The following is a 57,671-nucleotide window of genomic DNA, read 5'->3' on the forward strand; positions in this document are numbered from 1 at the left end:
GCAATCGCTCTGCCGATGCCCGAGCTGCAGCCGGTGACGACGGCGTGCGGCGCGGCTGCCGCTGTTGGTTCGGCCGCGGCTGTAGGCCCGAGGGTGGTCGCTGGGTCGGCGCTCGCTGGTTGGGTCATCCCCGCTCCCCGCCTCCGGCCCGGCTGCTGGCCTGTTCTGCTGCCTCTTCGCCGGGCGTGCTGGTGCCCTCGTAGGCCCACTGAGGATCCACGCGGACGTACTTGATCGCCTGGCGGAAGTAGGTGTAGGCGATGTTGAGGGCGCCGTCTCGGCCTTGATGGATCGACGGGTAAGAGTATTCGCGGTTCAGGCCGTCGCGGGAGTTGTTGGACAGGCAGTAGCCGTCGCCGACGTCGAGGTTCCGCCGGATGGGCCAGCTGCGGCCCGAGTCCTCCGAGATGGCCAGCGTCATCGGGGACCGCGGCGTGCCCCAGAACGCGCTCCGGCCGCCTTCCGATCCGCCGGCGGACCCGCCTGACCCGCCGGCCGAGCCGCCGACGTCGGACCCGGCGCCGGAAGTGTCGTCCGATCCAGAGGTGACCACCGGCTCGGGAAGCTGGGCCTGTTCGTCGGCGAGGCCCTCGTCGTCGATTTCGTCGTAGAGCGAGAGCCGGCGTTCGGTCGACGCTTCGGCCTGGCTGTGGTTGTAGACCAGCGCCAGCCGGCCGTCGGCGAGCGCGGTGAACTGGATGGAGGAGTTGTTGTTCGGCAGCTCGGTGGGAACGGGTTCGCTCCAGGTGGTGCCGCCGTCGGTGGAGCGGGATTCATAAATCCAGTCCGCCCACCGGCTCCGGAACAAGGCCAGCAGGGAACCGTCGGCCACGGGCTGGATGTTCATGTGCACGCAGCCCAGGCTGCCCGGGAGGACATGCTCACTCCAGGTGGCGCCGGCGTCGTCGGAGATCATCACGGCGCTGTCGTCGCTGTTGCCCACCCACTTCTCGCCGGGCGTGGTGATGCAGCGGAAGATCGGGATGATCCAGCGGCCGGACGGCAGCACTACGGGCAGTTGCCGGACGAACACGCCGCCGGTTTCGTTGGCGGGGAACAGCGTCTCCACCGGCCCCCAGGTCCGGCCGCCGTCCGCGGAGATGCGGCGGCGGACCTCGGCGGTGTCCTGGTTCCCGGCCTTTTGCGCCGTGTACAGCAGCCAGAGCCGATTGTCCGGGGCGGCGAAGAGGATGGGGTTTTGTTCCGAGCGGCTGGAGTCGTCGGAGAGCTGCTCGGCCGGGGACCACTTGCGGCTTCCGGGCTCCAGGGTGGAGAACCAGATGGAGATATCCGGCACGCCTTCCTGGGTGCCGCCGAACCACACGCAGCCGAGCCGGCCGTCCGGCAGCGTCAGGAGGTTCGCCGCGTGGCTCTGCACAGTGGGCGCCGGCAGGTACGCGTACAGGCTGCCGCCGGCCTCCTTCACCTCGCCGTCGGGCGTGATGGTGCTGTAATCAGCCCTGACCGAGTCGGTTGCAGGCAAGCCGGTTGCGGCCGAGTCAGTCACGGGTACGTCAGTTGCAGGCACGTCAGTTGCAGGCACAGTTCAGTCCTTTGCGGTTGCGGCGGCCAGGTGGGCCTTGGCGGCCAGCTCCAGGTGGGTCAGGTCCGAGGAGATGGTGGTGAAGGTGTAGCCCTGGCGCAGCCGTTGCGCGGCGACCTCGCCGGCTGGCGTGTGGATGCCCGCGGCCACTCCCGCGGCGGCAGCCGCGTCCGCGATCGTCTCCAGTGCTGCGTTGAATTCCGTTTCCACCGCGGGGTCGCCCGGGAAGGCTGCGCCGACGGCGATGGCAAGGTCGGACGGTCCCACGTAGATGCCGTCCAGGCCGGGTGTCTGGCAGATTTCCTTGACGTTGGCCAGCCCTTCGGGCGTCTCGATCATGGCGAAGACCAGAGTGGCGGCGTTGGCCTCGGCTGGAACCGGGCCGATCCGCAGCGCCGAGCGCATGGGTCCGTAGGAGCGGCCGCCCAGCGGCGGGTACTTGGCCGCCGCGACGGCCGCGGCGGCGTCCGCCGCGCTGTTGACCAGCGGCACGATCACGCCGACGGCGCCGGCGTCGAGGGCCTTGCCGATCGCCGTGAAGTCGTTGCCCTCCACCCGCACCATGCCGACGGCGGTGTGGCCGGCCTCGATCGCGATGAGCCCGTTCAGCACGCCCGAGTAGCCGAGCAGCCCGTGCTGCGCGTCCAAGGCCACGTAGTCATAGCCGAGCCGGCTGATCCGTTCGGTGGCGACGGGTGCGTCCAGCACGGTCCAGTAGCCCACCGCCTGCTCACGGGCGCGGATCTTGCGGGCGAATTCGGTGGCGAGTTCAGATGTCATGTTCGTGTCTTCTGCCTTCAGTTTCGGGAAATCAGCGGGGAGTCTGTGGTGCGTCAGGGGAGCCAGCGCGTCAGCGGTTGTAGGCGGGCATCGGGCCGCGGAGCCCGGTGCCGACGGCGTCGCAGGCGGCGGTCACGTCGTCCGTCAGCGGGCCCCTGGCCACGGCGGCGATGTTGGCCTGCAGCTGCTCCACCTTCGAGCCGCCCAGCAGCATGGAGCCGACGCCGCCGCGGTAGGCGAGCCAGCGCAGGGACAGCTCGGCGAGGGTGATCCCGGCCCCCGACGCGATGCCGGCCAGGGCGTTGACCGCCTCGAACAGCTGCTTGTCCCAGTATCGCTGGGTGTACATCGCGGCGAGTTTGGAGTCACCGAAGCGGCCCTCGGTCGGCTTGGCTTCGAAGCTGTGCTTGCCGGTCAGCAGGCCGCCGCCGAGCGGGTTGTAGACCATGGTGTGGACCTGGTGGGTGGCGGCGAATTCGAGGTATTCCTCTTCCACCCGGCGCGCCACGAGGTTGTAGAGCTGCTGCGCGACCACCGGCCGGGGTGCGCCCACTTCGCGGGCCGTGTGGATGACGTCGGCGATCTGCCAGGCCGCGAAGTTGGACACGCCCAAGGCGCCGATTTTCCCTTCGGCGGCGAGCTCCGCCACTGTGCCCAGGGTTTCCTGCAGGGGAGTGGCCCGGTCCGGCTGGTGGAGGTAGAACAGGTCGATGCTGTCCACGCCGAGCCGGCGCAGGCTGCCCTCAACGCTGTTCCGCAGGCCCTCCTTGGACAGCGGTGCGTGCTGGCCGTGGTCCGGATGCGGCATGCCCGCCTTGGAGGCGAGGACGACGTCGGACCTGCGCTCCTTCAGGAGGCGGGACAGCATCTCCTCGGTGGCTCCGCCGACATAGGCGTTGGCGGTGTCGATGGTGGTGATGCCGGCGGCGAGTGCCTCGTCCACCATGCGCCCGGCGGTTGCCTCATCGGCGGTGTCGCCGAAGGTCATGGTGCCCAGGACGAGCCTGGAGATCGGTAGCTTCAGGCCGTCCACTGGTGTGCCTTCGGGCTGGATGCTCATGAGTTGATTCCTCAGGGTTTGGTTGAACGGTTGCGTTGACGGTTGCTTTTGACGGCTGTAGTGGCGGGCTCAGGCGCTGGTCTTCAGCGCCAGCGATGAGACCACGTGCCGCGGCTTCAGGCCGGTCATGGTGGACGGATCGAGGGCGGCACGGCGGAGCTTGCGGGTGTAGTCCTCCTTCGGCGCGGTCAGGACCTGCGCCGTTGTTCCGTGCTCCACGAGCTTGCCGCGCTGCATGACCATCACGGTATCGCTGATTTCCTGCACCACGCCGAGGTTGTGCGAAATGAAGACGTAGGTGATGCCGGTTTCGTCCTGGATGGATTTGAGCAGGCGCAGCACCTGGGCCTGCACCGAGACGTCGAGCGCGCTCGTGGCCTCGTCGCAGACCAGCAGTTCGGGCTTGGACGCCAGCGCGCGGGCAATCCCGATCCGCTGCCGCTGGCCGCCGGAGAACTCGGACGGGTGCTTGTCCAGGGAGTTGGCCGGCAGGCCCACCTGGTCGATCAGGCTGGCCGCCGCCTTGTGCCGCTCGTGCCGGGACCGGACACCCTGGAGCTTGAGCGGCTCGGCGACGATTTCCTGCGCGGTGAGGTGCGGGTCGAGGGAACCATAGGGGTCCTGGAAGACCATCTGGAATTTCGAGCGCAGAGGCCGCAGCTGGGCCTCGCTGAGCCGTGCCAGGTCCGTGCCGTCCAGCTCGATCCGCCCGCTGCTGGGCGTGACCAGGCGCATGAGCGCCTTGGCGATGGTGGACTTCCCGCAGCCGGATTCCCCGACGACGGCGATCGTCTTGCCCTTCTCGACCGAGAACGAGACGTCGTCCACTGCCCGGAAGGTTCCCTTCGAGACGTGGTAGTCCACCACGAGGTTTTCGACGGACAGGAACGGCTTAGTCATGGCTGGCTCCAGTTGTGGTCAGGGCGGTGCCGTCCGCCGGTGTTTCATCCCAGGCGCCCAGGACGGGGACGGCGGCGAGCAGCTTGCGGGTGTACTCCGTGGCGGGGTTATCCACGATCTGCTGGACCTCGCCGGACTCCACGAACGCGCCATCCTTCATGACGTGGATCCGGTCCGAGATCAGCCGTGCCACCCCGAGGTCGTGCGTGATCATCAGGATGCCGATGCCGCGCTGTTCCTGCAGTTCGAGCAGCAGGTCCAGGATGCCGGCCTGGACGGTGACGTCCAGGGCGGAGGTGGGTTCATCGGCCACCAGCAGCTGCGGCTCGCTGGCGAGCGCGATGGCGATCAGGACGCGCTGGAGCATGCCGCCGGAGAGCTGGTGCGGGTATTTTTTCAGCTGCGCATCCGGGGTGGGGATGTGGACCTGTTCGAGCAGGCGGATGGCGCGGGCCCGGACGGCGCCCGGGTCCTTGGAGGCGGCTCCCGCGATCCGAATGGCCTCGGAGAGCTGGTTGCCGATCGAGTGCACGGGGCTCAGCGCCGTCATGGGGTCCTGCGGGATCAGCGCGAGCGTCCTGCCCCGGACCTTGTCGATGGCCTTGGGATCGGCGGTGACGTCCACGCCGTCGATCAGGACGGTTCCCGAGAGCACGGCGAGGTCCTCCGGCAGGAGCCTGAGGATGCCCATCGCCGTCGTCGATTTCCCGGAACCGGACTCACCGATGATGGTGACGGTCTCGCCCCGGTGGATCGAGAAGCTGACCGCGTCGACGGCGCGGACGATGCCGGCGTCGGTGATCAGTTCCACCTGGAAGTCGCGGACCTCCAGCAGCGGCTGTTCGGAGTGTGCTGCGGGGGTTGCTGTGGCTGCGGTCTGTGCGCTCATTCTCAGGCCTCCTTCTTCTTGCGGCGGGGACGGTCGCGGAGGCCGTCGCCCAGCAGGTTCACGCCCACTACCATGACCGCGATCACCAAGCCGGGCACCGTCACCAGCCACCAGGCGGTGGTGAGGTAGTCCTGGCCGTCGGAGATGATGCGCCCCCACGTGGCGAACGGCCGCTGCGGGCCGGCGCCGAGGAAGGCGAGTGCGCTTTCCAGCAGCACGGCCTGGGCCAGCAGGAGCAGCACCACCAGGGTGGCCTGCTTGATGACGTTCGGGATGACGTGCTGGATCAGGATCTGCACGCGGTGCAGGCCCAGGATCCGGGCGGCGGAGACGTAGGGCTTTTCGCGTTCCACGAGCACCATGGAGCGGGTCAGGCGTGCCACCTCGGGCCATTGGGCGATGGCGATCACGAACGTGATGACCGGAATGGAGGCGCCGAAGAGCGCCACCACCAGCAGCAGCATCATCAGCAGTGGGAGGGACATCTGCGCCTCGATCAGGCGGGAGACCACGGTGTCCAGCTTGCCGCCGAAGTAGCCTGCGGCCGCGCCGAAGATGATGCCGATGGCGCCGGAGACCACCACGGCCAGGACGCCGATGGTGAGCGAGATCTGGCCGCCGTGCAGGATCCGGGAGAGCAGGTCGCGGCCCAGCTGGTCGGTGCCGAACAGGTGTCCCTCGGTCAGCGGGGGAAACAGGCGCTGGGCAAGGTTCTGGTGGTTGGGGTCCGGCAGCGGCAGGAACGCGGCCAGCACGATGGGAACAACAACCAGCAGCGTGCAGATGACGCCGGTGCGTATCTTGAACTTGGCGCCGGCCCGGCGGCGGGTGGCACCGGCCTTGGCGATCAGCTCCTTGGTGACGGCGCTGGGGGAGGACTTCCTGGCTGGCGGCTCGGCGGGGAGGCCTGAGGGGACGCCCGATGGATTTCCTGCGGAAGGAGTTGCGGTGTCGCTGAGGCTCATGCTGTGGCCGCCTTTCCAAGACGAATGCGGGGATCAAGCAGGGGGTAGGCGAGGTCGATAATCAGCTGGACTCCAACCGCCAGCAGTGCGGTGATCAGGACGGTGGCCACGATCAGCGGGTAGTCGCGGGTTTCCAGCGCCCGGACAATGAGGGAACCAACGCCGGGCCACGCGAACACCACTTCCACCACCACCACGCCGTTGAGCATGGCCGCGAAGCGGGTGCCCAGGGCCGTGAAGACCGGGATGGCGGAGTTGCCCATGGCGTAGCGCCAGGTCAGCAGGGAATTGCGGACGCCGCGGGAACGGGCCACGGTCAGGTAGGGTGCGGCGAAGTTCGTGGTCATTTCCCGCCGGACCATCCGCGAGATCAGGGCGATCTGCAGGATGGCGATGGTGACGGTCGGCAGGACCAGCGCGCTCCAAGTGGCGAAGCCGGAGGCCGGGAAAATCGGGATGAGGACGGCGAAGAAGGTGAGCAGCATGATCCCGGTCCAGAAGTCCGGCATGGACTGCCCGGCGATGGTCAGCACGTTGACGCCGAATTCCTTCTTGGTGTCCGGCCTGCGGGACATCCAGACGCCCAGCGGGATGGCGACCACCGCGGTGAGCAGGATCGAGGCGGTGGCCAGGGTCAGGGTGTAGGGCATCCGCTCCAGGACCACCTGAATGGCCGGGGCCTGGAAGGAGTACGAGGTGCCGAGGTCTCCGGTGAACAGCTGCTGCAGGAAGATCCAGTACTGCTGGATCAGGGGCAGGTCCAGGCCGAACTGCTCCCGGACCTTGGCGAGCTCTTCGGTGGTGGCCAGCGGGCCGGCGTAGGCCACGGCCGGATCGCCCGGGGCCAGCCGGACCAGGATGAACACGGTGGATACCGTGAGGAACACGGTCAGCAGGCCCTGCCCGAGCCTCTTGAGGATGTACTTGGTCATGGTCTAGGCCTCCAGCCGGACGTCAGCAAGCGGGTAGGAGTTGGTGGGCGCCAGCGAGAGGCCGCCCACCCGGTTCCGGTGGGCCAGCACGGACTTGGGCACGAACGCCCAGGCGCACGGCCAGGTCTCCCAGATGGCCTTCTGGGCAACTTCCATCAGCTGCTGCCGGCGTACGGGGTCCACCTCGGAGGCGGCGGCCTGGATCTTGGCCTGCACGGCAGGATTCACGTACCCCTGGTAGGTGTCGCGGGTCTTTTCCTTTTCCGCGGTGCCGGCGTACATGCCCTGCATCATGGTGATGGCCAGGCCGGTGGGGCTGCTGAAGCCGTTGCCCAGCAGGTCCCAGTCGCCCTGCTTGCCCTGGCGCCAGGCCAGGATGTTGCCGCCGGGTTCGAACTGCTGGAGCTGGGCCTTGACGCCGATGTTGCCGAACATCTCCACGAGAGCCTCCATGACGGAGGTGTCGGACGCGAATTCGCCGGTTTCCCAGATGATCTTCAGGCTGAGGTCGTTGACGCCCAGGCTCTTCAGGGTTGCCTTGGCCTTCTCCGGGTCGAAGGTGTAGGTGCCGGTCTTGGCGAAACCGGTCAGGCTGGACGGGGTGACGCCCTCGGCCTGGCTGACAGAGTTCACCAGCACGTCCTTGACCAGCGCTTCGCCGTCGATGGCCCAGCTGAGGGCCTCACGGACCCGGACATCGGCCAGCGGGTGACCGGCCGGCTTGCGGAAGTTGTAGAAGATCTGGTTCAGCCGCAGACTGGAAGACTCACTCAGTACGACGCCGGGCAGCCCGGCCAGCTGTTCGCGCGAGTCGGGCGTGATGGAGTCAATGACATCCACCTCGCCGCTGCGCAGTGCGATGACGCGGCTGGATTCCTCGGGAAGGAACCGGACCTCGACGTTGTCCACCTTGGGGGCCGGGCCCCAATAGTTCTCGTTGCGCTTCAGGCTGTAGGTGCCGGCGCCGCGGTTGAACTTGGTCACGACGTACGGGCCGGTGCCCACGCCTTCCTGCAGCTCCTCGGGCTTGTTCTTGGCCGCGGGGCTGATCAGGATCATGCTCATGAGCGAATCCAGAATGGGGATGGGCTTCTTGGATTCCATCCGGAACGTCCGGTCATCCACGGGCACCACGGTGGGGAACTCGGGGAAGAAACCGGCAACAAAGGAGCCCTGAACCTTTTGGTACATCTTCAGGGCAGTGGCAACGTCCTCGATCTGCAGCGGCGTGCCGTCCGAGTACTTGACGCCTTCGCGGAGCCGGACGGTCCACACCGTGGGGGAGGTCATTTTGAAGCTTTCGGCCAGGACCAGGACGGGCTTGGTCTCCGGACCGATGGCGGTGAGGCCCTGGCGGACGGCGCGCTGCACGGTGACGGCGGCGTCGAACTGGTTCAGCTTGTTGTCCAGGCTGACCAGGGAGCGGTTGAGCGCCAGGGTCAGGGTGCTGGGTCCCGGCAGGCCGGTGGGGCCGGCACATCCGGCCACTGTGCCTGTGCCAAAGAGAAGTCCGGCGGCTGCGCCGAATTGCAGCAGGCGCCGCCGGGAAAACTCGGTTCCTTGAGGAAGAACGGTCATCGTTGACCTCTCGGTTAGAACGGAACGGCTGGGGCCGGATGGCCGGTGCCGTGTTATGTGCATCACTTTGCCATCATTGCGCGTTTCACGCAACCTCTCTAGCGCAGTCCGCGCAGTTATGTCATGATGGGAACACCCCGGCGGACCATTGGCTGGGGTAGCGGCTCGATTCAGAGCCTCATCCACAAGCCCATTCACCGGCTCATCGCTTCAATCCATTACTTCAAGGCAGGGAGGAGGGAACATGGCAGCAGTCCTCATACAGGCCGACGACTTTTCCGGCGCCGCCGAGGTGGCACAGTGCTTTGCCCAGTACGGGTTCAGCACACAGATCCTGCTCGAACCTTCTTCCGGGGAACCTGGGCGTTCCCAGGGGTCCGAGCAATCCGGGGTGACCGTGGTGGACACGCACTCGCGGTCTTCCTCCCCGGCGGACGCCGCGGCCGCCGTCGCCCGGGCTTTTCCGGGACCGGATGTTGCAGGTACAGACGTGGCCGGCACCGAGATAGTCGGCACCCAGGTGCTGTTCAAGAAGATCGACTCGCTCTGGCGGGGCAACGTCGGCGCCGAAGTCGGGGCCCTGACCGGCCTTGGCTTTCACGTTCTCGTTGCCGGCGCGCTGCCCCAGCTGCGACGGACTGTCGTGGACGGACGTCCCTATGCGGACGGAGTCCCGCTGTCCGAAACCGATCTTTGGAAGGCGGAGGCCGCTCTGCCGCCGGCGCATCTGTCGGAGGTGCTGGTCTCAGAGGCGCTGGAGCAATCCGCGGGCACGCCGGCTGATGGCGGTTCTGCCGGCGACCGTGCTGCCGCGGCCGAAGTGCAGATGCTGGACCTCGCCGTGGTTCGCTCCACCGACCTGGCCGCCAGGCTTGGTCACCTGTTCTCCGGCAGCGTTCCCACCACCGTGATCGCGGACGGGGAAAGCGGGGCGGACCTGGAAGCCGTGGTCGAAGCACTCGCCCGGTTGGGATTTTCCGCGGGCGGGCGTCGCATTGTTTTGGTCGGCACCGGCGGGCTAGCTGACGTTCTGGCCCGGCGGTTGCAGCCCGGATCGGGGGCGGGGTCGCAATCCGAACTGGCGTACAAGGAAACCACCGTAACGCCCGATTCTGCGCGAAACGCGCAAAACTCCACAACGAACACCTTAAGGAATTCCACACCGAATTCCAGCACCCCAAACCTTCCCGGAGACGGAGCGCGGCCGGTGCTCGCCGTCGTCGGCTCCGCCTCGGAAGCCGCACGCAGGCAACTCCGGCAGCTCCAGGCGGGAGGCTTCCGGCTTGTCGGACTGACCCCCGAGGAGCTGCGGGACGACGCGACGGACCCGCTGCTCCACGCCGTGCGCGAGGCCTTGGCCGCCGGCGAACCGGTGGCCCTGACGGTGACCGCGGAGCAGGTAAATCCCCGCGAGGCAGGCGCGATCGTGACGAACCTGGCGCGTTTCGTTTCCAGCGCTCTGGACTTCCCGCAGCAGGCGCCCGACGGTGCTGGCTTTGACGGCACTGGATCCGCCGGCAGTGCCGCCGGCGTCGTCCTTCCCGACCTCATCCTGACCGGCGGTGAGACTGCCCGCGACGTGCTGGACACGCTGGGCATCCGCACGCTCGAGCCGCTGGTCGCCGTCCAGCACGGCGCCGTGGTCAGTCTCGCCGACGACGGCAGGCTGGTCGGCACCAAACCCGGCAGCTTCGGCGACGACCAGGCCCTGCACCAGCTCTATTCCGCAATCCACGGCCGCCGGACCACCGAACCGGCCGGCCCCACTCAGCAAGAACCACTCGACCCTTCCGATCCATCTGGAGAAGCAATGAATTCAGCGTTGAATGCACCCGAATTGAATGCAACAGCACAGGACACCCGCCCCTTCATTGCCGTCACCATGGGCGACGGCGCCGGCGTCGGCCCCGAAGTGACGGTGGGCGCGCTGCTGGCCGAAAACGCCTACCGCGACTGCCGCCCGGTGGTGATCGGCGACGTGTACCGGCTGGGCCTGGGCGCGAAGGCCCTCGGCGTCGAGGCTGACATCGTGGAGATCCAGGACGTGGCCGACGCCGTGTTTGAACCGGGCCGCATCAACGTGATCGATCCGAAACTGCTCTCGCACGACCTGCCGTGGGGTGTGGAATCCGCCGAGGCCGGCAACGCCGCCTACCACTACATCCGGATCGCCTGCGAGCTCGGGATGAGCGGCGCCGTGCAGGGGATCTGCACCGCCCCGCTGAACAAGGCCGCGCTGCACAAGGCCGGGCACGTCTACCCCGGCCACACCGAACTGCTGGCGCACTTCATGGGGGTGGAGGAAGTGTCCATGATGCTGTCCACGCCTAAGGTCAAGGTCATCCACGTCACCACGCACATCGGCCTGATCGACGCCGTTAACAAGATCGAGCCCGGCCTGGTGGAACGGACCGTGCGGCGCGGGCACAGCGCCATGCAGCGCGCCGGCGTCGCCAATCCCAAAATCGGCGTCTGCGCCATCAACCCGCACGCGGGGGAGAACGGCCTCTTCGGCTACGGCGAGGAAGCGGAGAAGATCACCCCGGCCATCGAAAAGCTGCAGGCCGACGGCATTGACGCCCGCGGCCCGCTCCCCGCCGACACCGCCTTCTTCCTGGCCGGCCGCGGCGACTACGACCTCATCGTGGCGATGTACCACGACCAGGGCCACGGCCCCGTGAAGGTCCTGGGCATCGAGGCCGGCGTCAACATCACCGTGGGCCTGCCCGTGATCCGCACCTCGGTGGACCACGGCACGGCCTTCGACATCGCGGGCAAGGGCATCGTGGACGTGCGCAGCATGATCGAGGCGCTGCGCCAGGCCGCGGAAATGTCCCCGAGCCCGGCGCTGCAGAAGTAGAACCTCCACACCAACGCGGGGTCACCGGGAGGCCGAGGCGCCGAACTACACCAACGCGGGGTCACTTACGGCCCAATCCGAGGGCATTATTGGGCGCTATGTGACCCCGCGTTGTCGTGCTGAGGCTGTGGGTCATCGACCTGTGACGCTGTTGTTTTCGCCGATTGAGGTCGGCCCCACGAATAGGCTGTCACCGTCAAGGTGAAACTGCCGCAGGAGGTTGGACCGGGACGGATGTTTGAGCTTCTTCAAGGCCGTGAGTTCGATCTGGCGGACTCGGTCGCGGGTCGTGCCGAACGCTTCCGCGACATCCTTCAACGATTTCCCAGCACCGTCTGTCATGCCGAAGCGCATCGCTATGACTCGTGCCTCCCGCTCCTCGAGCGTGTCGAGTACGGCTTGAACCTGCGCCCTCAACTGTTGGCGAAAGAGCAAATCGGCAGTGTCGAGATTAGCCGGATCCAACAACTGTTCGGCCAGTGCTTCGGTTCCGCCCCTGCCGTCAGGCACTTGAAAGTCCAGCGAACATATCGGCTTGTCCAAGGACAACAGACATTCGAGCTTCTCCACCGAGTGGTTCGTCAGCTGACCAAGATATTCTCTACTGCAAACCGTGCCCGTCATTTCGGCCGCCCGTTGCGCAGTTCGGACTCTCTGCATCTGGTCGACGACGTTAACCGGGAGACGGATAAGTCGTGCCTGATCGCTTAGCGCCCGGAGGATGGTGTGCCGGATGCACCACGTGGCATAGGTGGAGAATCTGAGGCCTTTGGTGAAGTCGAATTTGCAAACGGCCTTGTGTAGTCCCACGTTGCCTTCCTGGATCAAGTCCGGAAAGTCGAGGCCCTGGTGGGTGTAGTGCTTGGCGATCGAGACGACAAGCCGGAGGTTGGCGTGGAGCAGCGCCTCGACGGCACGCTGGCCCAGAAGGACGATAGTCCGAAGTTCCGTTAGGTCCTGACCCGGCCGTGGTGGTCCGTCGGCCAACAGGTGTTCCGCGAAAAGCCCCGCCTCGATGTCTTGCGCCAGTTCCAGTTCCTGCTCGGCTGTGAGCAAGGGGTATCGGCTCAGCCGGTGCACGTAGTCCGCTACTGCATCGTCGGTGAACAGATCACCGGCTGCCAGTGATTCCGGCCAGCCGGGTTCATCCGGCTCGGATAATGCAGGGAGCGGGGCACCTGCCGCAGGCAGGGAAGGCGTCCTGCCTACAGCCTCGTGGATCTGGTCAGCCATGTCATCCCCTGCCGGACGGTTCAAGCTTGTGCGGGCAGACTACGAGGCCGGTATGACAATTCGTTGCCGGCTTCCCAAGATTCGTTGCCGTGGTGATGCTGCCCTGGCGGCGCACCCTTCGCGGGACGGAGGACAGCCACGCCTTCCCCCGAGGCAAGGCACCCATACACGGCAAGGCGGGGTCACCTACGGCCCATTCGAAGGGCATTATTGGGCGCGATGTGACCCCGCGTTGTTTGTGTTTTGGGCTACGAGGCCGCCTTCTGGAGAAAGTCCTGGAGCAGGGGCATCACGACCTTGCTGTTCATCGCGCCGATGTGGTCAAGGCCGGGGAGAACGCGGACATCCCATCCGACGGCGGTGAGCTCGTGTTCGTGGGCGGCGAGGGGTTCACCGATGCGGACCTGCACGTTGTCCCAGGCCGGACCGTAGTCGATCCTGTCTGCCGAGCCGGCGAAGGCCAGCCGCGCAAGTCCCGGCGGCAGCCTCACTTGGGAGTCGTCGAAGTCTTGAAGCGCCTCGTACAGGGTGACGAATTGCCGGGTCTGCGCCTCGGACGTCTGGACGGGGAAGGCGTCCCAGTCGCCCGGTTCAATGTTGCTGAAGTCAATCCCGCCAGCATCAGCCTCGGCAACGTCACCCTCGGCAGCCGCCACATCGACGTCGGCCAGGCCGCTTTGGGCGGCCGCTTCGGTCGCCATCCTGTGCGCCGAGCGCGTGACGGAGAGCATGCTCTGGTAGGGGCCCTCGAGCGGCGGATAGCCGCCCATGGCCAGCGCCCAGAGCCGGTCCGTGCGGATGGCAAGCTGCAGCCCGGCCAGCGCCAGCCACGAATACCCGTAGTAGGCGAAGGTGTCGGCCCCGGCCGCGTCCGCGATGGCCAGCAGGTCGGCCGCGACATTGTCCGGGGTCAGCGTGTCCGGCGCGGGGTGTGCCATCCGGTGACCCTCGTAGTGCCGAGATGACGCCGTAGGAGCGGGCGAGCCCGCCGACCAGGTTGAGCCCGAGCTCGGGGTCCGCACCCCAGCGCCGCATCGTCTCGGCTTCCGACGGCGGATGAGGCTCGATCCGGACGGGGAGCAACACGGAACGCCCGGTGCCCTGAACCCAGACATGAATGGCGGTGCCGTCGTGCAGGACAGCTTCAACAGTATGGGACACGTTTCCTCCCGGTCCTCAGGTGCGGCTGCCCAATACCGTCTGCAACTTCTCGAACGACTCGGTCCACCCGCTGCGGTGCAGGGCCAGCCGTTCTTCCGTCAGGAACGGCCCCTGCGAGAGCACCAGGAGCGAGGCTTCGCCGGTACTCCCAAGTGAGAGGTCGACGACGGTGTCCCGGTCGTCTGGAGCCGGTTCCTCCCAGCGGAAGGTGTACACCAGGCGCCATGGCGGATCGATCTCCAGGAACTCGCCCGAGAGGTGAAACGGTTCGCCTTCCGGCGGCGCCATGCGGAACCGGTAGCGGCCGCCTTCCGCGAGGTTCAGTTCGGCTGCAGGGATGGTGAAGCCGTGCGGACCCCACCACTTCACCAGCTCGGTCGATTCCGTCATCATCCTGAAGACTTCTTCCGGGGGAGCATCGAGCGTGCATTCCAGATTCAGGACCAGCCCGCCGGCTTCCTCGTTCCCGGCTTCCTCGTTCCCGGTTGCCTCATCCATGGCTCAACTCTGGCATTCCGGGGACGCTGACGGAAGCGGCTCGGGTGGCCGAGGCCGTGCGCACCGACACCCACGGTTCCGCTCACGACGTCGGAGAGGTGGTTCAGGTGATCTCGACGGCTTGCCCGCTCACCCTAATTCCGCCGGAGGGCGGGATGTTGACGGTGAGCACACTCGGGCGGCCCACATGGCTGCCTTGGTGCACCACCACGCGGCTTGGCGGCTCCACGAGTGAAAGCAAGCGGAGGTAGCCGCCGAAAGCAGCGGCGGCCGAGCCGGTCGCCGGATCTTCAGTGATGGTGCCCACCGGGAAGGGGTTGCGCGAGTCGAACTCTCCCGGTCCCATCTCGTAGAGCGTCGTGACGGTGCCGGCCCAGTTCTGGGCATCCATCAGCGCCCGCATGGCATCCGGGTCGAAAACGAACGAGTCAAAGGTGTCTCGTTCTGCCAAGACAAGAATGGGGTGCCAGTTCCCGGCAAAGGCGACCCTCGGAGGGTACTCAGGGTGCAGCTCGTCCGGGCCCACGCCGAGCAGCCCGAGCAGGGTGCTCAGGACACCGTCGGGGAACTCGGCCACTCGCGGCTCGACGCTCGTGAAGGATGCCGTCACCGCTGCGCCCTGGCCCGTGGTCTCGATCGCGACAGGCCCCACCGGCGTGTCGAAGAGAAAGGTCCCCACGCCGTCAAGCCCGGACAGCGCGACCGCCAAAGCAATCGTGGCATGGCCGCAGAACGGCACCTCGGCGATCGGGGAGAAGTACCGCAAACGGTTCCGGCGGGAGTCGCCGTCAACCGCCGCCTCGGTGACGAAGACCGTTTCCGCGTAGCCGACGTCGGCCGCTATGGCCTGCATTCGGGCGTCGTCCAGCCGGGTCGCGTTCAGGACCACTCCCGCCGGATTGCCGCCGTCGGGCGCAGTGGTAAAGGCGGCATAGCGCAGGACTTCAGTGGTCTCTTCCATTCCGACATCGTCGCACAGGGGTCCGGACAACGGAGGCCCCACACGACACTCGGGTGGCCGGTATGTGAGCTCACCCGGGCAGGATGAGGCGCAGCACCCCACCCGGGGCACAGGATGGAACTGCGGTGGTCCGTCGGATCGCCTTGTACCCAATGAGAAACGGAGGTCCTCAGCATGGCTGAGTCATTGGATGAACTAGGGCCGGTGGACTGGCTCGTGGTGGAGTTCCCGGGTCCCAACTTCGGCAACGGCCAGATCGCCCCGTTTCTGGAGGACCTGGTCCAGCGTGACCTGATCAGGGTGCTCGACATGGTGTTCCTGAGGAAGACCGAGGACGGCGAGCTCGAGACGGCGGAGATTTCCGACCTCGACGCGAGCGAGCTCGGCGCGGTGCGCATGGCCGAGGCCGACCTGGCCATGGTGCTCTCTGAGCAGGACGTCATGGATTTGGCCGAGACGATCGAGCCCGGTCACTCGGCCGCGGTGCTCGTCTGGGAGAACCAGTGGGCTGCCCCGTTCGGCGCGGCTGTACGCAAGGCCGGCGGCCAGCTCGTGGCCAGCGGCCGGATCCCGACCCAGGCCGTCATCGCTGCCTTCCAAGCCGACGAAGACGCCGAAGCCAACTCGCCCGAAGCAATGAAGGAAGGAGCCTGACATGCCGCTCGCAGCACGACGCAGGCGCCGGACCGCAGCCGCCGTTGGCGGGGCCGTTGTTGTCGCCCACGGGATTAACCGCCGCGGCGACCGGCGTGACGACCGGCGTGACGACCGGGGTGACGATCGCGACGACCGTCGCGACGACCGCCGCGACTGACATCACAGGGCCGGATCCCAGCCCCCAGGTGCGCATGGTCCTTCTCGGGCCATGCGCACCCCACCCGACGCATGGCGCCCGGCCCTAACATCAACGCGGGGTCATCTACGGCCCATTCGGAGGGCCTTTATGGGCGCTAAGTGACGCGTTGCGGGATGGAAGCCCCGCGTTGCGGGATGGAAGCCCCGCGTTGCGGGATGGAAGCCCCGCGTTATGGGACGGAAGCGCACCGGGCGCCCAGACGGCCGTCACGTCGCGAGCTTCAGCAGTTTGCCCTCGGTCACGGCCTGGCGGGACAGCGTCTTGTAGCCCTCCTGCTCGAACAGCACCGTGATCACGTCCTCCTCATGCCGCATGACCACGCCCGGCCCCCATTCCTTGTGCACGACGGCGGCCTGGAGCGGGAAAGGTTCCCCGCCCGCTTCGGCCGCGGCGCCGTCGTCGTAATCCTCCTTGTGGGCGGAGCCGTCGGCGCAGGTATCGCAGTTGCCGCAGGGCTCGGGGAGGTCCTCGCCGAAGTAGCCCAGCAGGAACTGGCGCCGGCAGCCGTCAGTCTCGGCGTAGCCGCGCATCATCTCGATGCGGGAGCGGTCCACCCGCTGGCGTGCCTCGGCATGGTCGACGGCGCGTTCCACCACCGCGGGCAGCTTGGCGCCCGCCTCCAGCCGGATGCCGCGCTTGCCGGTTTTGACGGCGCGGGTTTCCTGCAGCTGGTTCAGCAGGCCCGTGAGCTTCCGCGGCGAGAATCCGGTCTGCTCGGCGAGGGCCTTCTGTGTCAGGGGCCCGTCGGCGGCGCGCAGCGCCTGAAGGACGGCCAGCAGCGATTCCTCGTCCGGCGCGTGCGTGCCGAAGAATTTGCGCAGGCCCAGGTCCTCGGGCCGGTAGTGCAGGACGGCGGAGGCGGCTTCGCCGTCGCGCCCGGAGCGGCCGATCTCCTGGTAGTAGCTGTCCAGCGAGTCGGGGATGTCGGCGTGGACGACGAAGCGGACGTTGGGTTTGTCGATGCCCATCCCGAAGGCCGTGGTGGCCACCACCACGTCGAGCTCGTCGTCGAGGAACTGTTCGTGGACCTGGTCCCGCTCGCTCTGCTTCCGGCCAGCGTGGTACGCCTCGGCGCGGAGGCCGCGTTCGGTGAGCTCGGCGGCGTAGGCCTCGGTGTCCTTGCGGGTGGCGGCGTACAGCAGTCCTGGGCCCTCGAGCTCCGCCGCCAGTCCGGTCACCTGCTCGGTCACGGCGCGGCGCTTGTCCCTGTCCTCGAGGTGGCGGACCACGGCCAGGCTGATGTTGGCCCGGTCGAAGCCGTGCACCAGCACCAACGGGTCCGTCATGCGCAGACGCTGCTGGATTTCGTCGCGCACCGGGGGAGAAGCCGTGGCGGTGAGGCCGACGACGGGCGGGTTGCCCAGCTGCCCGCGGACCTCGCCGAGGCGCAGATAATCGGGCCGGAAGTCGTGGCCCCAGGAGGAGACACAGTGTGCCTCGTCCACCACGAACAACGCCACATCCAGGGCCGCGAGCCGTTCGACGGTTTCGGTCTTCGCGAGCTGTTCGGGGGCGAGGAAGATGAAGACGGCGTCACCGCGTTCGGCGGCGTCCCAGGCGTCGTTCACCTCGGAATCGCTATGCCCGGAGTTGATGGCGACGGCGGCCTCCCCGCCCAGTGTCTCCAGCAGCCTGTCCAGCTGGTCCTCCTGCAAGGCGATCAGCGGGGAAACCACGACGGCGGGACCGCACCGCGCGGTGCCTGGTCGGGTTGGATTCTGGGCGGCTTGGCCCTGGGCTTGGTTTCGGTGCAGGTGCAGCGCCGCAACCTGGTAAATGGCCGACTTGCCGTAGCCGGTGGGCATCACGGCGAGGACATCCCTGCCGCCGACGAGGGCCCGCATCCCTGCGAGCTGGCCGGCGCGGAGGTGGGGGAGCCCGAAGGTGTCGGCCGCGAGCTGGCGGAGAGCGGCGTCCGGATTAGGGCTGGTGGTCGCGTCGCTGGGGACGGTACCTGTGGAGGCTTCGTCAGTGGGGACGGCGGGGGCCATTGCCTCGGTCATGATGGCAGCTCCGTAGGGGGTGCGATCCGATGGCCGGGTGTCTTCAGCCGAGGTTCCAGCATAACCTGTTGCCAAACTGACCTCAGGAGGTCACAGTGAGGTAGGTCACATCGAGGCCAGGAATCCGGCCGCGGCTCACAGGAGCCGGGTACCCGCTGTGGAGGTCAACCATGAGCACCACGTCCGACAAGGTCTTTGATGTAACTCCCGAAGGTGACGAACCCACCCTCAAGCGTGTCCTCGGACCCAAGCTCCTGCTCCTATTCATCGTCGGTGACATCCTCGGCGCCGGCGTCTACGCCGTCACCGGAACCATGGCCGGCACGGTCGGCGGCATCGTCTGGCTGCCGTTCCTGCTCGCTTTCGTCGTCGCCACCCTGACCGCATTCTCCTATCTGGAGCTGGTCACCCAATACCCGCAGGCAGCCGGCGCGGCGCTCTACGCGCACAAGGCGTTCGGGATCCACTTCGTCACCTTCCTGGTCGCGTTCGCCGTCGTCTGCTCCGGCATCACCAGCGCCTCCACATCCGCCAACGTCCTTGCCCAGAACTTTTTTGGAGGCCTGGCGATTAACGGCTGGATGGACATGCCCGGACGGGAGGTGATCACGGCGGTTGCGTTGGGCTTTATGCTGCTGCTGGCGGCCATCAACCTGCGCGGCGTGGGGGAGAGCGTGAAGTTCAACGTTGTGCTCACCCTGGTCGAGGTGATCGCGCTGTGCATCGTGATTGGGGTCGGCTTCTACGTTATGGCACAAGGGACAGGGAATCCCGCAGAGATCACGGTCTTCACCGACTACAAGGACAAGGGCCTGTTCCTGGCGGTCACGGCGGCCACGTCCATCGCGTTCTTTGCGATGGTCGGCTTTGAGGACTCCGTAAACATGGTCGAGGAAACGCAGAACCCCGAGCGGATCTTCCCGCGGACCATGCTGACAGGTCTCGGCGTCGCCGTGATCCTCTACATGCTGGTGGCCGTGTCCGTGGTCAGCGTGCTCTCGCCCACGGAGCTCGAGGGGATCAGGGAGGCCGAAGGCGCCGCCCTCCTTGAGGTGGTGCACAAGGGCTCACCGGACTTCCCCATCGACAAGGTCTTTCCGTTCCTCGCGGTCTTCGCCGTCGCCAACACCGCGTTAATCAACATGTTGATGGCCAGCCGCCTCATCTACGGCATGGCCCGGCAGGACGTCCTGCCGCGGCCGCTCGGAAAAATCCTGCCGGGACGCCGCACGCCGTGGGCAGGCATCGCGTTCTCCACCGTCCTCGCACTGGGGCTGATCTGGTACGTCACCAGCGACCCGGAGAGCAACGTCGTCGCGAACCTCTCCGGCACGACGGCGTTCCTGCTCCTGTGTGTTTTCACCCTGGTGAACGTGGCCTGCGTTGTCCTCCGCCGCAAGAGGGACCCCAACCGCGAGGTGTTCTTCACCTCGCCGGGGCCGCTACCCATCGTCGCGGCCCTGCTGTGCGCCTTCCTCGCCGGACCATGGGTAGGCCGTGATGTCATCCAGTACCAGATCGTCGGGGGACTGATGGCGATTGGCGTGGTGCTGTGGCTTATCACCTGGTTGATCAATACGAGGACCAACACCAGGGAGGGCGAACCGGTCGGCATCCAGAACATCGGCAAGGACGACTAGGTCCCGCCGCTTCCAGCCCACTGACCACGCAGAAATCAGGAGCACGTGATGAAAACAGTTCGAAACGTCGCCGCGGGCGCAGCAGTAACTGCCGCTCTCGTCGGCGGCGGCATGTATCTCGCGATGGCCGCCCCGGACGGCGCAGCGACCTCCACAACACAGTCTGGTTCCCAGCAGAAGGGCAGCCACCAAGCTAACGGCACCACCGAGCAGCTGCTGACAGGTGATACTGCAGCCCGGGTGGAAGCGGCAGCGACGGCCGCCAACCCCGGGGCGACTGTCGTCCGTGTCGAAACCGATGCGGAGGGGGCTGCCTACGAGGCACACATCCGGAAGGCCGACGGGACAACAGCGACGGTGAAATTGGACGCCGCTTTTAACGTTACGGGCACCGAAACGGGCAAGCAGCGCTAAGGGCAGCGTGAACGCTCTGCGGGGAGGCTCACAAGAACGGGGGCGGCCACTCAAGTGGCCGCCCCCGTTTGTGTTGCCATGCCAAAAGGAAGGGCGCCGTCCAGGTCTGTCTTTGACCCGGACGGCGCCCGCCTTAGTTCAGCGAGTGTCAGTTAGCGCTGACGCGCTCTTGTGCAATCGCCGCGTTTTTCTCGTCCAGCTCCTGGGCGGCGGTGATGCGCCGGTCCAGCTTTGTCAGCGTTTCCGGTGCGAGGATGGTCGCCGCAACGGTGATGACGCCGATGATGCTGAAGTACAGGATTACCCAGCCCGGCTTGCCGTTGCCGGCGGTGAGCAGCGCCACGGCGACGAGAGGCGCGATGCCGCCTGCCAGGACCGAGCCGAACTGGTAGCCCATGGACGCGCCGCTGTAGCGCAGCTTGGTGGAGAACAGTTCTGCAAAGAAGGCCGCCTGCGGGCCGTACATCGAGTTGTGGAAGACGGCGAGCCCGATGATGATGGCGAGCGTTGCCAGCAGTGCGCTGCCGGTGTCCGTCATGACGAAGTAGAGCGGGAAGAACAGGAGTCCGCCGATGGAACCGAACAGGTAGAGCGGCTTGCGCCCGATCTTGTCCGAGAGGATCGCCCACAGCGGGACGGCGAAGACGCCGATGCCCGAGGCGATGAGAACGGACATCGTGCCTTGGTTGGCGCGCTCGGCTCCAAAGGTCTTCATGATGTAGACCACGGAGAACGTCGTGTACAGGTAAAACGCGGAGTTTTCTGCCAGTCGCATACCGACAACGAGCCAGATTCCCTTGGTTTCCTTCTTCATGGCCTCGCCCAGCGGCTTCTTCGAGGTCTGGTTCGTCGCCACGAGTTCCTTGAAGTCGTTTGAGTCTTCAAGCTTGGTGCGGACCACCATGCCGGTGACGATCAGGACCACGCTGAGCAGGAACGGAAGGCGCCAGGCCCAGGCGTCGAAGACCTCCGCCGGTACGGCGGCCTTGACGGCCAGGACGCTGGAGTTGGCCAGCAGCATGCCTGCCGGGACGCCCATCTGGGTGAAGCTTCCGAAGAACCCGCTGCGGCCCGCGGGGGCGTGTTCGATGGAGATGACAGCAGCACCGGCCCACTCGGCTCCGGCGCCGAAGCCCTGCAGCAGGCGCAGCACCGTCAGCAGGATGGGAGCCCAAACACCGATCTGCGCGTAGGTGGGAAGCAGACCCATGGCCAGGGTGGCAGCACCCATGATGAGCAGGGAGAGTACCAGCATGGGCTTGCGGCCGATCTTGTCCCCGTAGTGGCCGGCGAACATGCCGCCGAACGGACGGGCAACGAAGCCCACGGCGTAGGTGACAAACGCCATCAGCAGGCCGGTGGCCGGATCCTGCTCGGGGAAGTACAGGCGGCTGAAGACTCCCGTTGCGGCGAGCAGGCCGAAGATGTAGTAGTCGTACCACTCGATGGTGGTGCCGATGAAGCTGGCAGCCGGAACGCGCCAGGGCGCCTTCGTCTTGGCTTTGGTATTGGAGATCGTCATTGGTCTTTTCTTTCGGATGGAAACAGAGGGAGCCGCGGGCTACCAGTCGAGGGCGATGTATTTGGTTTCGGTGAAGTCCAGCAGGCCCTGGTGGGCACCTTCACGGCCGAGGCCGCTCTGCTTGACTCCGCCGAACGGTGCTGCGGGGTCGGAAACGAGTCCCCGGTTGAGGGCCACCATGCCGCTTTCGATGCGTTCAGAGACCCGAAGCCCGCGGCGGAGGTCTTCTGTGAACACGTAGGCTGCGAGACCGTACTCGGAGTCGTTTGCGGCGGCGATGACTTCCTCTTCGGTGTCGAAGGGGATGACCGAGGCCACCGGGCCGAAGATTTCCTCGCTGACCATGCGGGCCTGCAGCGGCACGTTGGTTACGACCGTGGGCGGGTAGTAATACCCGGCGCCGTCGATGGCCTTGCCGCCGGCGAGGAGCCTGGCTCCCTGGCTGACCGCGTCGCGGACCAGTGAGTCGACTTTGCGGACGCTGGCCTCGTCCACGAGCGGACCCACCTCGGTGTCGGCGTCGGTGCCCGGGCCTACGCGCATGGCGCCCATCCGTTCGGCCAGCCGGCGGGCGAACTCGTCGTGGACGCCGCGCTGGACGTAGATCCGGTTGGCGGCGGTGCAGGCCTGGCCGCCGTTGCGCATCTTGGCGATCATGGCGCCGTCGAGGGCCAGCTCGAGGTCCGCGTCATCGAAGACCAGGAACGGGGCGTTGCCGCCGAGTTCCATGGAGCACTTGAGCACGTTGTCGGCCGCCTGGCGTAGCAGGTGGCGTCCGACGCCGGTGGAACCGGTGAAGGACAGCTTGCGAACGCGGGGGTCGGCAAGGATCGGGGTCATGACCTCGTTTGTCTTGCTCGTGGTGATGACGTTGACGACGCCGGCGGGGACTCCCGCGTCGATCATCAGCTGGGCGATCGCCAGGGTGGTCAGCGGCGTGAGCGTGGCGGGCTTCAGCACGGCGGTGCAACCGGCGGCCAGGGCCGGTGCCAGCTTCCTGGTGGCCATGGCCGCCGGGAAGTTCCAGGGGGTGATCAGCACGCAGACACCGATCGGCATGTGCTGGACCAGGATCCGGTTGGCGCCCGACGGCGAGACGGACACATCGCCGATGATCCGGACCGCTTCTTCGGCGTACCAGCGGAAGAATTCGGCGGCGTACGCCACTTCCCCGCGGGCGTCGGCCAGGGCCTTGCCGTTCTCGAGGGAGATGAGGTGGGCGATTTGCTCGCTGCGCTCGGTCATCAGTTCGAAGCAGCGGCGCAGGATTTCGGCGCGGCGGCGCGGCGGGGTCGCGGCCCACTCCGGGAAGGCTGCTGCCGCGGCGTCGACGGCGGCGAGGCCGTCCTCGACGTCGGCGTCGGCGATGCCGGTGATGACCGAAGCGTCGGAGGGGTTGATCACCTCGACGGTGTCACCGCCGCTGGCGTGCTGCCAGTTGCCGGCGATGAGCAGCTGGCGGGGCACAGTCAGACCGTCGACGTCGAGCGGTTCCTGGGTTGAAAGAAGTGTCATCAGTGGTCCTTATTGCTGATCAGCGGATGGTGCGGTCGCCGGCGTAGGCGGCGGAAACGATGGAGGTTACGGCGTCGAGATCCAGCGGCACGGGGTTGTTGTCGATGAGCCGCTTGGAGTTCAGCGACAGCTTGGCGATCTGGGCGAGGTCGCTTTCCTGCACGCCAAGGGCCTCCAACGTCGGCGGCAGCTCGATGGCCGCGATGACCTCGTCGATTGCCTCGACGCCTGCGACGGCGGCGGCGCGCTCGTCGAGCCCGCGGATATCGCGCCCCAGGGCTTCAGCGATCTGTGCCAGCTGCGGCTGGATCGCTTGGAAGTTGTGGCGGACGACGTAGGGGAGCAGGAGGCCGACGCCCACACCGTGCGGGGTGTGGGTAAGTGCGCCTACCGGGTACTGGATGGCGTGCGCCGCGGCGGTTCCGGCGTTGCTGAGGACGACGCCGCCGTAGAGTGCCGCGAGCATCATCCCGCCACGGGCCTCGGTGTTCTCCGGGTCCTTGTAGGCGGTGACCAGGCTGCGGCCCACCAGCCCGATGCCGTTCAAGGCAATCGAGTCCGTCAGGATGTTCTTGCCGACGAAGACGCGTTCGGAGGCCAGGGTGGAGGTCGGCTCCCGGGTGATCGCCGTGAAGGACTCCACCAGGTGCACGAAGGTGTCAGCGCCGGTGGCGGCCGTCAGCGACGGCGGGCAGGAGTATGTGAGCTCGGGATCGCACACGGCGGCGAACGGGATGATGTGGGGGCTGGAGATGCCCATCTTCATGCCCAGGTCAGGATCGGAGACGACGGCGATTGCCGTTGCTTCGGACCCGGTGCCCGCCGTGGTAGGCAGTGCGATGACCGGCTTGGTGGGGCCGGGAACGGCGAACTCGCCGTAGTAGTCGCTCGGCTTGCCGCCGTGCGTGAGCAGCACGGAGACGACCTTCGCCATGTCCATGCAGCTGCCGCCGCCAAAACCGATGATGACGTCGATCTCCTGGCCCTTGAGCTCCTCGACGCAAGCGATGATCCCCGGCACCGGAAGCTCGGCCTGGGTGTCCCCGTAGACCCGTACGGTCAGGTCCCGGTCCTCGAGGCTCCGGACCAGGGCTTGGAGTTCCTCTGAGACGGCCAGCCGCGGATCCGTGCAGACCAGGACGTTGGTCCCGAATTCAGCTGCGATATTGGCGACGGCGAAGCGCTGCTGGGCGCCGACGACGACGCTCCGCGGCAGGCGGAGGACGCCGAAAGTTGCGGGACGGATGCCCGCTGCATGCGCACACGACATTGTGAATAACTCCTAGAGATGGGATGGGCGGCTGCCCGAAAGGTGCCGCAGATCTCAGCATTCCAGAGCTACGTGACACTCACCATGTGGTTTCGCGCCATATATCGCTCCTGCGCATGTGTGCCGGCACCATGTGCCTTGGCTGGCGGGAGGCAGGTCCGTTGATCAGAAGCCGACGGAGCTGACGCCGGCTGTCTTCATCCGCCACAAGCGCAGCGCCACTTGGACGTCAAGGGAGCGACTTCCCCGGCGCCAGGACGCACCGATGAGGGCGTCGATCCTGTCCAGCCGTTGCCGCAGGGTGTTGGTGTGGATGTGGAGGGAGTCGGCGGTCTCCTGGGTGGCGCCGCCGTTTTCGTGGAACGTCCACGCTGTGAGGACCAGTTGTGTTCCCCGCCGCTCGTCGTAGCCCAGAAGTGGACCCAGCTGTGCAGTGAGCAGCTGCCCGGCGAACGGGCTGTCCATCGCTCCCAGTAACATTCCGGCGGTACCCAAAGCCGCCCGGTCCGCTGCCTCGCCGTCGCGCGAGAGGGCCTGCAGTGCACGGAGGACGGCGTCGGCTTCGGTATGGGCCGCGGCCAGCCGGGCAAAACCGATCACTGGTTCTGACGTTCCGACCGTGGCCGTGATGCGGCGTCGTTTCAGTTCGTCGATGATGGTCTGGCCGGTGCGGCCGGCGCCCCCGGTTCCGTTCGGGCGATTGTCGTGCCGTTCAAAGGGTTCAATGATGCACAAGTGTGATTCGTGCAGGGCGATGATTCCCGGAACGCCCTCGGACCGGTGCCTGAGTACGGAGAGCGCCCGTTGGCGCTGGTCGTCGCTGACCCCCACCACGCGCACCACCAGCTGGAGGTGGTTTGCCAGTCCGAACTGGCCGGCCCTGCGGGTCAATGCCGCCGCGTTTTCAGCGCGCGGGCTGAGCAGGTCATCGATGAGTTCGAGCTGCAGCCGGTATTGGGCGTCCTGGAAGGTGCGTTCCAACAGCAGGGACACGCTGAGCACCAAGGCGCTGCGTTCCAGGACCGCGAGCCGGGCCGGGCTGAGTTGCTCGGCGACGATGAGGGAGGCGAGGTGCTGGTCGCCCGCGACGGCCGACATGACCGTGTACTTCTTGCCCTTTATTTCAAAGGGCACGGCCGCCCTCTTGGCCGCAGATTCCTCGGCGGCGCTCAGTGCCGGGAAACTGCCGAAGTCTCCCTCTGGTCCCGACTCCGCCAGCGGCTCGCCCATGGGAGAGACCAAGGAGACAGGAGTGTCGAGGGACTCGGCCAGCAGGTTGAGCAGGTAAGGAAGGCTGCCGGTCGAGGCCAGGGTTTCCATAAGCCGCCGGTCCAGGCTCGAGAGCTCCTCCAGGGCGCGTACGTGGGCCAGGTTCTGCTGCTGCGCCTGGTCCAGCCGGGTGAGGGCATTGGCCATTTCACTGAAGTAGCGGGCGTTTTCCAGCGCAACGGCTGCGTGTGTTCCGATGGATTCCATCAGGGCGACGTCGTCACTGCTGAACTGGTGCGCATGCCTGTCGGCGACCAGGAGCGCGCCGATGACTTTTCCTTCTGCGCGAAGGGGGACGCCCATGATCGCCCGGACGCCCTCGGCTGCCACTGCGGTGTCGCTGGACTCCAGATGCGATTTGGTCTCGTCCATCAAGTAGTCGGGGCTCTGGGCGGGCGCTTCGCCGGTCGCGACGGCGCCGAGCACGCCTTCGCCGAGGGGCATGCGGATGTTGCGGAAGAGAGCGGTGGTTGCGCCGTCGGTCACCCGGACGTAGGACTCGCCGGTGTCATAGTCGTTCAGGCTCAAGTAGGCGATGTCGCTGCCGATCAGTGACCGGGTGCGCCGGACGATGGCCTTGAGCACTGCCTCCACGTCGCGGATGCCGGTCAGGTCGGTGGCCGTATCGTAGAGGACGCGCAGCAGGCCTTCCCGGCGGCTGGCCTCCCACAACCGGGCGTTCAGCCGGCGTGCCGCCGCAGCAGCCGGCGGGTCGATGGCCCCGGCTTCCAACCAGGCGGACAACGTGGTTTCCAGATCGGCCGCGGAAACGCCATGGTCCAGCATGGCCATGAGTTGGCCGGCGCCTTTGGTACCGCCTGACAGGCCTCCGCCGCTGTGAACGGCGGAACTGTCATCGGCGGCAACCATGGACCTAATGCTAGTAGCTGGGCCACCTTGTGAGATGGCGGAGGGCTGCGTCTGGATTCGGGCGGCACCTCTAACAGCTACAGAACTCCCCGAGACCGATTGACTTTCGATAGTTAACAGCTGAGACTCGATGCATGCAATTCACTCGCTTGGCTGTCACCGCGCTCCGGATCGTCCTTGTCGTGGCCTTCCTCCTGTTGGTCCTGTTCCAAGTCATGTCCCTTCCCGGGCAGTTCGCTCACATGGCGCAGGAGAATCCGGAGCGGGCTTACCTGCAGTGGCCGCTCACCGTCTTCTCGATCCTGGAGGTCGCCTGCGTCCAGGTGGTGATCGTGAGCACCTGGAAGTTGCTCACCATGGTCAAGCTCGGCAGCATCTTCAGCAACGAGGCGCTGCGGTGGGTGGACGCGATTGTCTGGGCCATCGCCGCCGCGTGGACCATGCTGGCGGTGCTGTCCGCCTCCGTGGTCCTCAACGCGGATGACCCGGGCCTGCCGCTCCTGCTGTTCCTGCTGCTGGTAGCCGGCGCTGCCCTGGGCCTTGTGGTGGTGGTGCTCCGCGCGCTCTTGCGGCAGGCCACGGACCTGCGCACCGACATGGAAGCGGTGATCTGATGCCCATCGTGGTGCGCATCGACGTCGAACTGGCCAAACAAAAAATGAGCGTGGGGGAGTTCGCCGAACGTGTGGGGCTCACCCCGGCGAACGTGGCGGTGCTGAAAAACGGCCGGGCAAAGGCTGTCCGCTTCAGCACTCTGGAAGCAATGTGCCGGGTCCTCAAGTGCCAGCCGGGTGACCTGCTGGAGTTCGTCGAGGAATGACCGGTTACAGGTGACGGCTGTGACCGTTTGTCAGGCGGTGCCGCCGTCGTCCGTCAGGCCCATGAACATGGTGCGGTGCAGGATGTCCACATGCTGGCGCGAGACCTCCACGGCTTCCTGGACATTGCCGGCACGCAGGGCTGCCACCAGTGCGACGTGGTCGCAGTTGGACTTGTGCAGCAGCTCGATGGGGTAGGGGATGAAGTAGGCGTAGAGCTCTGCCAGCGTCTCGTGGTAGGCCTCGACGGCGGTGCCCAGACCCGAGGCGGTGCCCACGAGCTGGTGGAACTGCTCGTCCGCCTGGTGGTAGCCGGACCAGTCGCCGGATTCGGCCATGCTGTGCGTCAGCCGGTCGAGCTCATCGAGCTGTTCTGCCGTGGCGTTGAGAACCGCGTAGTGGGTGACGGCGCATTCGAACAGCAGTCTCCGGTCCACCAGCCGGTTTACCGCTTGGGATTCGGCCGGTGATGCCGTGAGTTCGGCCAGCACGTTCCGCGGGGGTTCATCGGCCACGAACGTTCCGCCGGCCCGGCCGCGGCGGCGGACCACCACGCCCTGATCGGCCAGGCTGGCCAGCGCCCGGCGGGCGGTAATCGGGCTGACCGACAGGCCCAGCGCCACGTCCTCCTGGTCGGGGAGGCGCTCGCCGGGTTTCAGCAGCCCGAGCGAAATGGCCATGCCGATCCGGAGCCGGACGGCGTCGATGGCGCTGCGGCGGTCGAGGCCGGCCAGCCTGCCGGCGCCGATGGGTGAGGCCTCGGCGGTGTCCTCGAACTGACGGGTCATATCCGCTACTTTACGGCCCATCTGCCCCTCTTCCCATAAATTGATCATTCTGATCTAATATAGTGCAGATCACATCCCCGACGTGGAGATAACCATGGAACGCACCCTTCCCCTCATCGCCGCCCAGGCCCGGCCACGACTCATCGGCGAACCCGTATCGGCCTTCGCGGACGAGGTCAAAGCCGCCCTCGCCGCCCAGCCGCACAGCAGGCTGGTGGTCTTTCCCGAGCTGCACCTCTTCGGCGACGAAAATCCGGATCAGCAGCGCACCGAGGTGCTCCAGGACTCTGCCGAACCGCTGGACGGTCCCCGGGTCAAGGAGCTCCGGGAGCTTGCCGGGGACCTGGGCATCTGGCTGGTCCCGGGGAGCGTGTGCGAGCGCGGTCCGGAGGGGCAGCTGTTCAACACCCAGCTGGTCCTTTCCCCGGAGGGTGAGCTGGCCGGCTACTACCGGAAGGTCTTCCCGTGGCGGCCGTTCGAGCCCTACGAACCCGGCGACCGGTTCACCACCGTGGACCTGGCCGGCATCGGCAGGGTGGGCCTGAACATCTGCTACGACGCATGGTTCCCGGAGGTCTCCCGCCAGCTCGCCTGGATGGGTGCCGAGGTGATCCTCAACGTCGTCAAGACCACGACGCCGGACCGCCGGCAGGAGCTGGTGCTCGCCAAGGCCAACGCCATCGTGAACCAGGTCTTCATGGTCAGCGTCAACTGCGCGGGTCCCACCGGTAGGGGCCTGAGTATCGTCGTCGACCCCGAGGGCAACACCATCACAGCAGCCGACGACGATTCACCGGTGCTGCTTACGGCGGAACTGGACCTTGCCGCCGTCGAGCACGTCCGACTGCACGGCACCGAAAACCTCAACCGCCCCTGGTCCCAGTTCCGCGACGGCGAGGACGCCGTCGAACTGCCCGTGTACCAGGGCCGGATCAGCCCGGCCACCTGGGCTCCCCAGCCCTTCAACGCCTAAGGAAGCACCCGTGACCACTTCACCCACCGTGACAACATCACCCACCCTGACCCGCACGCTGAAGCTGCCCTCCCTGGTCCTGTTCGGCCTGGCGTACCTGACCCCGCTGATCGTCCTGGGGATCTTCGGGATCATCGCCGAAACCACCGGCGGGGCATCGCCGGCCGCCTACCTGGTGGCCATGGTCGCCATGCTGTTCACGGCGCACAGCTACGGCCGGATGGCCGTCGCTTACCCGGTGGCCGGTTCCGCCTACACCTACGTCCGCCGGTCCATCGATCCCCGGGTGGGGTTCCTGGTGGGCTGGGCCATCCTGCTGGACTACCTGTTCCTGCCGATGGTCATCTGGCTCATCGGCGGCTCCTACCTGAGCGCGCAGTTCCCCGGAATCCCGATCGGGGTCTGGATTGTGGGCTTCATCCTCATCACCACGGTGCTGAACATCCTGGGCATCAAGGTGGCGGACAAGGCCAACTACGTGCTGATGGCCTTCCAGCTGCTGGTCATCGTGTTCTTCGTGGCGCTGTCCATCGGCAACGTCGTGTCCACCCAGGGCGCCGGCGGCCTGGCCAGCACGCAGCCGTTCTTCAACGACACCTCCAGCTTCGCCACCATCTCGGCCGGCGCCGCCATCGCGGCGTACTCGTTCCTCGGGTTCGACGCCGTCACCACCCTCACCGAGGAGACCATCAACCCGCGCAAGAACATGCCCCGCGCCATCATGCTCATCGCGCTGATCGGCGGCGGCATCTTCGTGGTGGTCTCCTACGTGACGCAGCTGGTGCACCCCGGCGGGGTGTTCGAGGATTCGGCCTCAGCGGCCAGCGCCATCGCACTGCAGATCGGCGGCCAGCTGTTCGGTGCGGTGTTCCTTGCCGGGCTGGTGGCGGCGCAGTTCGCCTCCGGACTGGCGGCGCAGGCCAGCGCCTCCCGCTTGATGTATGCCATGGGCCGCGACTCGGTCCTCCCCAAGGCGGTCTTCGGCAAGCTCAGCGCGAAGTTCCACACACCCATCCTGAACCTTGTCATCACCGGCATCGTGGGGCTGATCGCGATCTTCCTCGATGTCGCCACCTCGACGTCGTTCATCAACTTCGGTGCCTTCACCGCCTTCACGCTGGTCAACGTCTCAGTGGTCTTCCATTACGTGCGCCGGCGCCGGGCCGGGGAGCAGCTGAACGCTGTGTCCTATGTGGTGGTCCCGGCGGTCGGTGCCATTATCTGCGCCTACCTGCTCTCCCAGCTGGACAGCAACGCCATTACGCTGGGAGTGTCCTGGCTGGTGCTGGGGATTGTGGTCCTGGCCGTGATCACGCGCGGCTTCAGGGCGGCGCCGCCGGAGATGACCAGCACGGAGAAGGCGACGGTTGAGGCGGCAGCTTGAACTCGGTTGCCTGACCAGATGCCGCCTGACAACCTGCCGCCTGAGCTGGGCCGCCTGACTAAAGGGAAGGATTGACCGTGAGGATTGCGCTCGGGCAGCTGGAGTCCGGCACCGACATCAACGCCAACCTCGTTGCGATCGACCGGTTCGCCGCCGCGGCCGCCGGAGACGGCGCCGCCCTGGTCGCCTTCCCGGAGTACGCCGCCTACGAGAAGAAGAAGGTGGACGCGACCTTTCCCGAGGTGGCCGAGCCGCTGGACGGTCCCGTCTGCCGGGAGCTTGCCAGCACTGCCCGTCGGCATAGCATCGCGCTGGTGGCGGGCGTGGTGGAAACCTCGGAGGAACCGGGCAAGGCCTACAACACCCTGGTGGCTTTCGGGCCCGACGGCGATCGGCTCGCCTTTTACCGGAAGATCCACCTCTTTGACGCCAGGGTTTCGGGGAATCGACGTTCATCAAGCCGGGTCCGTCCACCAGCCCGGTGGTGTTTGAGTCCGGCGGAGTGCGGTTCGGCCTCATGACCTGTTACGACCTGCGGTTCCCGGAAATGGCTAGGTCACTGGCCGACGCCGGCGCCCAGGTGCTGCTGGTCTGCTCGTCGTGGGTGCCGGGCACGCATAAGACGGAGCAGTGGCTGGCGCTGAATGCGGCGCGCGCCATCGAGAACAGCGTGTACGTGGCTGGGGTGTGCCAGGCGCCCCCGGTCTCCGTTGGCCGCAGCATTCTGGCTAATCCCATGGGGGTCATCGAAACAGACCTTGGCCTCGAGCCCGGTGTCCGGGCGGTGGATATCTCGCTTGAGACTGTGCTCAGGGTGCGCCAGCAATTCCCGATGTTCCGGCAGCGGCGGCTGTAGTCCAGGACCGCTGCGCTACTGTGGCCTGGTATGCCATGGGCAGCTTCAGGCCGCGTTCCTTGGTGCGATTCGGAGGGCAGTTTTGCTAGTCAAGCTTTCAACTGGATGGCCAGTTCGCGGCGCCCGGCCCGTCGAACAACGCGCTGGTGCTGCTCTGGGGTACCACGACGTGAACGGCGTTGCGCTGGACGGTGAAGTCGGTGGGCGTGGTGGTCGCGATCTCGCCGTCGAGGTTCACCGGTAGCGGCTGCTCGGTGACCAGCCGGAGCCGCCGGCTGGTCAGGTGGTAGACCCGGTCGTGTTCGATGAAGCTTCCGTCCTTGAGCAGCCGGGCGATCTTCACGTGCTCCCGTAGCGGCGCCGCCAGGATGGCGTAGATGTCAAGGGTGTGATCGTCGATCCCTGCCGTGGGGGAGACCGTGTTGCCGCCGCCGTAGTGCCGGCCATTGCCGACGGCCACCTGGAGCAGGTTGTCGAGCTCCATGGGCTCGTGGTCCCGGTCGGGGAACTCGAGGCGGGCCCGGAACGCCTTGTGCCGCGCATAAGCAGTCAGGGTGGCAACGCCGTAGGCCAGCGGCCCGATATGCCGCTTCAGGCGGGGGCTGAGAGCCTCGGTAACAGCCACCGACAGGCCCACCGACGCAACGTTGAGGAAGGGCTCACCGTTGGCCCGGCCGAGGTCGATGTCCACCACCTTCCCGTCCGCGACGGCGGCGCACGCCTCGGCCAGATTATTCGGTATCTCCAGCGTGCGGGCGAAGTCGTTGGCGGTGCCCAGCGGAAGAACGCCGAGCACAACGTTGGTGCTGGCAACCCGGCCGGCGGCGTAGGACACCGTCCCGTCGCCGCCGCCGACAACCACCAGGTCGTGCCCGTCCGCCACCACTCGATCAAGCGTTTCGGCCAGGTCTGCCCCGGACAGCACGTGGTGCACGGAGGAGATCGGCACGCCTGCCTTTCGCATGGCGTCCACCGCAAGTCCGGGTGCCGCCCCTCGGCGTGATCCGGCGTTGATCACAACAGCGGCAGAGCGTGCGTTCCGGGCAGCCTTCATGGGGGACATGTTAGGCCGCGGACCTGTGAATCAGCCCGCCACCGCCGTACGAAGCCATCCGTAGCCGCCTTGCGTAGACGTGAGCCTTCCCACCTTATTCTGAGTAGCTCACAATAAGGCTGTAAAATTAGGTACAGGCCACCGTAGCCCTTGAGTACCGCACCGGTGAACATACCCGGGCCAGCGGGGCAAGCGACACAACGCGCAACCGCCCTCCTGCTTGAGCGGCACAAGAAACCTGTATGACCCTCATCCCGAAACCCCACGGAGAACCCATGACTTTGCTGACCGAACGCCCCGAAACCTCCTCATCCACCACCGAAACCACCCCAAAGGCCGCTACCGCTAGCACTGTCGCTGACACCGCAGTGCGCGGCGGCAGCTACGTGACTCTCCCCGCCGGCAGCGTCCCCGCCGGAGTCGAGGGCAGCTATGTCACCGTCGCTGGCGGGCGAAACCTGCCCCCCGTCACCCGTGGCAGCTATGTCACAGTAGACGGCGCACCCGTTGTTGCCGCCAGCGTCATCGAGGGCAGCTACGTAACGCTTCCAACGGCGGCCTAGGGTCCAGCGCCGGCGGGGGATAGCACCACCGCCGGGCATAAAAGGAGGCCGAAGGCGACACTGGGTGTCGTCGTCGGCCTCCTTTTTCGTGCCAGCCGGGCAGCTACCCTGCAACCGCCGCCTTCGCGGCCTGCGACGCCGCCATCCACTCGCTCAACCACGGGGCCCGGACGCTCGACGTGATCCGGCAGTCGGCCACGAAGGTTCCCCTGGCGCCGGCGTCAATCCAGTCCGTGAGCGCGGAAAGGTCCGCCAGCGAGCGGATGACCGCCGACTCCGCACCGAGCGCGCGGGCGATGCCGCTGAAGTCCACCTCGGGGATCAGCATGGGCTTTTCGGTCAGGCCCTGGGAGCCGTACTGGTGGATTTCGGCTCCGTAGGCGGCATCGTTGTAAATCACGACGACAGCGCTTCTGGCCGCGCCGATGAGCGATTCGAGGTCGGACAGGCCCATCAGGAAACCGCCGTCGCCGGAGGCCAGCACCAGGGTGCGGCCGTCCTCCACCGCGCGGGCGGCCCCGACGGCGCTGGCAAGGCCCAGCCCGATGGCCTGGTAGGCGGTCCCCACCATGACCAGGTCCTGGGGCCTCGGGATGCGCCAGTACATGGGTGCCCAGCCGACGAAGTGCCCGCCGTCCTGGACCACCGTGCGGCGCTCCGGCAGCACCGCATCCAGTGCCGTGGCAAGGGAGCGGGGGTCCAGCCGGCCGTCCGGGGTCTCCGCGGAGCCTGCCTGGTGTGCCGGTCCCTCGGCCAGGCGCCTGCGGGCTTCCGCGCGCCAGGCTTCTGCGCGGCTGGCGTCCGGCGAGGCCGGGCCATCCAGCAGCCTCAGGAGGCGTCCCGCGGCAGACTTCACGTCCGCGCTGACGAACGTGTCCACCCGGGGGTGCGTCGGCTGCAGGGCGGCGTCGATCTGGATGACGGTGCTGTCCGGGCCGAGCAGGTGCCCGAACCGCATGGTGAAGGGGCTCAGGCTTGCCCCGGCCACGAGGACCACATCGGCCTCACCCATGAGCCCGGCCGCGGTGTCCGTGCCAAAGCCGCCCGCGACGCCGAGATACCCCTCGCCCTGCAGGAGGTTGAGCGCCAGGGCGGTCCCGGCGGTCAGCGCGCCGAGGCGGTCGGCGAGCTCCCGGAGCTCCGGGCCGGCGCCGGCGAGATGGGCACCGCGGCCGGCGAGGATCAGCGGCCGCTTCGCCCCGGCGAGCAGGTGGGCTACCTGCCCAAGGCCGCCGTCGACGTCGTCACTCACCGCCGGTGCCAGCGGCGTGGGAAGCTCTTCATCTGCCGCCTCGAGTGCCGCGAGGTCGTAGGGGATGGCAATGACGACGGCGGTGCGCTTGGTGAGCGCGTACTCCACCGCCTGCTGCGTGATGGAGCCCGCGGCGTCGCGGGTGACGGTGAAGGTCGCCGCGCCGAGGCCCGCGGCGATGGCTGCCTGGTCCACGTCCTGGGGCCGGGCGCCACTGCTCGGCGCGTCCCCGGTGACCAGCACCACGGGGATTTGCGCCTGGACGGCCTCTGCGAGGGCGGTGAGCGCGTTGGTGTAGCCGGGGCCGTAGGTGGTGGTGCCCGCTGCGAGGCGTCCTGACGTCCGGTAGTAGGCGTCGGCCGCGGCGATGGCGGCGCCTTCATGCCGGACGGCGGAGAAGCGGAGGCCCAGCTTTTCCGCGGCGTCCAGGAAGTAGACGTTTCCATTGCCCATGACGCCGAAGACATCGCTGAGATAGCTGCTGAGAACCTGCGCCACGCGGCCGGAGACGGTAAGTGAAGTCATGCAGGAATCATGTGGCCTGGTTCACAAGCAGGCAAGAGAGTGGAGTTCGATTGGGATATTTGGCAGGAAGACACGGGCCGAACTGAATATCTGCACACTTCTGGTGCGCGTCACCCGGTCAGGTGGAAGGGCGCGATTCCTGCTCCGACAGCCGGCTCAGAAGGCCGTCGTAGCGGGGCGGCATGAGTTCCAGCACGGAAATGGCCGTGCTGGTCCGCTGGATCCCCTCGATTTCCAGGATCTCGTTGGTGATGCGGTAGAGATCGGCCGTACTGCGGGCCACCACCTTGGCCATGAGGTCCGCGTCCCCGGTGGTGGCGTGCACCTCGATGACCTCCGGGATCGCGGCGAGCCCGTCTTCCACCGCGCCTGTCCGGGTCTGGCTGATGGACAGGGAGAGGAAGGCCATCAGGTCGTAGCCAAGCGCGGCGGGATCCAGCCTCCGGCTGAAGGAGCGGAGGGCGCCGCTGCGCTCGAGCCGTGCCAGCCGGGCGTGGACCGTGTTCCGTGCGACGCCGAGCGTCCGCGAGAGTGCCAGGGCGCTGGCTTCGGGATCCTTGTCGAGGGCCAGGATGATCCTGCCGTCGAGTGAATCCAGGGTGCGGGGGTTCGGGATGGTCATATTTTCACCACAGACAGTAGATGTTGAGCAGAAGTCCCAATGGGTTGAGCGTATCTTGCATTGTGGGCGGGGTCACAATCATGATCGTTCCTCATGACCCGTGATCAGATCCTGACCGCACCGGACGCCGCGCTTCCCACCCTTCGGGGCGCGGTGGCCGGACTTCCGCCCTACGTCCCGGGCCGGCGCAGCGCCGGCAGGGACATCGCAGCCCTCGCCAGCAACGAAAGCCACTACGAGCCACTGCCCGCTGCGGCCGCTGCGGTGGCCGCGGCGGCCGGTACGATGAACCGCTACCCGGACAGTGCCGCCGTCGAACTCCGTGAACGGATTGCCCGCCACCTCGGCGTCACGGCCGCAGAGGTGGCGGTGGGACCAGGCAGCGTCGGCGTCCTCCAGCAGATCATCACCGGACTGTGCGACGCCGGGGATGAGGTGATCTTCGCGTGGCGCTCCTTCGAGGCGTACCCCATCCTGGTGGAGCTGGCAGGCGCCCGGCCGGTCCGCATCCCGCTGGACGGCGCTGAGGGGCACGACCTTGACGCCATGGCCGCGGCCGTCACTGCCCGCACGAAGGTTATCCTGCTCTGCACCCCCAACAATCCGACCGGCGTGCCGATCAGCCATGAACGTATCGAGGCGTTCCTGCGGTCCGTCCGCTCCGACATCCTTGTGGTGATTGACGAGGCCTACGTGGAGTATGCCGAAGCGGGCAGCGGCCCCGATTCCCTGGCGCTCTACCGCCAGTACCCGAACGTCTGCATTCTGCGCACCTTTTCCAAGGCCTACGGACTGGCCGGCCTGCGCGTGGGTTACGCAGTGGCGGCGCCCGGTATTGCTGAGGGACTGCGCCGGACCGCCCTTCCCTTTTCGGTGAGCGCGCTGGCCCAGAAGGCTGCCATCGCGTCGCTGGACGCCGGGGAGGAGATGGAAGCGCGGGTGACCGCCGTCAAGCAGGAGCGCGCCCGGATGGCCGCGCAGCTGGAAGCCCAGGGCTGGAAACTGCAGCCGAGCCAGGGCAACTTCCTTTGGATCCGTGCGGATGAGCTGCTCCAGGCGAGGCTGGTGGACGCGTTTGACCGCGCGGGCATCATGGTCCGGGCGTACCAGGGCGACGGCGTGCGGATCACCGTTGCCGGCCCCGCCTCCAACGATCGCGTGCTCCGACTTTTGGAAACGCACGCGGCCTGACAATCGACTGACCTGAAACCCCATCCGTTCCACTTACAACCAGAGGACTCCCCATGGAACAACAGACAAAGACGTCTGGCCGCGCACTGGGCGCCGCACTCAAACCCCGCCAGCTGACCATGATGGGGCTCGGAAGCGCCATCGGCGCGGGCCTCTTCATCGGCTCCGGCGCCGGCATCCAGGCCGCGGGCCCGGCCGTGCTGATCTCCTACCTTGTGGCCGGCACCCTTATCATCCTGGTGATGTGGGCCCTCGGCGAGATGGCCGCCGCTAATCCGGACAGCGGCGCCTTCTCCGTCTATACCGCCAAGGCCTACGGGCCGGTGGCCGGTGCCACGGTGGGCTGGCTCTGGTGGCTGCAGCTGGTGGTGGTCATCGCCGCGGAAGCGCTGGGTGCGGCAGGCCTGCTGGCCACCATCTTCCCGGCGCTGCCGGTGTGGCTGATGGCCTTTGTGTTCATCGTGGTGCTCACCGCTGTGAACCTCACCAGCGTGAAGAACTTCGGCGAGTTCGAGTTCTGGTTCGCGCTGCTCAAGGTGGCAGCAATCGTGGGATTCCTCCTGGTCGGCGCTGCCCTGCTCTTCGGCTGGCTGCCGGGCGTGCAGTCGCCGGGCCTGGCCAACTTCACCGGCGCCGGATTCGCTCCCAGCGGTTTCGCCGGTATTGCCACGGCACTCTTCGTGGTGGCGTTCGCGTTCGGCGGCACCGAGATTGTGTCCGTGGCGGCAGCTGAGACCGCCGAGCCGGCCCGCAGTGTGAAGAAGGCGGTCCGGACCGTGCTGTGGCGCATCCTGATCTTTTACATCGGTGCGATCTTCGTCATCGCGGCCGTGGTTCCCGTGGGTTCGGCGGGGCTGAAGAGCCCGTTCGCCGCCGTGTTGGACGCCGCCGGCATGCCCGGCGCCGCCACCGCCATCACCCTGGTGGCCGTGGCAGCACTGCTCTCCGCCCTCAACGCCAACCTCTACGGTGCCTCAAGGATGGCGTTCTCCCTCGCCGAGCGGGGTGAAGCGCCGCGCCTGCTTGCCTCGGTGTCCAAGGCGCAGGTACCTGTTGTCGCAGTCCTGGCCAGCGTCGCTTTTGGTGTTGTCACGGTTGTGCTGGAGCTGGCCTTCCCCGAGAAGGTGCTTCCCGTCCTGCTCAACATCGTGGGTTCGACGTGCCTGCTGGTGTGGACGTCCGCGCTCCTCGCCCAGCTCGCGCTGCGCCTCCGCGCCGACCGCCAGGGGACGGAGCTTCCCCTGCGGATGCCCGGCTTCCCGTGGCTCACGTGCATGGGTCTCCTCATCCTCGCGGCGATCTTCACGGTGGGCTTCATCGGCGAGGATTCCCGTCCCCAGCTCCTGAGTACTTTCGCACTCGTAGGGCTTCTGGCGGTGGCCAACTGGCTTCACCACCGTTCCGGCAAAGTTCCGGGCCGCATTGAATCTGAGGACCGCGATAAGCACCCGGTGCTTGTCGACTGAAATCAGGTGCTTGGACGGGGGCCGAGCACACGAAGGGCGCGTCCGGTCTGGCCGGGCGCGCCCTTGGCGTTTTGAGGTGCTGGACGATATTCGTGCTGAATGCTCCTGGGCCGGACGGCATACCCAAGTCCAGACCGGTTCCGTCTCCGACACACTGACACCTACGTCCTCCGGTCGATCGATCTCAGGGTGGGGTTCTGGTGGGCTGGGCCATCCTGCTGGACTACCTCTCCCTGCCGATGGTGATCAGGCTCATCGGCGGCTCCTACCTGAGCGCGCGGTTCCCTGGTATCCCGATCGGGGTCTGGATTGTGGGCTTCATCCTCATCACCACGGTGCTGAACATCCTGGGCATCAAGGTGGCGGACAAGGCCAACTACGTGCTGATGGCCTTCCAGATGTTGGTGATTGTGTTCTTCGTGGCGCTGTCCATCGGCAACGTGGTGTCCACCCAGGGCGCCGGCGGCCTGGCCAGCACGCAGCCGTTCTTCAACGACACCTCCAGCTTCGCCACCATCTCGTCCGGCGCCGCGATCGCCGCGTACTCGTTCCTCGGGTTCGACGCCGTCACCACCCTCACCGAGGAGACCACTAACCCGCGCAAGAACATGCCCCGCGCGATCATGCTCATCGCGCTGACCGGCGGCGGCATCTTCGTGGTGGTCTCCTACGTGACGCAGCTGGTGCACCCTGGCGGGGTCTTCGAGGATTCGGCCTCCGCGGCCAGCGCCATCGCACTGCTTCCCGGTGTACGCCACCTACGAGAAGAAGAAGGTGGACGCGACCTTCCCCCGAGGTCGCCGAGCCGCTGGACGGTCCCGTCTGCCGGGGGCTGGCCAACACCGCCCGCCGGCACCGCATTGCGCTGGTGGCGGGCGTGGTGGAAACCTCGGAGGAACAGGGCAAGGCGTACAACACCCTGGTGGCCTTCGGGCCCGACGGCGCCCGGCTCGCCTTCTACCGGAAGATCCACCTCTTCGACGCCCAGGGCTCCGAAGAATCGACGTTCATCAAGCCCGGTCCGTCTACTGATCCGGTGGTGTTTGAGGCCGGTGAAGCCAGCCACAGCCTAACGACCTGCTACGACCTGCGGTTCCCGGAGCTGGCCAGATCACTGGCCGACGCCGGCGCCCAGGTCCTGCTGGTCTGCTCCTCCTGGGTGCCGGGCAACCAAAAGACCGAGCAGTGGCTGGCGCTGAACGCGGCCCGCGCCATCGAGAACAGCGTCTACGTGGCCGGGGTGTGCCAAGCCCCGCCGGTCTCCGTTGGCCGAAGCGTGCTGGTGGATCCGATGGGGGTCATTGAAACGGACCTGGGTCTGGAGCCGGGCATGCGGCCGTGGATGTTTCGATTGAGAACCGTGACGCGGGTCAGGGAGCAGTTCCCGATGTTCCGGCAGCGGAGACTGTTGTAGCCCTGAGAGGCTGTCTCATTAACGCAGTCATCTCAGCCTTATAGAATTCAGGCTGCATCATTCGGCTGCACCCGGTCGTCCTGGCCGCGGGGCCTGGTCACAGTGGCCGCGGCCAATTTCACGGGATCGGCGCCCGTAGCGACAGCGACGAGACTGTCGGTCCTGCTGCCTCAGCTCGACGACGTCCGCTCCCCAATCGGTGGGCTGCGGGAGCCACGGTTCGGATGGACGCCCGGAGGCGTCAGCGAGAAGGGAGCCGTGGTTCAGCGCGGCGTCCCGGGTCTAGGGTAGGCCACGATGGAGCCCGGGGGCCAGACAGTGCCGAGCTCTTCGCCGCCGCCCAAACGTGTGACGGAACGGACGATGTCGTGGTTTTCCAGGTCCTACGGGGGGCCGTAAACCTGCGGTGCGGGCAGCGAGGGAGGCTCGAGCATCGGATAGGGTTCTTGCTGACACTTGTGTGTTAGAACGTCAATCAAGGTGGGCGATTGCCCTGTTCGTACGGTATTGGATCGGGCCCTGGTCCAACGCAGATAGGAAATAGTTCGGTTGAGTGAAGAGAAGGGATTCTGGCGCGAGACAGCAAGTCTTGCAAAGAAAGACCCCGCTGGCGCTATCACAGGTCTCGCAGGCTTAATTGGCGTAGTGGTCGCACTTGTTGATCTGTTCACCCCGTTCGAGTTGCCGAAGGACCTCCCTGATGAGGTCTTCCTATTCACTGTTTCCACAGTCCTGCTTAGCCTGTATACCGCCTCCCGCCTCCGGCGGGTTCGCGAAGTGGAGGAGCGACGCCGGGATGAACGCCATGGCTTGCTTCTCAACCAGCTCGAACAGCTGGTACAAGAAGCTGAACTCAGACAAGTGGTAAGTGCTGAAATTAACCCACTGCTGGTGGCTGAATTGAGCAACACCACTGGTTGGTGGTTCCGGGGCGGCTCCGGCCGCTGGTTCCGTGATCAAGTCCTGCCGACATTGGCCAACCGTTTAGAACCTCAGCCGGTTTGCGTCCAGATACTGGATCCTAGGGACGAACACCTTTGTGATCGTTATTCTTCCTATCGGAGCAGGCAGCGGGATCCTGCTGATAGGCGTGAAGACGAGTCCAACCCGAGGGAGATTCAGGCGGATTTGCTTGCGTGTATCTTGTCTGCCTGCGTCCATGCCGCTCGTTCTCGGATTACGGCCGAGATAGTCCTTCTTCGCAACTACAGCCCACTGCGCATAGACATGGGATCATCGATGCTGCTCGCGACGGTGGCGTCACAGGCGGCTCCCGCCCTAATGGCAAGACGGGATAGCTTCTTCTACAAGAGCATTAAGGACGAGTTCGAGAATGCAGCTCACGGCCATGCGGTCCTTAAACCTTCTGGAGATCATAGGAAGATCCCCGGCCCGGATGCCATGACAGCAGAATGGGCGAGGCGTGTACTGGAAGATTGCCGGGTTATGAACGGCGAGGAGGGGCAGACCTCCTTGTTGTCTGGATTTGCCAAGGCCGAAGACCTCGACTTTGAAACCATCAACAGAAAGGCCTTCGGTGGCAGGGCTTAAATCTACTGCGTCGGGAGTTAAGAACATCCTTGGCGGCGTCGGAATCGACAGCGCGTTGGCTAGAGAAATCCTTGAGGAGATGACACACGCGCTTCCCATAGTGTCCGCTACACGGCATCCGCTGGGGTTTGCTCATCTAGAACTGACCAACATCGTAGGTGGGTCATTTCGAACTCGGCTGCATCTCTGGACAAAGGAGACCGCAGCATGGGCGGACGATCTCGGCAGCCTTCACGATCACACGTGGGATCTCCGCAGTGCCGTCCTCACGGGAGGGCTGACTGACATCTACTTGGAACCGAGACAGGACCCTTCGGGGCCATTTGGTGCTTATCAGATCGAGTATGGGAATGATGGAAATACCACTGTTCAGTTGGATGGCAGATGGTCCCTCGACGAACGGGAGGTCAGGACGGTCCGACAAGGAGACATCTATGAACTTCGACCAAGGGCTGTGCACTGCACCACAGTTGAGCGCTTTCCAACTGCAACCTTGGTGATCGCGAAAGATATCGGTGGGCCAGGACCGAAAGTATTCCTCCCCGGCGCTGCAGGCGAGATGCCGGCCGGTGAGAGGGCGGAACTGGATCCGGATTGGATGCTAATGGCCTTGCGGCAGGCGGTGGAATCCTTGTCTGGACGAGCCGGAGACCGCCCGTAGGTAGGTCTCCACGCTGGGAAGGAAAAGGTGCCGTCCCGTCTCGGAAGGGAAACGTGGACGGCCCTTTTCTTGAGGCAGCTACCTCAGCACCCAGGCCGCGTTGTTCGGCTGGAGCCAGCCGTCCTGTTCCAGCGGGGCGGCGGTGAGCAGCACGGTGCCGGCGGGCAGTCTGACCGGTTCGGTTCCCATCGCGACGGCGACGAGGAAGTGCTCGTTGCGTTTGCAGATTAGGAGGTTTCCGGCCTCGACCCGCCAGCTGCCGCCGTCGTCCGCGGTGAAGACCTCGTTTTTCCACAATTGCCGGCGCAGCTCCAGCGCCGCTTTGGTGAGGTTCAGGGCTGAGTCCTGGTCCTGTTCCTGCAGCTCGATGGCGTGGGATCCCCAGTCTGCGGGCTGCGGGAGCCACGGCTCCGCCGCGGGTTCACCGAGCGAGAAGCCGTGGCTCAGGGCCGCGTTCTCTGTCCATGGCAGCGGGACGCGGGCGCCGTCGCGGCAGACGCCGCCGCGGGCCCACATCGGATCCACCCGGGCCTCCACCGGAACTTCGACCTCGGGCAGCCCGAGCTCCTGGCCCTGGTAGATGTACGCCGCTCCGGGCAGTCCCAGCAGCGCCACCAGCGCGGCCCGCGCCCGCACCCCACCGAGCTCGCCGCCGCCGAAGCGGGTGACGGAGCGGACGATGTCGTGGTTTTCCAGCGCCCACGTCGGGGCGGCACCGTGTTCCAGACGCGCCGCCTCGAGCTCGTTGCCGACGGCGGCCCACGCCTCCGGATCCCAGCCGAGTTTCACGAAAGCGAATGCGAAGGCCTGCTGCATCTCGTCGGCGCGGGTGTAGCGGGCGGCGCGGGCCGGTTCTAGGTTGACCTCGCCCACCAGCAGGCGGTGCGGCTCGTACTTCTCCGCGATGGTGCGCCAGCGGCGGTAGACCTCGTGGACGTCCTCCTGGTCGGAGACCTGCGGGTTGGATCGCAGCCCGTCCACCACCCCGCCCTCGGACGGCGAATCCGGTAGCCCGTCGGCCTTGAAAAGCGCGTGCGCCACGTCGATGCGCAGCCCGTCCACGCCCTTGTCGAACCAGAAGCGCAGCACGCCGTCGAAGTAATCGCCGACGGCGGGGTTGCGCCAGTTCCAGTCCGGCTGGCCGGCCGAGAAGAGGTGCAGGTACCAGTCAAGGTCGGTTGCAGAGTCCGGGTTGGCTCGGCTCCACGCCCGGCCGCCGAACACGCTCTGCCAGTTGTTCGGCGGCGTCTGGCCGTCGCGGCCCTGCACGAAGTGGAACATGCCCCGCTCCGGCGAACCCGGGCTGGCCGCGAGGGCCGCCCGGAAGAGCGGGTGCTCGGAGGAGCAGTGGTTGGGGACGACGTCGAGCAGGATCCGCAGGCCCAGCGCGTGCGCCTGCGCCAGGAGAGACTCGAACTGTTCCATGGTGCCGAACAGCGGGTCCACGCCGCAGTAGTCGGTCACGTCGTAGCCCTGGTCCACCTGCGGGGAGGGCTGGAACGGGGTCATCCAGATGCCGTCGACGCCGAGCGCGGCGATGTACGGCAGCCGGGCGGTGAGGCCGGCGAGGTCGCCCACGCCGTCGCCGTCGCCGTCGGCGAAGGAGCGCGGGTAGACCTCGTAGATAACGGCGGACTGCCACCAGTCGGGGGCGGGCGCGATGGTGGTTTCCTCGACAGCGCCCGCCATGGGGCCCGCCGGCAGGACGGCGCTCATTTGCTCGCCCCGGCCGTGAGGCCTTCGACGATCCGCCGCTGGAAGATCAGCACCATAATGACCAACGGTACGGTGACGATCACGCCGGCGGCCATCTGCTCACCGAACGGCGCCTGGAATTCGGTGGCGCCGGTGAACTTGGAGATCGCGACCGTGGCGGTCTGGATCTTGGGGTCGTTGATCATGGACAGCGCTATGATGAACTCGTTCCAGCTGTGGATGAAGGTCAGGATCGCGGTGGTGAACACGCCCGGCGCGGCGAGCGGCAGCAGGACGCGGCGGAACGCCTGCCACTTGGTGCAGCCGTCGATCATGGCGGCTTCCTCGAGGTCGAACGGCAGGGCCTTCATGAATGTGGTGAGGTTCCAGACCGCCAGCGGGATCGCGAAGGACAGGCTGGGGACGATCATGGCCTGGTAGGTGTTGATCCAGCCGAGGTCCGTGAAGAGGCGCAGCAGCGGCACCACCACGGAGATGCCGGGGAACATCGAGGTCGCGATGATGACGCCCAGGATCAGCGACTTGAACCGGAAGTTCAGCCGGGAGATCGCGTAGGCGGCGAATACGCCCAGGAGCAGGGCAAACACCGTGGTGGTGCCGGCCACGATCAGGGAGTTCAGCAGGGCCTGGCCGAACATGGTGGAGCCGTCGAACACCTTGACGTAGTTCTCCAGCGAGAACGGCGCCGGCAGCAGGGTGTTGTCGAAAATGTCGGCGGTGCGGCGCAGGCTGGAGACCAGCATCCAGTAGAACGGCGCCAGGCAGTAGGCGAAGATCAGCGCCAGGCCCAGGTACACGGAGTAGGAGCGCCAGGTGCGCTGCGCTTTCGGTTTGCCGGGTACGACGGCGTCAGTCGCCCCGGGTGTGCCGGCGCCGGAGTCCGTGGCGGCGTTGCGGAGGTCGGAGATGGTCATCGGGTGGCCTCGGCCTTCTTCTGTTCGGCGATTTCCTGTTCAGCGATAGGCCGCGTGCGGGTTGCCTTGGTGCGGGACTTCTTCGAGATCAGTTTCAGCTCCTTGGCGCCGGTGACGTCGGCGCCGAGCACCTTGACGAACACGATCGCGACGAGGGCGACGTAGAGGAACAGCATCACGGCGAACGCGGAGGCGGAGCCGTAGCGGAGCTGGTTGGATTCGTCCCAGGCCAGCATGGACAGGGTCTCCACGGACTCCTTGCCCGGGCCCACCAGGACGAAGGGCAGATCGAACATGCGCAGCGCGTCGAGCATGCGGAACAGCACGGCGACCAGAAGGGTGGGCTTGACCAGCGGCAGGGTGATGGAGCCGAGCTGGCGCCACCAGCCGGCGCCGTCGATCCTGGCCGCCTCGTAGACTTCGGCGGGGATGACCTGCATGCCGGCGAGGACCAGCAGGCCGATGAACGGGGCGGTCTTCCAGACCTCGGCGATGATGATGGCCGCACGGGAGGCGTTGCCCTCGGCGGTCCAGAGGATTTCGCTGCCGAGCAGGGTGTTGGCGATGCCGTCGGACTGGAAGATCCAGCGCCACAGCAGGCCGGAGACGGCGGTGGGCACCGCCCAGGGGACCAGGATGCTGGCGCGCAGGAAGGACCGACCGCGGAAGGCGCGGTTCATGGCCAGGGCCAGGCAGAGGCCCAGGACGGTCTCGAGGAACACGGTGGTGACGGTGAAGAACGTGGTGTTGCCGAGCGCGTTGAGGAAGCGGCGCCCGGATTCGCCGACGAACAGGTCGGCGTAGTTGGCCAGGCCCACGAAGGCGTCGACGTCGGTGACGAAGCCGTCCGCGTCCAGGCCAGATTCGGCGCGGAACAGGGACTGGTGCACCGCGGAGAGCAGCGGGTACAGGATAACCAGGGCCAGGACCAGGAGGGTGGGGGAGAGGAGGAGGGCGGCCATGCGGCCTTCGCCGGCGGTGCGCTGGGCGCGCCTGCGGGGCTTGGGGGTTTCCGGCGCGGGCTGCACGCCGGCGGGCGGGGCGGTCGTCGTCGTCATTTTCGGAACCTAACTGGGGACCTAAGAAGGGGATCCTGCGGAGCTAAAGAAAGTTAAAGAAAAAGGGTGGCGGCTGCCGGGCCGGCCGGAAGGATCCGGCCGGCCCGATGCCGCTGAGAGTGCTGTAGTACGCGGTGTTGCTAGAAGGGTGCGGACTACTTGGAGGCGAGCTCGGTGAGCTTGGCCTGCATGTCGTTCAGCGCCGTGTCCGTGTCCTTCTTGCCGGTGATCGCGGCGTAGGCCTCTTCCTGGATCGCCTTGGTGGTGGCGCCGTACTGGACCACCTTGGGGCGCGGCTGGGCGTTGCTGAGCGACTTCAGCAGGGTGGGGAAGAACGGGCGCTTGGCGACGACGGCGGGATCCTCGAAGAGGGACGCGTACACCGGGGCGCGGGAGCTCAGCGCGAGGCGCTTCTGGGCCTGCTCCTCGCTGGTGAAGAACTTGATGAACTCCAGCGCGGTGGCCTTGTTCTTGGTGAACGGGGAGACGGCGAGGTTGCGGCCGCCCAGGGTGGAGACGCCGGGGCCGTCGGTGCCCGGGATGGACGTGACGCCGAACTTGCCGGCCACCTTGCTGGAGCCGTCAGTGGCGCTCAGCGAGGAGTAGAGGAAGGGCCAGTTGCGCAGGAAGACGAGCTTGCCGTCCTGGAATGCGCGGCGGCCCTGCTCTTCGAGGTAGGTGATGGCGTCGGAGGGGAAGAGGCCTTCCTTGAAGCCGTCCACCAGCAGGTTCAGGCCCTTCTTGGCCTCGGCGGTGTTGACGGTGGGCTTGCCGTCGGCGTCGACGATCGAGCCGCCGGCGGAGGCCACGGCCTCGGAGAAGTTGACCGTGAGGGCCTCGTTCTTGTCGAACTGGCCGGCGTAGCAGGACATGCCCTTGGCTTCCGGAAGCGCCAGGACGGCCTTGCAGGCGGTCTTCATCTCGTCCCAGGTCTTGGGCGGGGCGGCGATGCCGGCGGCCTTGAGCAGGTCGGAGCGGAAGTAGAACAGCGCGCCGTCGGTGTAGTACGGGGCGGCGTAGAGGGTGTCGCGGTACTTGGCGGCGTTGACGGGGCCGGGGATCATCTTGTCGGTGGGGACGGCGTCGGCCGGGAGCGGCAGGATCCACTTGTTGGCGGCGAACTCGGAGTTCCAGACGACGTCCAGGTTCAGCACGCTGAAGGTGTCCGACTTGATTTGGGCGTTCTGGATGAGCTGCTGGCGCTGCTGGTCCGCGGAGTCGGGCAGTTCGATGAACGTGACCTTCTCCTCCGGGTGGGCGGCGTTCCATTCCTCGATGCTCTTGTTCGCGGCCTTGGAGGAGTCACGGGAGGAGACGTAGTTGATGGGCCCCTTGCCCTCGAACGCCGCGGCGGCGCTCGGGGCGCTCTTGGCCTCGCGGGCGGTTCCGCCGCAGCCGGTGAGGGCGACGGCGGCCACGGTCAGGGTGGCGGTGGTGGTGAGAAGAGTCTGCCAGGTGCGGCGGCGCTGCCTCATGTGTTGCTCCTTGGTTTTCTTGGTTTGGTGCGTGCTGAAGTCCGGCTCCGGGCATGCGGATGCCGCGGGCCGTTGGTGGGTAAATCTGTGGGGGTTGGTCGGCCGGGTTAGCCGACCGGTTCCAGGGTGCCGGTTTCGGGGGTTGCGGGTGCCGCCCGCGTGTTCACGGGTGGGGTCGGCGGTGGCTCGGCAAGGGGCGCGGTGGAGCCGCGCTCGATGAGCCGGTGCGGCATAATCTTTGGTCCGAGGTCGCGGGAGCGGAGCAGTTTCTTGACCGCCATCCGTCCCATCTCCTCGAGCGGCTGGGCCATGGTGCTCAGCGGCGGGTTCACGTGCCGGGAGGTGGAAGTGTTGTCGAAGCCGAGGACGGAGACGTCTTCCGGCACCCGGAGGCCACGCCGCTGCAGTTCATTGACGACGGCGGCGCCCATCTCGTCGCTGACCGCGAAGATCGCGGTGAGGCCGGGATCCTGCCGTAGCAGTTCGTCGACGCCGGGGGCGCCGCTTTCGTAGAAGAAGGTCCCGGTGGCGGTGACCGGCGTGCATTTGGCCTCGGCCATGGCGCGGAGGTAGCCGCGCTGGCGGGGCTGGGCCACGTAGACCGACGCCGGGTCCCCGGCGAGCAGGCCGATGCGCCGGTGGCCGAGCCGCAGCAGGTGACGGGTCGCGTCGTAGGCTGCCTGCTCGTCGTCGATCGCCACGCTGGGCGAGCCCGACTTGTCGCTGATGGCGACGGAGATGATGGGGACACTGGGCCCCAGCAGCTGCCGGGTCTCCGGCGTGATCACCGCGGAGATGAGGATGACGCCGGCGGCCCGGTAGGTGCGCAGGGTCCGAAGATAGCCGGCGATGTAGGCCGACTTGGCGCCGGTACGGCCGAGCATCACGGCATAGCCGCGTTCTTGCGCTTCCTCCTCGACGCCCTGCATCACCTGGGAGGCGAGGGCATCCGAAACCATGGGCGCGAGGAGCCCGATGACGGACGTCTGCCGGGTCTTCAGGCCCCGGGCCAGGGAGTCCGTTTCGTAGCTGAGGCTCCTGACCGCTTTTTCGACCCGTTCCCTTGTTTCGTCGGAGTAGCCGACCAGGCCGTTGACCACGCGGGAAACAGTGGCGGGGGAGACGCCGGCGTGCTTGGCGACATCGCGGATGGTTGCCACTGTTCCTCCTCCCTGAGGGTGTCTGCTGGTTGCGTACGCCGTCATGATGACAGTCACGCAAACGGTTTACGTAAACGGTTTCGTTCGGTGCAGGTTCAACAGTAGGGGGTGGGTGCGGGATCGCGTTGCGTTTCGTAAACGATGGATTCGAGACGGGCGGGGCTAAAACTTTCGCGAGGCATCTGCCTGTTCAGATGAGGTATCGACCTCTGGGCGCTCGCGGCCAACTCACGTCTGACGTGACCAGGTCGCCGGCTACACTCAGGGTTGTGGCTACATATGAACCTGCCGAAATCGCTCGGGAACTCGGCTACACCGACGAGCACCGCCCGGGAAAAGTCATCCGGGACTATCTTCGTAAGAAGTACCCGGACCACCCGAAGTACCAGCGGTGGGTGCTCGATGAAATTCAGGCCGCCGATGTTCGCGTCAACGTCCCTCGGAAGCGCTGACTCTTGGCGCCCGACGGCCGATCCCCAGCTGGACAACCGGGCGTGCCATTTGCCCCTAAAGTTCACGGTAGTGCCGGCGGCCCGCCACGACTTGAACGGCTTCATCTGATCGACATCCCTAATGATCCCGTTGCCTCGGCTGTTGACGCCGCGCCGTATCGCACCGTATATGATGTCGCGGCTTGATCCAATGGTGCCATTTAGCAATCCCTGCCCCTTTAGCTGGACTACTGCTGTGCACACTCAACCAATAGTCATCAAAAGGCGGGCGGACTCGGGGCTATAATTCGGTCGGTACACTGAAGTGTAAATATTTGCTTGCTTAGCAAGCGGGGGATAAAGGAAGTTTTAGATGAAGAAGTCTTTGGTGCTGCTTGCGTGCGCTTCGGTTGCTCTGGTGCTGGGTGGGTGCGGTGCGCCGTCTGCCCAGAGCAGTAACTCAAGTACCAACAGTTCGGCGAGTGCGAGCCCGACACAGGCCATTTCGACAAGTGATTCGTACTTTAAAGAGGGCGTACTTACTACACCGCAGGTGAAAATTGCCATCACGGCTCACAAGATCATTCCAGTGGGCGAGAAGGGCAATGAATACGGAAAAAAGCCTGTCATTGCGTTTTGGTACAAAACTACAAACCTAGCTGGCAAAGACGTCAGTCCGATGAACTTCCTGTATGCCATCACGGCCTATCAAGACAATAATCCAAACGCAGAAAACAAGCTTGAGGTTGGGTCTCTGCCCGATGACCGGTTTCTAAGCAGCCAGACGGAAAAGATCAAGAAGGGCGGAACGGTTGAAAACGCCATTGCCTATGAACTTGATGATGAGACAACTGCTGTAGATCTCGTCGCATCAAGCGATCTTGGTGCGACCGAAATCGGCAAGGTGACATACAAACTGAAGTAGCAAGACGCTTTTCTGAGGAAAGTGGTCGCAGACGCCCCGTTGGTCCACTCTTGAGTTCGACAAGTCAGATGCTTTCACGCCATTGACAAGAACCTGGCGGCCAGTTTAGACGGCTGTGGACTTGATCGACCGGGGCAATCAAGTCCACAGCCGTTTTACCGACGTAGCCGGTCAGCTCGCCACCTTCGTGCCTCGCCTCGCCTCGGCGAAGCATTATGCAGGCTGTTGATAAGCGTTGAACGGCGGCTACGTGGCCGGGGGTGTGCCAGGCCACGCCCATCTCCCTTCGTCGCAGCGTGCTGGCGCATCCGATGGGAGTCATTGAAGCGGACCTTGGCCTGGAAGCCGGGCGTGCTTGGGACGGTGGTGCGGGTCAGGGGGCAGTTCCCGATGTTCCGGCAGCGGCGGCTGGCGTAGGGCTACTTCTTCCCGTTTTTCTTGAAGGTTTCTGCCACTTGCTGGTATGCGTGTTTGGCCTCGCGGCTCGTTGCTGTCGCATATACGATCTGCTGGCATCGTTCCACTACTTCGGGCGTGTCAGGCGACGTCGACCTGAGCCACAGCTTGAATGGTGGCGCGGCAAGTACGAGCTCATCTGCATTTTCACTACTGGATCCTTGCACCACAGGCTGGGAGCCCCCCATATCCTCATCGATCCTGCGCCTCGCTGTGCTCGGCCATGTGCGGCTACCAAAGTCCCTCTAGTTGCCGAGGCCGGCCCCATCATGCCAGTATCCGGTTGATGCTGGCGGGCCACGCCCGCTGCACTTCCGTGCCCGTGGACCCAGCGGGGAAGGCGAAGCAATCGCAAGTAGGAGCTTTTCTCGATTTTCTCAGCCGAAAATTGGGAAATCGAAGCCACTCCTGATTGGTTGGCGCACAATCTTATCTATTCGCGGCTCGTCTCCCGCGCCAAGTAATCCGGGGATGGCCGTCGCGCCCCCGTGCAGTGGCGCATCTGTCCGCTCCGGTTGTGACCTCAGGGCCCGTGTTACCGGAGGTTCGTGATCGCGGGTAGCCGAAAGCGGTTGCTCGCTGCCCCAGAGAAAGTCGAGCTTCTTGAACGCGAGATCCTCACCAAACTCTCCGAAAGTGTCAGTGAAGTTCACGACCAAGCACTTTTTGCTACCTCCGTTGGATGGCCCTCGTAGCCCCCGACCGACCATTTGCAGATAGGCATTGGGGCTGAACGTGGGTCTGCCAACATAGAGGGCGCGAACGTTGGGTGCATCAAAACCGCGAGTGAACAGATCGCAGTTCACGAGAACACGAGTTTCGCCTCGGCGAAACTTTTCAACTTCCCTTCGGCGAACGGCGGGGGTTGATTCACCACTCAAGGCCACAGCCGACACACCTCGAATTTGCAGCAGGGCAGCGAGGATTCGCGCCGATTGAACTGACGGAGTGAAGACCAATGCGGGCCAGTCGTCAGGCAGTTCAATGATGTGTGTCAAAAGGGTCCGCATTCTGTTCTGGTCCTGGGCGATACGGCTCATCACGCTCTGAGGGATGAGCCCCTGTGACTTCAGCCGGCTCAGTTCGTCGCCCAGCAATTCCACGCGGGACCCGGGAAGGATCTCGTGTGTGACCGTGGACAGAATGCCCCTCGATTGCAGCTCCTTCGTGGGGTCTGACGCCCTCATGGCCAGCTTCCGGTGCCCGAAGAAGGCGGCAAGTTCGAAAGTGGCATCCACGTTGTTTCCTCTAAAAGGCGTAGCCGTGAGACCTAGTAGTGGTAGGGCGCATTCGTTCTCATTGATTCCCAGCGCTCTTAGAAATACGCGGTAGTTCTTACCCATGGCTAAATGTGCCTCATCCACGATGACCATGGAAGTCTCGCGGCGGAGCCAGCTGCTGTAGTCCTCTCCGATTTGTCTTGCCAGTTTCGCGTCGGTCGCGATGACAATGCGGGATCCCCCACCGGGATCCTCACCGAGATCGTTGATTCCCCAAAATCTGTGGATATCCAAACGACGATCGTCACCGTAGGCCCGCCACAGCGACTCGAAAGTTTGCAATGCCTGCTCACAAAGCTCATCAGACTGAGCAACCCAAAGTACCGCCGAGTTGATCTCCTGGGACTTCATCATTTCAACAACGGCCTGGGCGGCCGTTCGTGTCTTGCCTGCACCGGTGGGGAGGTGGAGCATGCCCCTCCCCTTGGAGGCCACCAAAGCCTTGACCTCGTCGACAAGTTCGCGTTGATAGTCATGGAGCGGTTCCACTTTGGTAGGGCCCGGAACAGAGATACGCGGTTCCCGCGCCTTGCCTGGCTCCCCGGCAAATTCCACAGCGAATCCGAGGTCTATGACAAATCGCCGTGCCGCCGTGCTTCCGCTCCACCGATACGGCGGCTCAAATCCAACGATGGACAGCTCATTGGACAACTCCTCCAAAGCTGATTCTCCGAAAACGCTGCTGAAGAGCTGCGGAACTTCTAAGTCAGCATCTGGACCGGATTGGCCGATGAGAGCGATGAGTCCCACGGGCAACATCTTTTCCATCACTCCAACGGAAACCAGGGCAGAGAGCTTGGACGGGACGTCGTCGGCTTCCCGGCAACGCCTTCTGCGACGTTCGGCTTCGATGCTCAGCGAGGACCGGAGAATGCCTTCCTGCATTCGTTCGTCCAGGTCGAGGTTGGTTGCGCGAACAAGCCGCCGCAGGATTTCTGGGTCTGTGAGTTCTTCGGAGAAAAATAGAACATCGTTGTCCAGCGCTGAGTCTGTAGCTGCCGAAAGGGTGCCGGCCGGTGATTGCCAGGAATACTGTACTGCCTTGCATTGCACCAAACTGACTGACCTCAGGGCATCGCGGGTTTTCGGATGAGTCCGAAGCCGGCCGAAGCGGTCGAAGACCGTTTCGGGAACGCCCGCACCCTCCGTGAGGACCGTAAGTGCGAGACCTGCTCGGAGATCAGCAAACGCATTTTGCTCGATCAGATCTTCGTAGTCTTCCGTACGGTGACACGCGACGAAGGGAGCGCCAATTCCCGCCACAAATTCCGCTTCTGCCTGAGAGCGCACAACGAGCACAATTTGAGCGCTGAAGTTCGTTGAACGGCGAGCGATCGACGCGGCTATATTGCACTCATCGAGTAGGTTGCCTAGTGAACGGCATGCTGCTGCGAGAAATTCTCCCAGTACCCAAGGGTCGGTCTCCGAGGTCAAGCGAGACAATCCCTCACGGAACAAATCCTGCGTCACGGTGCTGAGATCCGATGGCATTGAGCTGGTGGAGACTGCAAGCTCAGTGACCACGGGAAGTACTTTCCCAAATCGCATGAGAGAGGTCGCCACCGAGGTATTTAGCGGGCGCTCGCCCCATGTTGTGCGGGCTGAACCATACCTGTCCACGGCCCAAAGATGAGGCGCTTGCACGACGATTTTTTCTGAACCCGTCTCGGTCCGGGCAAAGAAGTTCGAGTAGGTCCACTCTTTCTTCGCGGCGATCTGTAGAAGGCTGAGAGTCCATTGCGCCAAAGACTCCCAGTCTTCGTCTCGTCGGAACGCGGTAAGAGGCCACAGCGGCCCGAGGCCTGCGTCCTGATTAAATTCCAGAAATGAAGAATGGCTGGCGTACTTCTTGGTGAACTCTTGGTCGGCAAACTGTTTATACTCATGAAAAACGCTGTCGTTTGCGAGATGCGTTACTGAGGTGAGTGTTGGACTTCCTGTAACTCCAAGGAGTGACAGAAGCGAGTGCCATTCTGCGGCAAACGCTGGTCCTACCGTAATCGAAGGATTCCGAGGCGTTACGAAACCTGGGGAAAGGAGCACTTTTGGGCTTCTCCATAATCCATCGCCCGCGTGGACGCGTAAGTCAGGCTGCCTTTTCCAGTATTCAACTATCGCGGCGATCGATTCCTCTTTCGATAACTGGCTCGCTGTTTGCCAAAATGCACTCCAATCTTCATGCGTCCACGGTCTTTTGTTCTTTTCTAGGAGCAGGCGGAACTGTCTCTCAATTGTCAACTGCTCGAAACCGAGTAGTTGCAGTGCCTCTGGGGCGCCAGGTAAACGCAGGAAATTAGCATCGACTCGTCCGGTACCCATCAATGCCCTCGGAATCTCTGACGCAATGAAGACGGTGTCGGTCGCATCGGCCCTAGCCAGTCGACCTCCAGACGTGGGCACGGCGAGGACTTTAGTTCCTTGGGAAGCCAGTTTGTCGTCGCTGAAAGTAGTCAGGAGGAGCAATGCGCTGAGACAGGATTGGAGATCTGTTCGGCGCACCATCTGCTCGAGCCACTCAGCCAGCCGTCTCTCATTCGCCTGCTTGGCTCCGAAACCGCGCACGAGGCCCCGGAGCCGCGAACGGCGGGTGTCATTGCGATAGCAGGTCCAATGAGCGCACGAGTCCGGCGTATACGTGCTGGAGGCCCACGTTTTGACGTGATCCTCCGTCAGCTTTAGGTCCAGATTCGGCAATCGGACACTCCCTGGTTTTCTGTAGTTCCCGCTACAGTCGGGTACACAGACGTAGTCCTTGGCGATGCGACGAATGTGCCGGGACAGCTCCCGGTCATAGTGGAATGTTGTGTCTGCTGGCTCCACTGGTAGGTACTCAAGCGACCGGCCGGGGTCCTCGCTTGTCCCTAAATGAGAAACCGTTTCAAGGATGAGCTCCGCAAAGGTAGCAATGATTTCGTCGTTGAACCTGCTGACAAGAAGGCCGGTACGATCGTCACTGATATGCCATGGCGCACTGAGGATTCCTCGCGCGGTAGTCTGATCCTTCAGCGGGAACACAGCTGAGAAGTGACCGCGGCTGGTGGTCTCTTCCGGAGCGGCGTAGGACAAGAGAATCTTCGGGCGCGCAATTGCCTTGGGAACAGTTGCCAGCGCCTCCGTCGACGGGTACATGACTTTGGAGTGAACGCGCCAGCGCGAATGCTGATGATCGTTGCGGCTGATAGTGGCCCATCCATCAGCTCCAGCTGCCACTGCCAACACTTGCTCTGACTGTTCAAGCGCGGTGCGTCGCGTAACGGTAAGGGTGCGGACCATCGGCATGAACAAGAGGATGTTTGGCTCGAGTGCCGCGATGCCCTTTTCCGCCAGCTCGGGACCCGCCTCCAAGGGGAGTCTGATGATCGTAGAGGCCCAGTCGGCGAGTTGGGCAAGGTCAGGATCGTTTTCAAATGCCCGAATGGGATCGAGTAGCCATCCCAAGCGAAGCAAGGGGATTGATGCGTCATTGACTCCCGCTGCAGTGAGCCTTTGTCGCGAAATCTCCCGGTCGAATGAGAAGCTGACAGATCGGCTGATGACTTCCGGCTTGCTGGTTACCGCCAAGACGGACTTGAAGCCCAAACCGAACCGCCCAAGGTCCTCGTTGGACTTGCCGCTCATGTGGGAATTCAGGATTGCGATCATTCCGTCGTTGGTGAGCGGTTCGCCGTCGTTGGCGCAATAGAGGTAGTTGTCGGTGAGAAGCAGCTGAAGCCGCCCAGCTGAAGGCCCAGACATGGCGTCGGCCGAATTCTGTATGAGTTCTGGGATGAGCCGTTGCCCGTAGCTTCCCGCGCGGTACCCATCCTCCTCATTAAAATGCTCCAGAAGTAGCTTGGGTTTGGCGGCGTACGAGTTAATGGTTTCACCCTGTTCGCGCTCAAGCGACTCCCGAAGTTCGGGGTTACCCGCCCAGTCAGTAGCCACACGGCTCACGACTTTGGACTGAGTCATTTTGGACATATGGCTTCAATTCCCCCTGAGCTGCTGGCAACCGCGTCGGGCCAGACTACATGGTGCCGGGGCTGCGTTGCGGGAAGCGCTCGGGCAGATTTGGAGTTGTAGCCACTCTGTGAAATATCGGCCATTTCCGCGGCGTCAGGAGCAGGGTGGACCGGTGCCTGGTACATAATGGCGGGGGGCGTTTCGTCGCGAGGGTCGGCAGCAAGTCCAAGGTCGTAGCCGACATGCCGGACGGCGACGACAGGTGCGCCGATCTTGAGACGGCCGGTTGGGCCACTGTTGGAACAGACATCGACGAACTTCGCGAACTGCCGAAGGCGAAGGGAGCATGACATGGCGCTGGTGACATGGATCAAGCAGAAGGACAAGATCGACGGCGCCATGAAGAACAAGGTGTACGCCTTCTTCGAGAAGCTCCAGAAGGACGACACGGCGCCCGGGCTCCACATCGAACCGATGCATACGCCGGCAGATCCCCGAGTGCGAACGGGCCGGATCGATCTCAACTACCGGGCCGTGCTCTTCAAAGTCGCCTTCGACACCATCCCGCACTACTTCTACTACGGCGCCTGGCCGCACGACGAGGCTATCGACATCGCGCGGTCCAGCGTGCTCCAAGTGAACTCCATTAACGGCGTCCTCGAGGTCATCCGAGCCTCCACGCCCGACGATGAGCTGCCTGTCGTTCCGCAGATCCCGCCTGCCATGCCAGTTGTTCCTGACGCTCCGACGCCGGAGCCTGATGTCGAGTCTCAGGTTCCTGAAGAGGAGACCGGGTCGCGTCAGGAGGAGACATCCGAACTCTGGCTCAACCCGCTTCTGGGTTGCGGCATGGATCCAGCTGAACTTGTTTCAGAACTTGGCCTCGCCGCAGACCTTGTAGGCCGGGCATTCGCCGCGTGCTCGGACGAAGAACTCCTGGACGTCTTGGATGAGGCGCCGGAGTGGCAGGCGACTGCGCTCCTCGAACTGGCAGCCGGCACTTCCGTCCAGGACGTCCAGGACAAGCTCGCGCTGAGCCGCTACGAGGACGACCCGCGGGCGAGTGAAGAGGAGAAGATTCGGAAGTCGCTGGAGCATCCAGCCACGAAGATGCAATTCACGTTCGTGGGCGACAACTCGGACGAGCTCAAAAAGGTCATCGAAGGTGGAGATTTCGATTCGTGGCGCACGTTCTTGCATCCCGAACAGCGTGTCTATTCCGAGCGCCGATACAACGGCTCCTTCCGACTCTCGGGGGGTGCCGGAACCGGCAAGACGGTAGTCCTTCTCCACCGTGCCCGGATGCTGGCCGCGGCTGAACCGGCGTCGCGGATTGTTCTGACGACCTACACGACGACGCTTGCCGACTCGCTGGAAAGCGGGTTGTCAAAGCTGGATCCCGATCTTCCCCGGGCGGCCAAGCCGGGAGCACCCGGCATCCATATTTCCGGTGTGGACTCACTCGTCAGCAAAGTGTTTCGTGGAGCACAGGAAATCGAGCAGCGCCGCACCATGAAGGAACTTTTCGGCCTGGAGGTCTCCGCGCCGGGGAAAATTCTGGACATAGACGGCGCGCGGCAGCAGTGGGAGTCAGCCCTGGCCGACGTTGACCATCAGCTGGAGCTCGAGCTCGCCAATCCGACATTCTTGCAGCAGGAGTACGAGACGGTGGTCCTGCCCAACTTCATTAGTGACAAGGACGAGTACCTGAAGGTGCCGCGCGCTGGTCGCGGCACAGCCTTGAACCGCGCTAAGCGGCTCGCCGTTTGGAAGGTCGTGGAAGCCTACCGGTATTACAACAGGATCGAAATGCATGCCTCGTTCGTGGAGCTGGCGCACCTGGCTGCACTGGTGCTTCGCCAGCGTGCCGCGGCCAGCGGAGCGCGCCTTGTTGATCATGTACTGATCGATGAAGCGCAGGACCTGCACGCGGGCCACTGGCGGTTCCTCCGGGAGCTGGCCCAGCGGGGGCCGGACGACCTTTTCATTGCTGAGGATTCGCATCAGCGCATCTACGGCCAGAAGGTCCCGTTGTCCCGTTTTGGGATTGGCATCGTCGGCCGGTCACGCCGGCTGACTCTCAATTACCGCACCACGCAGCAGAACCTGGCGTACGCCGTCGGGCTTCTCAGCGGTGTCCCGGTGACGGATATCGAAGGCGATCAGGAGTCAATTTATGGCTACACCTCTTCGCGGGTAGGGCCGCGGCCGGAAGAAGTGGCGTCTGCTTCTATCGTTGAGGAACTGGACAACCTTGCTGTCTATCTGCGGAAGTGGAAAGACGAAGGGGTGCCGCTGGAGACGGTCGGAATCCTGGTCCGCTCCAATTTCCAGGTTGGCAAAGTCATCAACGGGCTGAACGAGCGCGATCTCGAAGCCAGGACGGCGGGTGTAGCGACGGTGCCCGGTGTGCCGTCCGTGATGACGATGCACCGCTCCAAGGGTATGGAATTCACCCGGGTTGTTCTTTTCGGGAT

General features: G+C 65.3%; 44 protein-coding genes and 2 pseudogenes (2 of these 46 cut by a window edge). 18 read left to right on the top strand and 28 right to left on the bottom strand.

Annotated features, from left to right (window positions below; all coding sequences use genetic code 11):
- The 9 genes from BM372_RS12775 to BM372_RS12815 form a co-directional block, all read right to left on the bottom strand.
- Window positions 1-128 carry the beginning of an SDR family NAD(P)-dependent oxidoreductase gene (locus tag BM372_RS12775; protein ID WP_090955788.1) on the bottom strand. Its footprint begins 619 nt before the window's first position, so the window shows 128 of its 747 coding nt (coding positions 1-128); its start codon is at window positions 126-128; its stop codon lies beyond the left edge, outside the window.
- Window positions 125-1,483: a sialidase family protein gene (locus tag BM372_RS12780; RefSeq protein WP_090955939.1), complete on the bottom strand. Its 1,359-nt coding sequence runs from the start codon at window positions 1,481-1,483 to the stop codon at window positions 125-127. The genes BM372_RS12775 and BM372_RS12780 overlap by 4 nt, the downstream gene beginning before the upstream one ends.
- Window positions 1,484-1,546: 63 nt before the next feature.
- Window positions 1,547-2,323 carry an HpcH/HpaI aldolase family protein gene (locus tag BM372_RS12785; RefSeq protein ID WP_090955790.1) on the bottom strand — a complete coding sequence of 259 codons (777 nt, stop codon included), beginning with the start codon at window positions 2,321-2,323 and terminating at the stop codon, window positions 1,547-1,549.
- A gap of 70 nt (window positions 2,324-2,393) precedes the next feature.
- Window positions 2,394-3,383, bottom strand: a complete 990-nt coding sequence (locus BM372_RS12790; RefSeq protein WP_090955792.1) for an aldo/keto reductase — start codon at window positions 3,381-3,383, stop codon at window positions 2,394-2,396.
- A 69-nt stretch (window positions 3,384-3,452) separates the two neighbouring features.
- A complete protein-coding gene (locus tag BM372_RS12795; protein WP_090955794.1) occupies window positions 3,453-4,283 on the bottom strand; it encodes an ATP-binding cassette domain-containing protein in 831 nt (276 codons plus the stop codon).
- Window positions 4,276-5,172: an ABC transporter ATP-binding protein gene (locus BM372_RS12800; protein WP_090955796.1), complete on the bottom strand. Its 897-nt coding sequence runs from the start codon at window positions 5,170-5,172 to the stop codon at window positions 4,276-4,278. The genes BM372_RS12795 and BM372_RS12800 overlap by 8 nt, the downstream gene beginning before the upstream one ends.
- A gap of 2 nt (window positions 5,173-5,174) precedes the next feature.
- Window positions 5,175-6,137 carry an ABC transporter permease gene (locus BM372_RS12805; protein WP_090955798.1) on the bottom strand — a complete coding sequence of 321 codons (963 nt, stop codon included), beginning with the start codon at window positions 6,135-6,137 and terminating at the stop codon, window positions 5,175-5,177.
- On the bottom strand, window positions 6,134-7,069 hold the full coding sequence (locus BM372_RS12810) for an ABC transporter permease (protein WP_090955800.1): 936 nt from the start codon (window positions 7,067-7,069) through the stop codon (window positions 6,134-6,136). Before BM372_RS12810 ends, BM372_RS12805 begins: the two co-directional genes overlap by 4 nt.
- 3 nt (window positions 7,070-7,072) lie before the next feature.
- Window positions 7,073-8,647 (bottom strand): ABC transporter substrate-binding protein, encoded by a 1,575-nt coding sequence (locus tag BM372_RS12815; protein ID WP_090955802.1) that lies wholly within the window; start codon window positions 8,645-8,647, stop codon window positions 7,073-7,075.
- Between the two features lie 244 nt (window positions 8,648-8,891).
- On the opposite strand from BM372_RS12815, the gene pdxA reads away from it, so the two are divergent.
- Window positions 8,892-11,507, top strand: coding sequence for a 4-hydroxythreonine-4-phosphate dehydrogenase PdxA (pdxA, locus tag BM372_RS12820; protein WP_090955803.1), 2,616 nt, complete (start codon window positions 8,892-8,894; stop codon window positions 11,505-11,507).
- Window positions 11,508-11,639: 132 nt separating this feature from the next.
- Here the strand turns inward: pdxA and BM372_RS12825 are convergent, their stop codons facing one another.
- The 4 genes from BM372_RS12825 to BM372_RS12840 all read right to left on the bottom strand — a co-directional run bounded on the left by BM372_RS12825 (window position 11,640) and on the right by BM372_RS12840 (window position 15,360).
- Complete coding sequence (locus BM372_RS12825) at window positions 11,640-12,740, bottom strand: sigma-70 family RNA polymerase sigma factor (protein ID WP_090955805.1); 1,101 nt, start codon at window positions 12,738-12,740, stop codon at window positions 11,640-11,642.
- Window positions 12,741-12,988: 248 nt separating this feature from the next.
- A complete protein-coding gene (locus tag BM372_RS12830) occupies window positions 12,989-13,678 on the bottom strand; it encodes an alpha/beta hydrolase (RefSeq protein WP_256214234.1) in 690 nt (229 codons plus the stop codon).
- Between the two features lie 238 nt (window positions 13,679-13,916).
- Window positions 13,917-14,399 (bottom strand): SRPBCC family protein, encoded by a 483-nt coding sequence (locus BM372_RS12835; RefSeq protein ID WP_090955807.1) that lies wholly within the window; start codon window positions 14,397-14,399, stop codon window positions 13,917-13,919.
- A 103-nt stretch (window positions 14,400-14,502) separates the two neighbouring features.
- Window positions 14,503-15,360, bottom strand: coding sequence for a PhzF family phenazine biosynthesis protein (locus BM372_RS12840; protein ID WP_090955809.1), 858 nt, complete (start codon window positions 15,358-15,360; stop codon window positions 14,503-14,505).
- A gap of 174 nt (window positions 15,361-15,534) precedes the next feature.
- On the opposite strand from BM372_RS12840, the gene BM372_RS12845 reads away from it, so the two are divergent.
- Entirely contained in the window at window positions 15,535-16,014 is a 480-nt protein-coding gene (locus tag BM372_RS12845) for a DUF6325 family protein (protein WP_090955811.1), read from the top strand.
- Between the two features lie 408 nt (window positions 16,015-16,422).
- Here BM372_RS12845 and BM372_RS12850 read toward each other — a convergent pair whose 3' ends face one another.
- Window positions 16,423-18,219, bottom strand: a complete 1,797-nt coding sequence (locus BM372_RS12850) for a RecQ family ATP-dependent DNA helicase (RefSeq protein WP_090955813.1) — start codon at window positions 18,217-18,219, stop codon at window positions 16,423-16,425.
- A 170-nt stretch (window positions 18,220-18,389) separates the two neighbouring features.
- On the opposite strand from BM372_RS12850, the gene BM372_RS12855 reads away from it, so the two are divergent.
- Window positions 18,390-19,859: an APC family permease gene (locus tag BM372_RS12855; protein WP_090955815.1), complete on the top strand. Its 1,470-nt coding sequence runs from the start codon at window positions 18,390-18,392 to the stop codon at window positions 19,857-19,859.
- Window positions 19,860-19,907: 48 nt separating this feature from the next.
- Window positions 19,908-20,273 (top strand): hypothetical protein, encoded by a 366-nt coding sequence (locus BM372_RS12860; RefSeq protein WP_090955816.1) that lies wholly within the window; start codon window positions 19,908-19,910, stop codon window positions 20,271-20,273.
- A 148-nt stretch (window positions 20,274-20,421) separates the two neighbouring features.
- Here the strand turns inward: BM372_RS12860 and BM372_RS12865 are convergent, their stop codons facing one another.
- From BM372_RS12865 to BM372_RS12880, 4 genes are all read right to left on the bottom strand, one after another.
- Complete coding sequence (locus tag BM372_RS12865) at window positions 20,422-21,795, bottom strand: MFS transporter (RefSeq protein WP_090955818.1); 1,374 nt, start codon at window positions 21,793-21,795, stop codon at window positions 20,422-20,424.
- A 39-nt stretch (window positions 21,796-21,834) separates the two neighbouring features.
- Window positions 21,835-23,310 carry an NAD-dependent succinate-semialdehyde dehydrogenase gene (locus tag BM372_RS12870; protein WP_090955820.1) on the bottom strand — a complete coding sequence of 492 codons (1,476 nt, stop codon included), beginning with the start codon at window positions 23,308-23,310 and terminating at the stop codon, window positions 21,835-21,837.
- Window positions 23,311-23,329: 19 nt separating this feature from the next.
- Window positions 23,330-24,580: an iron-containing alcohol dehydrogenase gene (locus BM372_RS12875; RefSeq protein ID WP_090955822.1), complete on the bottom strand. Its 1,251-nt coding sequence runs from the start codon at window positions 24,578-24,580 to the stop codon at window positions 23,330-23,332.
- 165 nt (window positions 24,581-24,745) lie between these two features.
- Window positions 24,746-26,719 (bottom strand): helix-turn-helix domain-containing protein, encoded by a 1,974-nt coding sequence (locus BM372_RS12880; RefSeq protein WP_090955823.1) that lies wholly within the window; start codon window positions 26,717-26,719, stop codon window positions 24,746-24,748.
- 134 nt (window positions 26,720-26,853) lie between these two features.
- On the opposite strand from BM372_RS12880, the gene BM372_RS12885 reads away from it, so the two are divergent.
- A complete protein-coding gene (locus BM372_RS12885; RefSeq protein ID WP_090955826.1) occupies window positions 26,854-27,333 on the top strand; it encodes a DUF2975 domain-containing protein in 480 nt (159 codons plus the stop codon).
- On the top strand, window positions 27,333-27,539 hold the full coding sequence (locus BM372_RS12890; protein WP_090955828.1) for a helix-turn-helix domain-containing protein: 207 nt from the start codon (window positions 27,333-27,335) through the stop codon (window positions 27,537-27,539). The genes BM372_RS12885 and BM372_RS12890 overlap by 1 nt, the downstream gene beginning before the upstream one ends.
- Before the next feature lie 30 nt (window positions 27,540-27,569).
- Here the strand turns inward: BM372_RS12890 and BM372_RS12895 are convergent, their stop codons facing one another.
- Complete coding sequence (locus BM372_RS12895; protein WP_090955830.1) at window positions 27,570-28,325, bottom strand: FadR/GntR family transcriptional regulator; 756 nt, start codon at window positions 28,323-28,325, stop codon at window positions 27,570-27,572.
- A 94-nt stretch (window positions 28,326-28,419) separates the two neighbouring features.
- Here BM372_RS12895 and BM372_RS12900 point away from each other — a divergent pair, with 94 nt between their 5' ends.
- The 3 genes and pseudogenes from BM372_RS12900 to BM372_RS12910 all read left to right on the top strand — a co-directional run bounded on the left by BM372_RS12900 (window position 28,420) and on the right by BM372_RS12910 (window position 31,538).
- Entirely contained in the window at window positions 28,420-29,298 is an 879-nt protein-coding gene (locus BM372_RS12900; RefSeq protein WP_090955832.1) for a carbon-nitrogen hydrolase family protein, read from the top strand.
- Window positions 29,299-29,308: 10 nt separating this feature from the next.
- Window positions 29,309-30,682: an APC family permease gene (locus BM372_RS12905; RefSeq protein WP_256214235.1), complete on the top strand. Its 1,374-nt coding sequence runs from the start codon at window positions 29,309-29,311 to the stop codon at window positions 30,680-30,682.
- Window positions 30,683-30,759: 77 nt separating this feature from the next.
- Window positions 30,760-31,538: pseudogene (locus BM372_RS12910) on the top strand (carbon-nitrogen hydrolase family protein).
- A 97-nt stretch (window positions 31,539-31,635) separates the two neighbouring features.
- Here BM372_RS12910 and BM372_RS12915 read toward each other — a convergent pair.
- The gene (locus BM372_RS12915) at window positions 31,636-32,592 is read right to left on the bottom strand and encodes a lipid kinase (RefSeq protein ID WP_090955834.1); all 957 of its coding nucleotides are present in this window, start codon (window positions 32,590-32,592) and stop codon (window positions 31,636-31,638) included.
- A gap of 275 nt (window positions 32,593-32,867) precedes the next feature.
- Between BM372_RS12915 and BM372_RS12920 the strand changes: the two genes are divergently transcribed.
- Window positions 32,868-33,155, top strand: a complete 288-nt coding sequence (locus tag BM372_RS12920) for a hypothetical protein (protein WP_090955941.1) — start codon at window positions 32,868-32,870, stop codon at window positions 33,153-33,155.
- Window positions 33,156-33,258: 103 nt separating this feature from the next.
- Here the strand turns inward: BM372_RS12920 and BM372_RS12925 are convergent, their stop codons facing one another.
- Together BM372_RS12925 and BM372_RS12930 are read right to left on the bottom strand one after the other, a co-directional pair.
- Window positions 33,259-34,932, bottom strand: a complete 1,674-nt coding sequence (locus BM372_RS12925; RefSeq protein ID WP_090955835.1) for a thiamine pyrophosphate-binding protein — start codon at window positions 34,930-34,932, stop codon at window positions 33,259-33,261.
- Window positions 34,933-35,050: 118 nt separating this feature from the next.
- On the bottom strand, window positions 35,051-35,554 hold the full coding sequence (locus tag BM372_RS12930; protein WP_090955837.1) for an Lrp/AsnC family transcriptional regulator: 504 nt from the start codon (window positions 35,552-35,554) through the stop codon (window positions 35,051-35,053).
- A gap of 93 nt (window positions 35,555-35,647) precedes the next feature.
- Here BM372_RS12930 and hisC point away from each other — a divergent pair, with 93 nt between their 5' ends.
- The 5 genes and pseudogenes from hisC to BM372_RS12955 all read left to right on the top strand — a co-directional run bounded on the left by hisC (window position 35,648) and on the right by BM372_RS12955 (window position 41,176).
- Window positions 35,648-36,745, top strand: coding sequence for a histidinol-phosphate transaminase (gene hisC, locus BM372_RS12935; RefSeq protein WP_090955839.1), 1,098 nt, complete (start codon window positions 35,648-35,650; stop codon window positions 36,743-36,745).
- Between the two features lie 53 nt (window positions 36,746-36,798).
- Window positions 36,799-38,211: an amino acid permease gene (locus BM372_RS12940; protein WP_090955841.1), complete on the top strand. Its 1,413-nt coding sequence runs from the start codon at window positions 36,799-36,801 to the stop codon at window positions 38,209-38,211.
- Between the two features lie 239 nt (window positions 38,212-38,450).
- Window positions 38,451-38,888, top strand: a pseudogene (locus BM372_RS12945) (amino acid permease); the annotation flags it as partial.
- A 155-nt stretch (window positions 38,889-39,043) separates the two neighbouring features.
- Complete coding sequence (locus tag BM372_RS12950) at window positions 39,044-39,625, top strand: nitrilase-related carbon-nitrogen hydrolase (RefSeq protein ID WP_256214248.1); 582 nt, start codon at window positions 39,044-39,046, stop codon at window positions 39,623-39,625.
- Window positions 39,626-40,174: 549 nt separating this feature from the next.
- Window positions 40,175-41,176, top strand: coding sequence for a hypothetical protein (locus tag BM372_RS12955; protein WP_090955843.1), 1,002 nt, complete (start codon window positions 40,175-40,177; stop codon window positions 41,174-41,176).
- A 739-nt stretch (window positions 41,177-41,915) separates the two neighbouring features.
- On the opposite strand, the gene BM372_RS12960 is transcribed toward BM372_RS12955, so the two are convergent.
- From BM372_RS12960 to BM372_RS12980, 5 genes are all read right to left on the bottom strand, one after another.
- Window positions 41,916-43,553 (bottom strand): alpha-amylase family glycosyl hydrolase, encoded by a 1,638-nt coding sequence (locus tag BM372_RS12960; protein ID WP_256214236.1) that lies wholly within the window; start codon window positions 43,551-43,553, stop codon window positions 41,916-41,918.
- Window positions 43,550-44,467 carry a carbohydrate ABC transporter permease gene (locus tag BM372_RS12965; protein WP_090955845.1) on the bottom strand — a complete coding sequence of 306 codons (918 nt, stop codon included), beginning with the start codon at window positions 44,465-44,467 and terminating at the stop codon, window positions 43,550-43,552. Before BM372_RS12965 ends, BM372_RS12960 begins: the two co-directional genes overlap by 4 nt.
- Window positions 44,464-45,525 (bottom strand): carbohydrate ABC transporter permease, encoded by a 1,062-nt coding sequence (locus BM372_RS12970; protein WP_177235992.1) that lies wholly within the window; start codon window positions 45,523-45,525, stop codon window positions 44,464-44,466. Before BM372_RS12970 ends, BM372_RS12965 begins: the two co-directional genes overlap by 4 nt.
- A gap of 155 nt (window positions 45,526-45,680) precedes the next feature.
- Entirely contained in the window at window positions 45,681-47,000 is a 1,320-nt protein-coding gene (locus BM372_RS12975; RefSeq protein WP_090955847.1) for an ABC transporter substrate-binding protein, read from the bottom strand.
- A 107-nt stretch (window positions 47,001-47,107) separates the two neighbouring features.
- Window positions 47,108-48,160, bottom strand: coding sequence for a LacI family DNA-binding transcriptional regulator (locus BM372_RS12980; RefSeq protein ID WP_177235993.1), 1,053 nt, complete (start codon window positions 48,158-48,160; stop codon window positions 47,108-47,110).
- 269 nt (window positions 48,161-48,429) lie between these two features.
- Between BM372_RS12980 and BM372_RS20480 the strand changes: the two genes are divergently transcribed.
- Window positions 48,430-48,612, top strand: coding sequence for a hypothetical protein (locus BM372_RS20480; protein WP_143111478.1), 183 nt, complete (start codon window positions 48,430-48,432; stop codon window positions 48,610-48,612).
- A gap of 352 nt (window positions 48,613-48,964) precedes the next feature.
- The gene (locus BM372_RS12985) at window positions 48,965-49,516 is read left to right on the top strand and encodes a DUF5067 domain-containing protein (protein ID WP_090955849.1); all 552 of its coding nucleotides are present in this window, start codon (window positions 48,965-48,967) and stop codon (window positions 49,514-49,516) included.
- A gap of 833 nt (window positions 49,517-50,349) precedes the next feature.
- Here the strand turns inward: BM372_RS12985 and BM372_RS12990 are convergent.
- On the bottom strand, window positions 50,350-55,203 hold the full coding sequence (locus BM372_RS12990) for a DEAD/DEAH box helicase (protein ID WP_177235994.1): 4,854 nt from the start codon (window positions 55,201-55,203) through the stop codon (window positions 50,350-50,352).
- A 342-nt stretch (window positions 55,204-55,545) separates the two neighbouring features.
- On the opposite strand from BM372_RS12990, the gene BM372_RS13000 reads away from it, so the two are divergent.
- A protein-coding gene (locus BM372_RS13000) for a UvrD-helicase domain-containing protein (protein ID WP_090955854.1) crosses the window boundary here: on the top strand, window positions 55,546-57,671 show its 5' portion. It continues 172 nt past the right edge of the window; only the first 2,126 of its 2,298 coding nucleotides appear in the window; the start codon lies at window positions 55,546-55,548; the stop codon falls past the right edge of the window.

Source organism: Arthrobacter sp. ov118, assembly GCF_900116495.1.
Taxonomy (GTDB): Bacteria; Actinomycetota; Actinomycetes; order Actinomycetales; family Micrococcaceae; genus Arthrobacter.

What these genes read in the sequence shown, in the direction of transcription:
- BM372_RS12850 (WP_090955813.1), bottom strand. Translation starts at nt 18,219, where the DNA reads ATGACCGAGGCAATGGCCCCCGCCGTCCCCACTGACGAAGCCTCCACA.
- BM372_RS12840 (WP_090955809.1), bottom strand. Translation starts at nt 15,360, where the DNA reads ATGGAAGAGACCACTGAAGTCCTGCGCTATGCCGCCTTTACCACTGCG.
- BM372_RS12870 (WP_090955820.1), bottom strand. Translation starts at nt 23,310, where the DNA reads ATGACACTTCTTTCAACCCAGGAACCGCTCGACGTCGACGGTCTGACT.
- BM372_RS12875 (WP_090955822.1), bottom strand. Translation starts at nt 24,580, where the DNA reads ATGTCGTGTGCGCATGCAGCGGGCATCCGTCCCGCAACTTTCGGCGTC.
- BM372_RS12825 (WP_090955805.1), bottom strand. Translation starts at nt 12,740, where the DNA reads ATGGCTGACCAGATCCACGAGGCTGTAGGCAGGACGCCTTCCCTGCCT.
- hisC (WP_090955839.1), top strand. Translation starts at nt 35,648, where the DNA reads ATGACCCGTGATCAGATCCTGACCGCACCGGACGCCGCGCTTCCCACC.
- BM372_RS12975 (WP_090955847.1), bottom strand. Translation starts at nt 47,000, where the DNA reads ATGAGGCAGCGCCGCCGCACCTGGCAGACTCTTCTCACCACCACCGCC.
- BM372_RS12940 (WP_090955841.1), top strand. Translation starts at nt 36,799, where the DNA reads ATGGAACAACAGACAAAGACGTCTGGCCGCGCACTGGGCGCCGCACTC.
- BM372_RS12970 (WP_177235992.1), bottom strand. Translation starts at nt 45,525, where the DNA reads ATGACGACGACGACCGCCCCGCCCGCCGGCGTGCAGCCCGCGCCGGAA.
- BM372_RS12880 (WP_090955823.1), bottom strand. Translation starts at nt 26,719, where the DNA reads ATGGTTGCCGCCGATGACAGTTCCGCCGTTCACAGCGGCGGAGGCCTG.
- BM372_RS12855 (WP_090955815.1), top strand. Translation starts at nt 18,390, where the DNA reads ATGAGCACCACGTCCGACAAGGTCTTTGATGTAACTCCCGAAGGTGAC.
- BM372_RS12800 (WP_090955796.1), bottom strand. Translation starts at nt 5,172, where the DNA reads ATGAGCGCACAGACCGCAGCCACAGCAACCCCCGCAGCACACTCCGAA.
- BM372_RS12900 (WP_090955832.1), top strand. Translation starts at nt 28,420, where the DNA reads ATGGAACGCACCCTTCCCCTCATCGCCGCCCAGGCCCGGCCACGACTC.
- BM372_RS12860 (WP_090955816.1), top strand. Translation starts at nt 19,908, where the DNA reads ATGAAAACAGTTCGAAACGTCGCCGCGGGCGCAGCAGTAACTGCCGCT.
- BM372_RS12810 (WP_090955800.1), bottom strand. Translation starts at nt 7,069, where the DNA reads ATGACCAAGTACATCCTCAAGAGGCTCGGGCAGGGCCTGCTGACCGTG.
- BM372_RS12920 (WP_090955941.1), top strand. Translation starts at nt 32,868, where the DNA reads ATGACTTTGCTGACCGAACGCCCCGAAACCTCCTCATCCACCACCGAA.
- BM372_RS12790 (WP_090955792.1), bottom strand. Translation starts at nt 3,383, where the DNA reads ATGAGCATCCAGCCCGAAGGCACACCAGTGGACGGCCTGAAGCTACCG.
- BM372_RS12985 (WP_090955849.1), top strand. Translation starts at nt 48,965, where the DNA reads ATGAAGAAGTCTTTGGTGCTGCTTGCGTGCGCTTCGGTTGCTCTGGTG.
- BM372_RS12885 (WP_090955826.1), top strand. Translation starts at nt 26,854, where the DNA reads ATGCAATTCACTCGCTTGGCTGTCACCGCGCTCCGGATCGTCCTTGTC.
- BM372_RS12865 (WP_090955818.1), bottom strand. Translation starts at nt 21,795, where the DNA reads ATGACGATCTCCAATACCAAAGCCAAGACGAAGGCGCCCTGGCGCGTT.
- BM372_RS12815 (WP_090955802.1), bottom strand. Translation starts at nt 8,647, where the DNA reads ATGACCGTTCTTCCTCAAGGAACCGAGTTTTCCCGGCGGCGCCTGCTG.
- pdxA (WP_090955803.1), top strand. Translation starts at nt 8,892, where the DNA reads ATGGCAGCAGTCCTCATACAGGCCGACGACTTTTCCGGCGCCGCCGAG.
- BM372_RS12925 (WP_090955835.1), bottom strand. Translation starts at nt 34,932, where the DNA reads ATGACTTCACTTACCGTCTCCGGCCGCGTGGCGCAGGTTCTCAGCAGC.
- BM372_RS12845 (WP_090955811.1), top strand. Translation starts at nt 15,535, where the DNA reads ATGGCTGAGTCATTGGATGAACTAGGGCCGGTGGACTGGCTCGTGGTG.
- BM372_RS12960 (WP_256214236.1), bottom strand. Translation starts at nt 43,553, where the DNA reads ATGAGCGCCGTCCTGCCGGCGGGCCCCATGGCGGGCGCTGTCGAGGAA.
- BM372_RS12795 (WP_090955794.1), bottom strand. Translation starts at nt 4,283, where the DNA reads ATGACTAAGCCGTTCCTGTCCGTCGAAAACCTCGTGGTGGACTACCAC.
- BM372_RS12890 (WP_090955828.1), top strand. Translation starts at nt 27,333, where the DNA reads ATGCCCATCGTGGTGCGCATCGACGTCGAACTGGCCAAACAAAAAATG.
- BM372_RS12805 (WP_090955798.1), bottom strand. Translation starts at nt 6,137, where the DNA reads ATGAGCCTCAGCGACACCGCAACTCCTTCCGCAGGAAATCCATCGGGC.
- BM372_RS12930 (WP_090955837.1), bottom strand. Translation starts at nt 35,554, where the DNA reads ATGACCATCCCGAACCCCCGCACCCTGGATTCACTCGACGGCAGGATC.
- BM372_RS12990 (WP_177235994.1), bottom strand. Translation starts at nt 55,203, where the DNA reads ATGACTCAGTCCAAAGTCGTGAGCCGTGTGGCTACTGACTGGGCGGGT.
- BM372_RS12895 (WP_090955830.1), bottom strand. Translation starts at nt 28,325, where the DNA reads ATGACCCGTCAGTTCGAGGACACCGCCGAGGCCTCACCCATCGGCGCC.
- BM372_RS12830 (WP_256214234.1), bottom strand. Translation starts at nt 13,678, where the DNA reads ATGGCACACCCCGCGCCGGACACGCTGACCCCGGACAATGTCGCGGCC.
- BM372_RS12785 (WP_090955790.1), bottom strand. Translation starts at nt 2,323, where the DNA reads ATGACATCTGAACTCGCCACCGAATTCGCCCGCAAGATCCGCGCCCGT.
- BM372_RS12965 (WP_090955845.1), bottom strand. Translation starts at nt 44,467, where the DNA reads ATGACCATCTCCGACCTCCGCAACGCCGCCACGGACTCCGGCGCCGGC.
- BM372_RS12915 (WP_090955834.1), bottom strand. Translation starts at nt 32,592, where the DNA reads ATGAAGGCTGCCCGGAACGCACGCTCTGCCGCTGTTGTGATCAACGCC.
- BM372_RS12835 (WP_090955807.1), bottom strand. Translation starts at nt 14,399, where the DNA reads ATGGATGAGGCAACCGGGAACGAGGAAGCCGGGAACGAGGAAGCCGGC.